Source organism: bacterium (genome assembly GCA_026129405.1).
Lineage (GTDB): Bacteria > Desulfobacterota > Binatia > DP-6 > DP-6 > JAHCID01.
In genome coordinates this window covers 1-55027 of sequence record JAHCID010000007.1, presented here as the reverse complement: position 1 = coordinate 55027, position 55027 = coordinate 1, and the positions used below count along the sequence as shown (strand labels likewise).

General features: G+C 73.3%; 60 protein-coding genes (1 of these 60 cut by a window edge). 38 read left to right on the top strand and 22 right to left on the bottom strand.

Features of this window, described 5'->3' with window-relative positions; all coding sequences use genetic code 11:
- Positions 1–210: the beginning of a PBP1A family penicillin-binding protein gene (locus KIT14_20635; protein MCW5892928.1), read on the bottom strand. It extends 2082 nt beyond the left edge of the window; 210 of the gene's 2292 nt are visible here — the first part of the coding sequence; the start codon lies at positions 208–210; the stop codon falls past the left edge of the window.
- A 161-nt stretch (positions 211–371) separates the two neighbouring features.
- On the opposite strand from KIT14_20635, the gene KIT14_20630 reads away from it, so the two are divergent.
- From KIT14_20630 to KIT14_20615, 4 genes are all read left to right on the top strand, one after another.
- Positions 372–1535, top strand: a complete 1164-nt coding sequence (locus KIT14_20630) for a DegT/DnrJ/EryC1/StrS family aminotransferase (protein MCW5892927.1) — start codon at positions 372–374, stop codon at positions 1533–1535.
- A 35-nt stretch (positions 1536–1570) separates the two neighbouring features.
- Positions 1571–4018: a phosphoenolpyruvate--protein phosphotransferase gene (ptsP, locus tag KIT14_20625; protein ID MCW5892926.1), complete on the top strand. Its 2448-nt coding sequence runs from the start codon at positions 1571–1573 to the stop codon at positions 4016–4018.
- 115 nt (positions 4019–4133) lie between these two features.
- The gene (locus KIT14_20620; GenBank protein ID MCW5892925.1) at positions 4134–5507 is read left to right on the top strand and encodes a hypothetical protein; all 1374 of its coding nucleotides are present in this window, start codon (positions 4134–4136) and stop codon (positions 5505–5507) included.
- A gap of 4 nt (positions 5508–5511) precedes the next feature.
- Positions 5512–6417: a GNAT family N-acetyltransferase gene (locus tag KIT14_20615; GenBank protein MCW5892924.1), complete on the top strand. Its 906-nt coding sequence runs from the start codon at positions 5512–5514 to the stop codon at positions 6415–6417.
- Here KIT14_20615 and KIT14_20610 read toward each other — a convergent pair.
- The 4 genes from KIT14_20610 to KIT14_20595 form a co-directional block, all read right to left on the bottom strand.
- Positions 6395–6637, bottom strand: coding sequence for a helix-turn-helix domain-containing protein (locus tag KIT14_20610; protein ID MCW5892923.1), 243 nt, complete (start codon positions 6635–6637; stop codon positions 6395–6397). The two genes, KIT14_20615 and KIT14_20610, sit on opposite strands and share 23 nt — an antisense overlap.
- The gene (locus KIT14_20605) at positions 6634–6861 is read right to left on the bottom strand and encodes a helix-turn-helix transcriptional regulator (GenBank protein MCW5892922.1); all 228 of its coding nucleotides are present in this window, start codon (positions 6859–6861) and stop codon (positions 6634–6636) included. Before KIT14_20605 ends, KIT14_20610 begins: the two co-directional genes overlap by 4 nt.
- Before the next feature lie 64 nt (positions 6862–6925).
- A complete protein-coding gene (locus KIT14_20600; GenBank protein MCW5892921.1) occupies positions 6926–9253 on the bottom strand; it encodes a choice-of-anchor D domain-containing protein in 2328 nt (775 codons plus the stop codon).
- A 120-nt stretch (positions 9254–9373) separates the two neighbouring features.
- Positions 9374–10612: a hypothetical protein gene (locus KIT14_20595; protein ID MCW5892920.1), complete on the bottom strand. Its 1239-nt coding sequence runs from the start codon at positions 10610–10612 to the stop codon at positions 9374–9376.
- A gap of 93 nt (positions 10613–10705) precedes the next feature.
- Here KIT14_20595 and KIT14_20590 point away from each other — a divergent pair, with 93 nt between their 5' ends.
- Both KIT14_20590 and KIT14_20585 read left to right on the top strand, forming a co-directional pair.
- Complete coding sequence (locus KIT14_20590; protein MCW5892919.1) at positions 10706–11497, top strand: enoyl-CoA hydratase/isomerase family protein; 792 nt, start codon at positions 10706–10708, stop codon at positions 11495–11497.
- 2 nt (positions 11498–11499) lie between these two features.
- A complete protein-coding gene (locus tag KIT14_20585) occupies positions 11500–12033 on the top strand; it encodes a hypothetical protein (protein MCW5892918.1) in 534 nt (177 codons plus the stop codon).
- Positions 12034–12099: 66 nt separating this feature from the next.
- On the opposite strand, the gene KIT14_20580 is transcribed toward KIT14_20585, so the two are convergent.
- Positions 12100–12348, bottom strand: coding sequence for a hypothetical protein (locus KIT14_20580; protein MCW5892917.1), 249 nt, complete (start codon positions 12346–12348; stop codon positions 12100–12102).
- A 105-nt stretch (positions 12349–12453) separates the two neighbouring features.
- Here KIT14_20580 and KIT14_20575 point away from each other — a divergent pair, with 105 nt between their 5' ends.
- The 3 genes from KIT14_20575 (at position 12454) to KIT14_20565 (ending at position 14588) form a co-directional block, all read left to right on the top strand.
- Positions 12454–12816 carry a hypothetical protein gene (locus KIT14_20575; protein MCW5892916.1) on the top strand — a complete coding sequence of 121 codons (363 nt, stop codon included), beginning with the start codon at positions 12454–12456 and terminating at the stop codon, positions 12814–12816.
- A gap of 75 nt (positions 12817–12891) precedes the next feature.
- A complete protein-coding gene (locus KIT14_20570; GenBank protein MCW5892915.1) occupies positions 12892–13326 on the top strand; it encodes a hypothetical protein in 435 nt (144 codons plus the stop codon).
- Positions 13327–13379: 53 nt separating this feature from the next.
- On the top strand, positions 13380–14588 hold the full coding sequence (locus KIT14_20565; GenBank protein ID MCW5892914.1) for a D-alanyl-D-alanine carboxypeptidase: 1209 nt from the start codon (positions 13380–13382) through the stop codon (positions 14586–14588).
- Between the two features lie 45 nt (positions 14589–14633).
- Here KIT14_20565 and KIT14_20560 read toward each other — a convergent pair whose 3' ends face one another.
- Entirely contained in the window at positions 14634–14906 is a 273-nt protein-coding gene (locus KIT14_20560) for a hypothetical protein (protein ID MCW5892913.1), read from the bottom strand.
- Between the two features lie 178 nt (positions 14907–15084).
- Between KIT14_20560 and KIT14_20555 the strand changes: the two genes are divergently transcribed.
- From KIT14_20555 to KIT14_20540, 4 genes are all read left to right on the top strand, one after another.
- Positions 15085–15381 (top strand): hypothetical protein, encoded by a 297-nt coding sequence (locus tag KIT14_20555; protein ID MCW5892912.1) that lies wholly within the window; start codon positions 15085–15087, stop codon positions 15379–15381.
- On the top strand, positions 15378–16226 hold the full coding sequence (locus tag KIT14_20550) for an HDOD domain-containing protein (protein MCW5892911.1): 849 nt from the start codon (positions 15378–15380) through the stop codon (positions 16224–16226). Before KIT14_20555 ends, KIT14_20550 begins: the two co-directional genes overlap by 4 nt.
- Positions 16227–16229: 3 nt before the next feature.
- On the top strand, positions 16230–17759 hold the full coding sequence (locus KIT14_20545; GenBank protein MCW5892910.1) for a sigma-54-dependent Fis family transcriptional regulator: 1530 nt from the start codon (positions 16230–16232) through the stop codon (positions 17757–17759).
- Positions 17760–17961: 202 nt separating this feature from the next.
- Entirely contained in the window at positions 17962–18156 is a 195-nt protein-coding gene (locus KIT14_20540) for a hypothetical protein (protein MCW5892909.1), read from the top strand.
- Here the strand turns inward: KIT14_20540 and KIT14_20535 are convergent.
- Together KIT14_20535 and KIT14_20530 are read right to left on the bottom strand one after the other, a co-directional pair.
- Positions 18147–18851, bottom strand: a complete 705-nt coding sequence (locus KIT14_20535) for an HAD-IA family hydrolase (GenBank protein MCW5892908.1) — start codon at positions 18849–18851, stop codon at positions 18147–18149. The two genes, KIT14_20540 and KIT14_20535, sit on opposite strands and share 10 nt — an antisense overlap.
- 1 nt (position 18852) lies before the next feature.
- Positions 18853–19527: a metallophosphoesterase family protein gene (locus KIT14_20530; GenBank protein ID MCW5892907.1), complete on the bottom strand. Its 675-nt coding sequence runs from the start codon at positions 19525–19527 to the stop codon at positions 18853–18855.
- 69 nt (positions 19528–19596) lie between these two features.
- On the opposite strand from KIT14_20530, the gene KIT14_20525 reads away from it, so the two are divergent.
- Entirely contained in the window at positions 19597–20211 is a 615-nt protein-coding gene (locus tag KIT14_20525; protein ID MCW5892906.1) for a hypothetical protein, read from the top strand.
- Positions 20212–20223: 12 nt separating this feature from the next.
- On the opposite strand, the gene KIT14_20520 is transcribed toward KIT14_20525, so the two are convergent.
- Positions 20224–21123 (bottom strand): ribose-phosphate pyrophosphokinase, encoded by a 900-nt coding sequence (locus KIT14_20520; protein MCW5892905.1) that lies wholly within the window; start codon positions 21121–21123, stop codon positions 20224–20226.
- Between the two features lie 4 nt (positions 21124–21127).
- Positions 21128–21901: a methyltransferase domain-containing protein gene (locus KIT14_20515; protein ID MCW5892904.1), complete on the bottom strand. Its 774-nt coding sequence runs from the start codon at positions 21899–21901 to the stop codon at positions 21128–21130.
- 52 nt (positions 21902–21953) lie between these two features.
- Between KIT14_20515 and KIT14_20510 the strand changes: the two genes are divergently transcribed.
- The 4 genes from KIT14_20510 to KIT14_20495 are packed head-to-tail and all read left to right on the top strand — an operon-like array spanning position 21954 to position 24379.
- Positions 21954–22169 (top strand): hypothetical protein, encoded by a 216-nt coding sequence (locus KIT14_20510; GenBank protein MCW5892903.1) that lies wholly within the window; start codon positions 21954–21956, stop codon positions 22167–22169.
- A 14-nt stretch (positions 22170–22183) separates the two neighbouring features.
- Positions 22184–23305: a DGQHR domain-containing protein gene (locus KIT14_20505; protein ID MCW5892902.1), complete on the top strand. Its 1122-nt coding sequence runs from the start codon at positions 22184–22186 to the stop codon at positions 23303–23305.
- A 22-nt stretch (positions 23306–23327) separates the two neighbouring features.
- Positions 23328–24044, top strand: a complete 717-nt coding sequence (locus KIT14_20500; GenBank protein MCW5892901.1) for a glutathione S-transferase family protein — start codon at positions 23328–23330, stop codon at positions 24042–24044.
- Between the two features lie 32 nt (positions 24045–24076).
- The gene (locus KIT14_20495; GenBank protein ID MCW5892900.1) at positions 24077–24379 is read left to right on the top strand and encodes a Rieske 2Fe-2S domain-containing protein; all 303 of its coding nucleotides are present in this window, start codon (positions 24077–24079) and stop codon (positions 24377–24379) included.
- A gap of 2 nt (positions 24380–24381) precedes the next feature.
- Here KIT14_20495 and KIT14_20490 read toward each other — a convergent pair whose 3' ends face one another.
- Complete coding sequence (locus tag KIT14_20490) at positions 24382–25170, bottom strand: enoyl-CoA hydratase/isomerase family protein (protein MCW5892899.1); 789 nt, start codon at positions 25168–25170, stop codon at positions 24382–24384.
- Positions 25171–25237: 67 nt separating this feature from the next.
- Here KIT14_20490 and KIT14_20485 point away from each other — a divergent pair, with 67 nt between their 5' ends.
- Positions 25238–26281 carry a folate-binding protein YgfZ gene (locus KIT14_20485; protein MCW5892898.1) on the top strand — a complete coding sequence of 348 codons (1044 nt, stop codon included), beginning with the start codon at positions 25238–25240 and terminating at the stop codon, positions 26279–26281.
- Here KIT14_20485 and KIT14_20480 read toward each other — a convergent pair.
- Positions 26259–26981, bottom strand: a complete 723-nt coding sequence (locus KIT14_20480) for a hypothetical protein (protein ID MCW5892897.1) — start codon at positions 26979–26981, stop codon at positions 26259–26261. The two genes, KIT14_20485 and KIT14_20480, sit on opposite strands and share 23 nt — an antisense overlap.
- A 470-nt stretch (positions 26982–27451) precedes the next feature.
- Here KIT14_20480 and KIT14_20475 point away from each other — a divergent pair, with 470 nt between their 5' ends.
- The 4 genes from KIT14_20475 to KIT14_20460 are packed head-to-tail and all read left to right on the top strand — an operon-like array spanning position 27452 to position 30715.
- Positions 27452–27724 carry an amidohydrolase family protein gene (locus KIT14_20475; GenBank protein ID MCW5892896.1) on the top strand — a complete coding sequence of 91 codons (273 nt, stop codon included), beginning with the start codon at positions 27452–27454 and terminating at the stop codon, positions 27722–27724.
- Complete coding sequence (locus KIT14_20470; GenBank protein MCW5892895.1) at positions 27712–28443, top strand: enoyl-CoA hydratase/isomerase family protein; 732 nt, start codon at positions 27712–27714, stop codon at positions 28441–28443. Before KIT14_20475 ends, KIT14_20470 begins: the two co-directional genes overlap by 13 nt.
- On the top strand, positions 28440–29984 hold the full coding sequence (locus KIT14_20465) for an AMP-binding protein (GenBank protein ID MCW5892894.1): 1545 nt from the start codon (positions 28440–28442) through the stop codon (positions 29982–29984). Before KIT14_20470 ends, KIT14_20465 begins: the two co-directional genes overlap by 4 nt.
- On the top strand, positions 29984–30715 hold the full coding sequence (locus tag KIT14_20460; protein MCW5892893.1) for an enoyl-CoA hydratase/isomerase family protein: 732 nt from the start codon (positions 29984–29986) through the stop codon (positions 30713–30715). Before KIT14_20465 ends, KIT14_20460 begins: the two co-directional genes overlap by 1 nt.
- 138 nt (positions 30716–30853) lie before the next feature.
- Here KIT14_20460 and KIT14_20455 read toward each other — a convergent pair whose 3' ends face one another.
- Positions 30854–33994: a hypothetical protein gene (locus KIT14_20455; GenBank protein ID MCW5892892.1), complete on the bottom strand. Its 3141-nt coding sequence runs from the start codon at positions 33992–33994 to the stop codon at positions 30854–30856.
- A 389-nt stretch (positions 33995–34383) separates the two neighbouring features.
- On the opposite strand from KIT14_20455, the gene rsmD reads away from it, so the two are divergent.
- A complete protein-coding gene (gene rsmD / locus KIT14_20450) occupies positions 34384–34956 on the top strand; it encodes a 16S rRNA (guanine(966)-N(2))-methyltransferase RsmD (protein ID MCW5892891.1) in 573 nt (190 codons plus the stop codon).
- The gene (gene coaD, locus KIT14_20445; protein ID MCW5892890.1) at positions 34953–35450 is read left to right on the top strand and encodes a pantetheine-phosphate adenylyltransferase; all 498 of its coding nucleotides are present in this window, start codon (positions 34953–34955) and stop codon (positions 35448–35450) included. Before rsmD ends, coaD begins: the two co-directional genes overlap by 4 nt.
- Positions 35451–35693: 243 nt before the next feature.
- Here coaD and KIT14_20440 read toward each other — a convergent pair whose 3' ends face one another.
- The 3 genes from KIT14_20440 to KIT14_20430 form a co-directional block, all read right to left on the bottom strand.
- The gene (locus KIT14_20440) at positions 35694–35930 is read right to left on the bottom strand and encodes a hypothetical protein (GenBank protein ID MCW5892889.1); all 237 of its coding nucleotides are present in this window, start codon (positions 35928–35930) and stop codon (positions 35694–35696) included.
- A gap of 39 nt (positions 35931–35969) precedes the next feature.
- On the bottom strand, positions 35970–36167 hold the full coding sequence (locus KIT14_20435) for a hypothetical protein (GenBank protein MCW5892888.1): 198 nt from the start codon (positions 36165–36167) through the stop codon (positions 35970–35972).
- A gap of 181 nt (positions 36168–36348) precedes the next feature.
- Entirely contained in the window at positions 36349–36582 is a 234-nt protein-coding gene (locus KIT14_20430; GenBank protein MCW5892887.1) for a hypothetical protein, read from the bottom strand.
- Here KIT14_20430 and KIT14_20425 point away from each other — a divergent pair.
- Complete coding sequence (locus KIT14_20425) at positions 36566–37057, top strand: CarD family transcriptional regulator (protein MCW5892886.1); 492 nt, start codon at positions 36566–36568, stop codon at positions 37055–37057. The two genes, KIT14_20430 and KIT14_20425, sit on opposite strands and share 17 nt — an antisense overlap.
- Positions 37058–37091: 34 nt before the next feature.
- Here KIT14_20425 and larE read toward each other — a convergent pair whose 3' ends face one another.
- On the bottom strand, positions 37092–37952 hold the full coding sequence (larE, locus tag KIT14_20420) for an ATP-dependent sacrificial sulfur transferase LarE (protein ID MCW5892885.1): 861 nt from the start codon (positions 37950–37952) through the stop codon (positions 37092–37094).
- Positions 37949–38893, bottom strand: coding sequence for a cysteine synthase A (cysK, locus tag KIT14_20415; protein ID MCW5892884.1), 945 nt, complete (start codon positions 38891–38893; stop codon positions 37949–37951). Before cysK ends, larE begins: the two co-directional genes overlap by 4 nt.
- A 40-nt stretch (positions 38894–38933) precedes the next feature.
- On the opposite strand from cysK, the gene KIT14_20410 reads away from it, so the two are divergent.
- The 6 genes from KIT14_20410 (at position 38934) to mutM (ending at position 44838) form a co-directional block, all read left to right on the top strand.
- Positions 38934–39845 (top strand): hypothetical protein, encoded by a 912-nt coding sequence (locus KIT14_20410; protein ID MCW5892883.1) that lies wholly within the window; start codon positions 38934–38936, stop codon positions 39843–39845.
- Between the two features lie 342 nt (positions 39846–40187).
- Positions 40188–40628 (top strand): DUF1844 domain-containing protein, encoded by a 441-nt coding sequence (locus KIT14_20405; protein ID MCW5892882.1) that lies wholly within the window; start codon positions 40188–40190, stop codon positions 40626–40628.
- Complete coding sequence (locus KIT14_20400; GenBank protein MCW5892881.1) at positions 40625–42163, top strand: DegQ family serine endoprotease; 1539 nt, start codon at positions 40625–40627, stop codon at positions 42161–42163. Before KIT14_20405 ends, KIT14_20400 begins: the two co-directional genes overlap by 4 nt.
- A complete protein-coding gene (tsaD, locus tag KIT14_20395) occupies positions 42160–43179 on the top strand; it encodes a tRNA (adenosine(37)-N6)-threonylcarbamoyltransferase complex transferase subunit TsaD (protein ID MCW5892880.1) in 1020 nt (339 codons plus the stop codon). Before KIT14_20400 ends, tsaD begins: the two co-directional genes overlap by 4 nt.
- Positions 43179–44021, top strand: a complete 843-nt coding sequence (gene rsmA, locus KIT14_20390) for a 16S rRNA (adenine(1518)-N(6)/adenine(1519)-N(6))-dimethyltransferase RsmA (protein ID MCW5892879.1) — start codon at positions 43179–43181, stop codon at positions 44019–44021. The genes tsaD and rsmA overlap by 1 nt, the downstream gene beginning before the upstream one ends.
- Before the next feature lie 4 nt (positions 44022–44025).
- Positions 44026–44838: a bifunctional DNA-formamidopyrimidine glycosylase/DNA-(apurinic or apyrimidinic site) lyase gene (gene mutM / locus KIT14_20385; GenBank protein MCW5892878.1), complete on the top strand. Its 813-nt coding sequence runs from the start codon at positions 44026–44028 to the stop codon at positions 44836–44838.
- A gap of 7 nt (positions 44839–44845) precedes the next feature.
- Here mutM and KIT14_20380 read toward each other — a convergent pair whose 3' ends face one another.
- From KIT14_20380 to KIT14_20370, 3 genes are read right to left on the bottom strand one after another with little or no spacing between them, the layout of a single operon-like run.
- Positions 44846–45670: an ABC transporter permease gene (locus KIT14_20380; GenBank protein MCW5892877.1), complete on the bottom strand. Its 825-nt coding sequence runs from the start codon at positions 45668–45670 to the stop codon at positions 44846–44848.
- The gene (locus tag KIT14_20375; GenBank protein MCW5892876.1) at positions 45660–46571 is read right to left on the bottom strand and encodes an ABC transporter permease; all 912 of its coding nucleotides are present in this window, start codon (positions 46569–46571) and stop codon (positions 45660–45662) included. The genes KIT14_20380 and KIT14_20375 overlap by 11 nt, the downstream gene beginning before the upstream one ends.
- Positions 46571–47998 carry an ABC transporter substrate-binding protein gene (locus KIT14_20370; protein MCW5892875.1) on the bottom strand — a complete coding sequence of 476 codons (1428 nt, stop codon included), beginning with the start codon at positions 47996–47998 and terminating at the stop codon, positions 46571–46573. The genes KIT14_20375 and KIT14_20370 overlap by 1 nt, the downstream gene beginning before the upstream one ends.
- Before the next feature lie 159 nt (positions 47999–48157).
- Here KIT14_20370 and KIT14_20365 point away from each other — a divergent pair, with 159 nt between their 5' ends.
- The 6 genes from KIT14_20365 to cobA all read left to right on the top strand — a co-directional run bounded on the left by KIT14_20365 (position 48158) and on the right by cobA (position 54841).
- The gene (locus tag KIT14_20365) at positions 48158–49552 is read left to right on the top strand and encodes a transglycosylase SLT domain-containing protein (GenBank protein ID MCW5892874.1); all 1395 of its coding nucleotides are present in this window, start codon (positions 48158–48160) and stop codon (positions 49550–49552) included.
- A 65-nt stretch (positions 49553–49617) separates the two neighbouring features.
- Positions 49618–50262 carry a bifunctional precorrin-2 dehydrogenase/sirohydrochlorin ferrochelatase gene (locus KIT14_20360; protein ID MCW5892873.1) on the top strand — a complete coding sequence of 215 codons (645 nt, stop codon included), beginning with the start codon at positions 49618–49620 and terminating at the stop codon, positions 50260–50262.
- Positions 50259–51080 carry a cytochrome c biogenesis protein CcsA gene (gene ccsA / locus KIT14_20355; GenBank protein ID MCW5892872.1) on the top strand — a complete coding sequence of 274 codons (822 nt, stop codon included), beginning with the start codon at positions 50259–50261 and terminating at the stop codon, positions 51078–51080. Before KIT14_20360 ends, ccsA begins: the two co-directional genes overlap by 4 nt.
- Before the next feature lies 1 nt (position 51081).
- Positions 51082–52419: a glutamyl-tRNA reductase gene (gene hemA, locus KIT14_20350; protein MCW5892871.1), complete on the top strand. Its 1338-nt coding sequence runs from the start codon at positions 51082–51084 to the stop codon at positions 52417–52419.
- Positions 52420–52421: 2 nt separating this feature from the next.
- Complete coding sequence (gene hemC, locus KIT14_20345) at positions 52422–53336, top strand: hydroxymethylbilane synthase (protein MCW5892870.1); 915 nt, start codon at positions 52422–52424, stop codon at positions 53334–53336.
- Positions 53333–54841 (top strand): uroporphyrinogen-III C-methyltransferase, encoded by a 1509-nt coding sequence (cobA, locus tag KIT14_20340; GenBank protein MCW5892869.1) that lies wholly within the window; start codon positions 53333–53335, stop codon positions 54839–54841. The genes hemC and cobA overlap by 4 nt, the downstream gene beginning before the upstream one ends.
- The last annotated feature ends 186 nt before the right edge of the window (positions 54842–55027 follow it).

Sequence of the window (55027 nt, the reverse complement as noted above, 5' to 3'; positions counted from 1 at the left end):
GGCGACGAAGGCGTTGCGGACGTGGGGAGGGAGGCGCGCGAGCGGGACCACGTAGCGCCGCTCGACGAAGAACTCGCCGATCAGCGTGCCGTCCTCCGCGAAGATGCGGGTTGCTTCGGGCGGCTGGTAGGACAGGAGCTGGTCGACGGGGGGGAGGTCGGTCGTGACCTCCCGCCAGACGACGAAGCCGACGATACCGACGGCCAGCACCCCAGCGAAGACGGTCCACCCAAAGATCCGCCGCAACGCGCTTCCGCGCCGGGGTCGTTGCGCCATGACGTGTGGGCCGGAGGGTAGCGATCCGGGGGAGGGCGCACAAGGACGTCCCGCCTCGACACGCCCGGACGGAGTCCGTAAACCTCCGCCCCGCGATGTCCGTCCCGTTCCTCGATCTCGGCGCCCAGGACCGCGAGGTGGGCGCCGCCGTCCGCGCGGCCGTCGCCGAGGTGCTCGACTCGCGCCAGTACGTTCTCGGGCCCCACGGCGAGCGCTTCGAGGCGGCCATGGCCGAGTACTGCGGCGTGCGCTTCGCGCTCGGAGTGGCCTCCGGCACCGACGCGCTGGCCCTGGGCCTTCGGGCGCTCGGTGTCGGCCCGGGTACGCGGGTGCTCACCACGCCGTTCACCTTCTGGGCGACCGCGAGCACGATCCTGCGCCTCGGCGCCCGCCCGGTCTTCGCCGACGTCGACCCCGAGACGCTGAACCTCGACCCCGCGGCGGTGGAGGCGGTCCTCGCGCGCGACGGGGCCGATATCGCCGGCATCGTGCCGGTGCATCTCTTCGGCCGGGTGGCCGACATGGACGCGCTGGGCGCCGTCGCCGCCCGACACGGGCTGTGGCTGCTGGAGGATGCGGCGCAGGCCGTGGGCGCGGGCACGGCCGCCGGCCCGGCCGGCTCGTTGGGACGTGCAGGAGCCATCTCTTTCTACCCCACGAAGAACCTCGGCGGGATCGGCGACGGCGGCATGCTGCTGACGAGCGATCCGGCCGTCGCCGACCACGTCCGGCGCGAGCGCAACCAGGGGCTCGTCGCCCCGTACGTCCACGAGGGCGTCGGGTTGTGCTCGCGGCTCGATGCCGTCCAGGCGGCCGCGCTCGGCGCCAAGCTGCCCCATCTCGACGCGTGGAACGTCCGCCGGCGTGCGATCGCGGCGTGGTACGCGGAGGGGTTCGCGGCGGCGGGACTCGCGGGGGTGGGCGGCCCGCTGCGGCTGCCGGCCCCGGGCGGGGAGGCCCACGTCTTCCACGTCTACACGGTGCGGGCGCGCGACCGCGACGCCCTCCAGGCCCACCTCGGCCGGGAGGGCATCGGCACCCAGGTCTACTACCGCACGCCCCTCCACCGGCAGCCGGCGATGCGCGACCGGGCCGACGTGCCGTGCGGCGTTCCGGTGTCGGAGCGCGCGGCGGACGAGGTCCTCGCGCTGCCCATGTGGCCGCAGCTCGCACGGGCCCAGGTGGAGCGTGTCGTCGCGGCCGTCGGGGCCTTCTACGGCGCGGAGCCGGCGCGCGGCCGTGCGGCCGGCTCGGATTGAGGGTGGCGTAGCTCTGGGCTACGATCCCGCGGGCGATGAAGGCGGAGACGCGCAAGCCCGGTAGCGCCAGCAGCCGCGGCGGCGCCGACGCCCCACACGGTGCGAAGAAGAAGAGCACCGGGTTCCGCGTCCTCGAAGACGTCAGCGCGATCACCGAGCACGCCACCGAGGAGCTCGAGGATACGCTCCAGCGCATCGTCGAGGTCATCGCGCGGCGCACCAGCACCGACGTCTGCTCGGCCTACCTTCTCGACCCGCGCCAGCAGCGGCTGACGCTCACCGCCACGACGGGCCTCGAGCAATCGGCGATCGGCAAGGTGTCGATGGACGTCGGCGAGGGTCTCACCGGCATGGCCATCGAGAAGCTTGAGCCGGTGATGGTCGTCGATGCCATCGCGCATCCCCGCTACAAGTACTTCCCGGAGACGGGCGAGGAGCGCTACCACTCGTTCGCCGGCGTGCCCATCGTCGACCGCGGGACGCCCCTCGGCGTGCTCGTCGTGCAGACGCTCCGCCGGCGCAAGTTCTCCGGCAACGAGATGCGCCTCCTGCGTGCGATCGCGAGCCAGGTGGCCGGCATCATCGTCCAGGCGCGCCTCCTCGAGGACCTGCGCAGCAAGGAGGAGGAGCGGCGCGAGTACCGCCGGCGCATGATGGCCGCGGTGAAGCGGCTCCAGGCCTACGAGAAGACGATCGGCGAGGAGACGCAGCCCGCGCCGCGCCGCGCGCGCCACGGCCGGCTCGTGGGACTGCCGGCCGCGCCGGGCTTCGGGGCCGGCCGCGCATACATCCTCCAGCCGCCGGTGTCGCTGGCGATGGTCGAGGATCGTGCCGCCGCCGATCCCGCCGCCGAGAAGGTCCGCTTCCACCGCGCCGTCTCCGAGTCGATCCGCGAGCTCGAGGCGCTGAAGGTGCGTCTGGCGCGGCGGCTGCCGGAGTTCGACGTCAACATCATCGAGGCGCATCGGATGATGCTCGAGGACCGCGGTTTCCTCGGCAAGATCGACGCCGAGATCAAGGGCGGCGCGGGCGCCGAGGCCGCGCTCCGCCGGGTCGTCGAGGAGTATCTCGCGAGCTTCGCGAACATGAGCGACCCGTACCTGGCCGAGCGCGCCGCCGACGTGAAGGACGTCGGCCTGCGGCTGCTGCGCAACCTGCTCGGGGTCGAGGAGCCGGAGCGGGCGCTCGAGCCGGACACGGTGCTCGTGGCCGACGAGGTGACCATCTCCGACCTGTCGGTCATCGACCACGAGCACCTGCGCGGCATCGTGCTCGCGACCGGCGGGACGACGTCGCACGTCACCATCCTCGCCAAGTCGTTCGAGATCCCGACCGTCGTCGGGGCGCGGCCCACGCAGGGCGAGGACGTCCACGAGGGCGACCAGCTCATCGTCGACGGCAACTCGGGCGTCGTCTACGTGAACCCGCCCGTCGACGTCACGCGCGAGTACGAGCGTCTCGACCGCGAGTACCGCGCCTTCAACCGCGAGCTCGACGCGTTGAAGGCGATGCCGGCGGAGACCACCGACGGGCGCCGCGTCAACCTGCACGCCAACATCGGCCTCGTCGCCGACCTGCACTTCGTGCACCGGCACGGTGCCGACGGCATCGGGCTCTATCGCACCGAGTTCCCCTTCCTCACCTTCCGCGACCTCCCCGACGAGGAGGAGCAGTACCAGCTCTATGCGCGCGTCGTGCGCAGCATGGAGGGGCGGCAGGTGACGATCCGCACGCTCGACGTCGGGGCGGACAAGGCGCCGACGTATCTCCACCTCGCGCCCGAGCGGAACCCGTTCCTCGGCTGGCGCTCGATCCGCATCTCGCTCGAGATGCCCGAGCTATTCAAGACGCAGATCCGCGCCCTGCTCCGCGTCGCGACGCTGGGCCGCATCCGCATCCTCCTGCCGATGATCTCAGGGGTGGAGGAAGTGCGGCGTGCGAAGGAGCTGATCGAGGAGGCCAAGGACGAGCTGCGCGCGCGCGGCCGCGAGTTCGACGCCACGGTGCCGGTCGGCATCATGGTCGAGGTGCCGTCGGCGGTGGCGCTCGCGTCGCACCTGATCCGCGAGGTCGATTTCTTTTCGATCGGCACCAACGACCTGATCCAGTACCTCCTCGCCGTCGATCGCGGGAACGCGAAGGTCGCGAGCCTCTTCGAGCCGCTCCATCCTGCGGTCCTCGCGGCGATCCACGACACCGTGCAGGCGGCCAAGGGCGCGGGGAAATCGGTCGGGATCTGCGGCGAGATGGCGGCCGATCCGCTCTGCACGCTCGTGCTGCTCGGGCTCGGGCTCGACGATCTCTCCATGGGGCCGTTCTTCATCCCGGTGGTGAAGCGCATCATCCGCTCGGTCCCCGATGCGACGGTGCGCGCGCTCACGCGCGACATCCTCGGGCTGCCCACCGTGAAGGAAGTGAAGGGCTATCTGTTCGACGGGATGAAGAGCCTCGGCATCATCGAGCTGATGGAGTTCTATCACTGAGCCCGGTGCGGCGGGCGGCCGGGCGGACCGGTCGGGGGTCCCGGCGGCCCGCCGCCCGGAACCCCGACGGTCCGTTCGTGGACAGCGGACGACGCCGGTTGTAGAGAGGCGCGCCATGCCGAGTGGGCTGTGGGGTCGGGTGGGCGGGCTCTTGATGCTCGCGGTGACGGTGGCGGGTTGTGCCGGCACCGGCGGGGGCGGCGGCTTCGAGCCTGCGGGGGAGAAGTACCTCGCCGTGTGGGCCGGGGACGCGGACCGCAAGCATTCCGATTTCCTCGCGATCATCGACGCCGACTGGAGCTCGCGGAGCTACGGCAAGGTGATCCGCACCATCCCGGTGAAATCGCGCGGCAACGAGCCGCACGGCGTGAACGGCGAGCTACGCTACGATCGCCGGCTCTTCGCCACCGGCCTGCTCACGAACCGGGTCTTCGTCTTCGACCTGCGCGATCCCGCGAAAGGCACGCTCTCGTACGTCTACGAGGCCAAAGGCGACCGCACCCTGGGCGCGCCGCGCAACGTGGCCACGCTGCCGGGCGGACGTGTCGCCGTCACCTGTGCCGATCAGATCGGCTACACGGGCGAGCCGCGCGAGGTGCTCGGTGCGCCGGGCGGCCTGCTCATCCTCGGCAACGACGGCAAGTTCGTGAAGGAGATCCCGGCCGTCGGCCCCGGGTCGCGGGCCTACGTCACCGCCCCCGGAGGCGTTGCGATCCGCTCGCAGGCGGGGATCTTGCTCACCACGAACGAAGCCCACGGCTTCGCCGGCACCACGCGCGGCGAGCTCATGCCGGGCATCACGGTGCAGACGTGGAAGCTCCCCAACCTGACGCTCGGCCGCCCCGCGGTGCTCGAGGCCGGTCCGCGCGGAGAGGAGAACCTCGGCCCGCATACGCCGCGCATCTTCCGCGGCCGGCCGTTCGCGCTGGTGAACACGCACGAGGGCGGGGCGCTCTACGTCTCGGACTCGCTCCAGACCGAGAGCCCGCTCTTCAAGCTCGCGTTCGACTTCGGCGCCGGCTCGAAGCCGGGCGAGGCGGCCCTCACGCCCGACGACCGGTGGTACGTGACCGCCCTCACCGGGAAGAACCAGGTCGTGTCGCTCGACGTGCAGGACCCGTGGAAGCCGCGACGCGTGGGCGCGGTCGGCTTCGGCCGCGACCCGGGCGCGGCTCCGGACGCCGCCGACGCCGCGCGCGAGGGCGGCCCGCATGCCCTCGCCATGGCGCTCGACGGCGTGCGCATCGCCGTCGCCGACTACGGCGTCGACGTGCCGACCTACGCCCTCGACGGCGATCGGCGTGTCTACATGCTGCGCCTCGACCGCACGACCGGCGCGCTGCGGTTCGACGGCGCCTTCCGTGACGAGGTCACCGACGAGGTCGGCGTCGACTTCGATCGCACGAGCTGGCCGCACGGCGACACGGGACCGGCGCGTCCCCGCGGCCTGCTGTTCGTCGCGCCCGGCCCGCCGGAAGAGGCGGACTGATCCGATGGGGGCGGTCAGCGTCCGCCCGATCGAGGAGCGCGACGTCGAGCGCGCCGGCGACGTCAACTTCACCGCCTTCCTCGACGTCGCCCTGCGCCACGGCCAGCCGCCGACGGTGACGTCGCCGGCGGACAGCCGCAGCTACGTGCGTCACCTGCTCGGGTTCGACGCGCTCGGGGGGCTCGTGGCCGAGGTCGACGACGAGATCGTCGGCATGGCGTGGGTGCATCCGCGCGGCCCCGTGGCGACGCTGGGCCCGGTCGCCGTGGAGCCGCGTTCCCAGCGCCGCGGCATCGGCCGCGCGCTCGTCGAGCGCTGCCTCGAGATCGCCGGGCCGCGCGTGCCGCAGGTCCGTCTGGTGCACGAGAGCTTCAACGCGGCGTCCCTCGGCCTCTACCTGCGCTGCGGCTTTCGGGTCGTGGCGCCCCTGCTCGAGCTCGAGCTGCGGGCGGGAGCGAGCTGCGTGGCGCCGGCGGTCGCCGGGACCGTCGTGCGGCCGGCCGACACGCCCGACCGCAGCCGGCTCGTCGAGCGCGACGGCCGCGCGTTCGGCGCCCCGCGTCCGCAGAGCGTCGATCTCTATCTGCGGCGGGGGCGTGCGCTCGTCGCGGAGCGCGCCGGCGCGTTCGCCGGCTACGTGTTCGGCATCGGCTTCCGCGACCTCGGCTATCTCGGCTCCGCCGCCGCCGACGACGTCGACGTCCTGCTGCTCCTCGTCGCCGGGCTGGCGCAGCCGATGTCGGCCGAGGGACATCGCCTGCGCATCCTCGTCGCCGCCGGCGATCGCCGCCTGGTCGACGGCCTTCTCGCGCTCGGCTTCCGGGTGTTCCGCGCCTGTCAGTATCTCGTGCGCGGCGGCGGGACGGCACCGCCGCCGAACTACGTCCTCATGAACGGCGACATGATGTGACGCCGCGTGTCCGCCGCGCCGTGCTCGAGCCGGGCGGAAACGCGGCGGCCACGGACACCCCGAGCGCGCGGGCGATGGCCAGCGCGGTGGCGACGGTCGGCAGCGCGCGCCCGTTCTTGAGCAGGTTCAGGTGCGCGCGGTCGAGCCCCGCGCGTTCCGCGAGCTCGGCATCGGTCCAGGCGCGCTCGGCGAGCAGCCGCACGAGGGCGTTGCGGCTCATGGGCGGCACCGCCAGACGTCTTCGATGCGGACGTCGAGCGCGGCCGCCACGCGCTCGGCCACCCGAAGCCGGGGATTCGCGTCGGCGGCGCGCAGGCGGGAGAGCATGCGCGCCGGCAGCAGCGTGCGGCGTCGCAGCTCGCCCCAGGTCATGCCGCGTGCGGCCAGCAGCGCCGGCAGGCGGTTGACGATTCGGGTCGCCGGGGGCCGAACGGGTCGCGCCATGCGCGCGACCATGCGATCGGGCCTGCCGCCGCGCAAGGCCGGGCCCACGCCTTGGAGCGGACGATCAGAACGTCAGCTGGTCGAACGTCTCGAGGTTGATCGGGCCGAGCGCCGTGCACGTCGTACTGTCGGTGGGCACCAAGAACGCGAGCGTCGTGCGCATCTTCAGGTTCGGGCTGATGACCTCGTCAATACCGCGCGCCCCGGCGGCCACCGAGACCAGGACGACTGCGTCGCGCGAGCCCGGCGCGACCGGCGCCGCAGCGAAGCTGATCACGCCGCTGCGTCCCTGGTTCTCCGCGTCGCCGTGGTTCGGGACCGTGAACGTGGCGCACGGCGCGAGGGGGCCGAGGGGCAGGGGGCCGCCCTGCACCTGGTCCGGGCTGATGCGATAGAGGTTGATGATGCCGAGCGTCTTCAGGTCGGGTGGGTCCGTGCTGGTGGCGATGAGGACGCTGCCGTCCGGGTGCAGGCGGAAGAGCTCATCGGCGTCCTGCGTGAAGAGCAGCGGCGTGGGACGGATGCGCCAGAGGCCGCTCAGCTCGGAGCTGGCGTAGACCTGCTGGCCGTCGGCCGACGACTCGAGGTGGGCGACGAAGTCCTCGCCGTCGTTGCCGCACTCGGAGTAGCCGAACGCGGAGTCGATGCGCGACATGAGCGTCTGGTTGTTGCCGTTGCTCTTGCGCACGGCGACCAGCGCCTCCTTCTCGGTGCGGAAGCAGTTCGGCTGATCGGCGACCGTGCGGTACTCGGAGAGATAGACGCGGCCGCCCGCGGAAGCACCGAAGCCGTCGCACGCGAGGTGGAGCGTCTCGGTGTTGGCGCGGTCGATGATCGCCCGGTCGGTGACGTTCGCCTGCTCGTCGATCGAGAGGCGCAGAACGCTCACGGCCAGCTCGTTCGCGCCGGGCGAGGGGTCGGTGTAGGTGCCCTCGTCGCTGAGGACGAAGATGCCGCCGGCCCCGTCGCCGCACAGCTCGAGCGGATCGAAGAGCGCGTAGGCCGGGCAGAAGCCGTCCGGGCAGTCGCCGGGACCGGCGCACGGCCGGCCCGCGTTCGGTCCGCTGAGACACGTCGAGCTCTGGAGGCAGGTGCCGCCGTTGCCGGCGCAGTCGGCGTTGACGACACAGAAGTCGCCCGTGCCCGGCCCGTTGAGCGGCGCCTCGCAGGTGTGGACGCCGTTGTCGATGGCCTTGCGCGTACCGTCGGGCAGGATCGCGAAGATGCCGAAGCCGAACAGCGACGGCACGAGGTCGGTATAGAAGAGCGGCTGGGCCGCGAGGGTCGGTCCGGTGCCGGCGCCGCTGCCGCCGTACCCGTGTGCGAGGAAGCTGACGTAGTTGCGGTTCGACGCGTTGGCGATGACGCCGAACTGCGCCGAGCGGTGCCCCTCCTCGGTCGGCGCGAAGGTCACCGTGACGTCGGCGCTCTCGCCGGACGGGAGCGAGACCTCTTCCGGCGTGATGGTGAAGCCCGCGCCGGTGTGACCGATCCGGGCCGCGACCCAGCTCATCGGGTCTTCGTCGAGGTTCGTCACCGTGAAGACGCGGGTGGCGGACGTGCCCGGCGCGACCGGGCCGAACTCGAGCCCGCTGTCGGAGCGGATCTGCACGACGCCCGGCGTGGTGCCGTCGGGGATGGGTGGTACCGAGAGCACGCGCATCGTGCTCTCGCCGGCGGCCTGTCCGTCGTGGATGGTGAGCCGCACGGTGACGTCGCCGGTGTCGCTCGAGTACGTGTGTTCGGGGCGCGCCTCGGTCGACGTCGTGCCGTCGCCGAAGTCCCACAGATACGTCAGCGCGTCGTTCTCGGGATCGTAGCTGTCGGTGGCGTCGAACTGGTAGGGCAGGTCGGGGACGGCGACGGCGGACTCGGGCAGGATGGCGACGGGTGCGAGGTTGTCGGTTTCGATCGCGCGGAAGCGGATGCGATCGATGTCGCGCATCTTCTTCTTGCCCTTGCTGCCCGCCGGCCGCTGCGCCTCGACCACGAAGCGGATGCGGTTCGTCCGCCGCCGGCCGATCTTGATGTCGCCCCGCTCGAGGCGGCCGCGCATGCCGGTCACGCGGCCCGAAGCATCGGTGATCGGCGTGAAGTCGCTGGTGAGGTCGCGGCGGCCGGTGCGCGCGCGGAACGTCGAGACGTCGGCCGGAACGCCTTCGGCGACGCCGAACGACACCAGGATGTTGACGTGCGGGTGGGCGGGTACGCGTTTGCCGACGGGCGAGACGATGCGCAGGAGCGCATCCACCGGCGGCGGCTTGCGCGCCGCCGGGGCGGGCGCAGCCGCGAGCGTGAGCAGGACGAGACCGAGCAGCGGCGCGACGCGGAGGCGACGGAGCATGGCGCGAGGTCGGACGATACGCAGGCCCGCCGTAGTGCGCAACGACATTTCTGCGTCGCTCTGCGTCGACGCGTGGGTCCCGCGCACGGCGTCCGCCGCGTGCTGCCCAAAGGTACTAGAGCGCCCCGAGCACGAGCTCCGGACTCGGGCGATCCGCGCCGTGGGGAGCTAGTTGCAGGCGTCCGGGATCGTCGCGATCACGACGTCGTTCGGGAACGAGCCGCGCAGGAAGTCGGTCTGGCTGAACGGGTACCGATCGCGCGTCTGTCCCTCTTGAAAGAGGCGGTACGCCTGGATGCGGTTGGCCTCGCCGGACGCGACGTAGAGCACGTCGTTGAACACGGTCATGCGCACGGGGCTGGTGCGGACGTCCGCCGCCGTGCTCTCGCTCGGCTCCTTCGGCAGACGGTCGTCGCTGCGCAGCCGATACGAGTCGATACGGCCCTTCACGAAGTGGCTCATGAGGAGCGTGCGGTTCGCCATGACGAGCCCTACGTAGCGCAGGCCCTTGTTCGTCTTGGTGGCCCGCTTCTGGCGCTGGTTGCCGTCGGGCAGCTGGTTGCCGAAGGTGCCGTCGTCCTGGAGGTCGAAGGCGGAGAGCTGCCGCGCGTAGCGGGCCTCGACGTAGAGCCGGTTCCCGTCGAGGATCATCGCCTGCGCCCCGGAGAGCCGCTTGCGCCGCGACGACGGCGGCGTGACGGTGGAGTCGTCGTCGCAGCCGTTCTGTCCCCAGACGCCGCACTCGAGCGGCTTGCCGGTGACCGGATCGCGCAGCACCTCGCCGGTCTCCGGGTCGACGCAGAGGCGGACGAAGGCGCCCGTGCCGGTCAGCGGAAAGGTCGACACCGCGCCGCGGCTGTCGGAGTTGGAGATGTAGAACAGCGGCTGGGGGAGGTTCTCGCGGACGATGATGTTCTCCCACCCGGTTCCGACGCGTCCGCGGATGCAGCTGAACGGCTCGGTCGGAACGCTCGGCGCCGCGCCCGCCTGGGTCGGGTAGAGGCTGCTCAGGTCGTACGCGTCGATGTTGCCGAAGACGCGGTCTGGGACGTAGAGGACCCGCCCGCCGACCCCGAGGCCGAGATCGTGGGGGTTCATCCGCCGCGCGACGTCGGGAACCTTGCCGACGCGGGTGAGGTCGCCCCGGGCGCCGATCGCGAAGATCTCGACGCGATCGATCTGCGCCACGAAGAGGAACTTGTTGTCGGGCGACACCACCACACGCCGCGGGCGCCGGCCTCGCAGCTCGAACTGGCCGTGCGGCGCACTGGTGAGCCCGCCGTTGGGACCGACGCAGAACGAATCGACGCGATGCTGCGAAGCGGCCGTCGCGTAGAGGATGGTACCGGCCGCGGCAGGTGCAGCGAGGGTCGCCGCGACGCCGAGGGCGAGAAGCAGGCGAGACATGCGGAGGCCCGCTCATAGCAACGCGACGCGCGGGCGGCAAACCGGACCGCGTGCGTTGCGGAGCCGGGCGGGGCCGCGATAAGCCCGGCTGCCATGACCGACGCGCTCGTCACCTGCCGCCGCGAGGACGCGATCGCGATCCTCACTTTGAACCGACCGGAGAAGCGCAACGCGCTCAACCGCGAGGTCCTTCGCGTCCTGGCGGGGCTGCTGGCCGAGATCGAGCGCGACCGTGAGGTGCGCGCGGTGGTCCTGCACGGCGCCGGAAAGGTGTTCAGTGCCGGTGTCGACTTCGCCACCCTGCGCGAGGACGCCGGCGACGCGCCGCCTGCCCCGTTCCGGGTGCTCGTCGGCGAGATGCAGGCGCTGGTGTCGCGCTTCGAAGCGGTCGAGAAGCCGATCGTCGTCGCGATGCACGGGGTCGCGCCCGGGCTCGCGCTGGAGCTGGCGCTTGCCTGCGACGTCCGCATCGTCACCCGCGACTGCCGGATCGGCCTGCCGGAGGTGAAGATCGGCCTCGTGCCCGACGTCGGGGGCACGGCCCGCCTGGTGCGGACCGTCGGTCACGCCCGGGCCAAGGAGCTGATTCTCACCGGCCGGCTCGTCGCCGCCGACGAGGCCCTGCGTCTCGGGCTGGTGCACGAGGTCGTTCCCGCCGACGCCCACCTCGACGCGGCCCTGCGGGTCGCGCGCGAGATCGCCGGCAACGCGCCCCTCGCCGTCGGCCTGGCGAAGCGCATCGTCGACCTGGGCGCGCACCTCGACACGTCGACGTTCCTCCAGGTGGAGCAGCTCGCGCAGAGCGTGCTGCTCGCGACCGCCGACGCGCGTGAGGGCACCGCCGCGCTCGCCGAGCGGCGGGCTCCCCGCTTCACCGGCCGCTGAGCATGGACTGGAACGTCCTCGCGACGTCCTTCGAGGGCCTGCGTCCCGCGCTCCAGGGCGGCCTCAAGCGGTTCGGGAAGTTCGGCGGCGGCGGCTATCGCAACGTGCTGATCGGGCGCGTCGAGGACCGCCAGGCCTTCCTGGACGCGCTGCGCGAGGCCTACGCGGCCGACGAGCGTCTGAAGGCCACGCTCGCGAAGGTCGTGCCGATCGACGTCGTCGTCCATTTCGAGCTCGCCGACCCGCTCGCGAAGCTCGGCCCCGCGCTCGACGCGCTCGTCCCGCGCATGCCCGACGGTGCCTTCTTCGTCCGCATCAACCGCCGCGGCCTCAAGGGGCACCTCGACACGCTCGCCGCCGAGCGACGGCTCGGCGACCACGTCTGGAAGACGCTCGCGGCTTCGGGACGCACGCCGAAGGTGTCGTTCAAGGACGCGGACGTCATCGTGCTCGTCGAGATGCTGGGCACCGAGGCGGGGATCGCGCTCCTGCCGCGGGAGCTGCGGCGGGACTATCCGTTCGTGCGCGCGCGCTGACGTCGATCCGCACAGCCCGGCGACCGACGCGGCGCCGTGGCGGCGGCCGGGCCGCGCGCGCCGCGCTCAGCGTCCGGCTTCGGAGCGCTCGAAGCGCTCGAGTAGGCGCTCGATGCGCGTCAGCGCGTCCTCGACCCGCTTCGCCGCGGCCTCGGAGCGCTCGGCGGCGCGCTCGGCGCGCTCGGCCGCCCGCTCCGCGCGCGCGGCCGCATCGTTCGCCCGACTGGCGTCGTCCGCTGTGGCCGGGCGCATTCCCGTCGGGCCGCCGAGGAGGAGCGTCGACAACGCCACCGCCACCATCACCGTGTTGCGCACGATCCGGCCGCTATCCGCGGCTCCCCGGGCTGTCAATGCGTGTCGAGCGCGGCGGCGGCGCGGAGGGGCTTGGCAGACGGCCGGGGCGTGCTTACCGAAGGAGGCATGACGGGACGTGACGCGCTCCTGGCGGCCTTCGACGAGCTCTACGACGCCGCCCTCACGAAGCTCGACGCGACGGCGACGCCCGAAGAGCGGGCGTCGGCGCGGGCGCAGTTCGAGCGGCGCTTCTCCCAGGCCCTCGAGGTGACCGCGGCGGTGGACGTGCCCGGCATGCCCGAAGAGGCGATCGACGAGATGAAGGACGCCATCGCTTCGCTGTCGAAGGCCGAGCTCGCCGGCCTCGTCGCGACGGTGCCGCTGGCGCAGCGCGCGCAGCAGATGGTGCGCGCGGTCGCGATGCAGACGGCGCAGCAGCGCATGCTGGAGCACCTCGCCGCGCAGGCCGACACGCGTTGGGGCAACTGACGGCTGCGCGCGGCCTTTGCTGCGCGCGGCCTTTGCGTTGACGGTATGCAGAGCCGCTGGTAGCCTCGACCCCACGTGACCGCGTTGCGCGCCAAGGTCATCGAGGTCGACTTCCGCGCGCGCCGGCGTGTTCGCCGTGGGGTCGGCGTCGCGATCGACGCCATCGCCCGTCGCGCCTTCGGTGGCACCAACGACTATCTGGTCTTCTGGCGTCCGCCGGCCCGGCGCACGGCGGCCGAGTACCTCGGCGGGCGTTGGGACTGGGGCTGGACGTTGTTCGTGTGGACGAGCGACGAGGCGGTCGGTCCGGTGTGGAGCCAGCTGGTCTCGAGCCGCGGCTACGTCCCGCAACGTCTCGCGCGGGAGGCGTTCGTGAGCTTCCTGCGGCGGGCGTCCGACATCGGCGGGCTGCTGCTCGACGGCGAGCTCGAGAGCGGCGGCGAGGTCATCCGGGCGGAGCCCGAGCAGCTGATCTCCCGGGACGTGGCGCTGCACGCGCTGGGCGGGTAGTGGGGAGGGGTCGGGCAGGGGCCCGGCCGAGAGGGAAGACGGAGGGCGTGGGGATGAAGGCACGACGGGGTGTGGGAGCGCTGGTACTGATCCTCGCCGGGGCGTCGTTGGCGGCAGGCGCCCCGAAGACGAGCGCGCCGAAGGCCGCGGCCGCGTCGGCGGCACGCAACGAGCCGGTCGCCTACCTCGTCGTCGATGCCGACACCGGCGCCGTCCTGGCCGAGAAGGACGCCGACAAGTCGTGGCCGCCCGCGTCGATGACCAAGATGATGCCGGTCCTTCTGGCACTCGAGCGCGTGCGCGCCGGCCAGGCGTCGCTCGGCGACCCGGTCTCCGTGTCGGCGCGTTCGGAGGCGACCGGCGGCTCGCAGGTGTATCTGGCGCGGGGCGAGCAGTTCACGCTCGGCCAGATGCTCGAGGCGGTCATGGTGGCGTCGGCGAACGATGCGACCGTGGCGGTGGCCGAGCACCTCGCCGGCTCCAACGAGGCGATGGTCGAGCAGATGAACGCGCGCGCCCGCGCCCTCGGGCTCACCGGCACGCGCTTCGCGAGCGTCCACGGCCTGCCGCCCGAGCGCGGCCAGGAGCCCGACATGATGACGGCCCGCGACTTGGCGACGCTCGGCCGCGAGCTCATGAAGTTCCCCGAGGCGATGCGCTGGGCGGCCACGGACCAGACGACGTTCCGGAACGGCACCTTCGAGATGCGCAACACGAACCACCTCGTGCGCACCTACGACGGTATCACCGGGCTGAAGACCGGCTACATCGCGGCGTCGGGCTTCTCGGTGACGGCGAGCGCGAAGCGCGGTGATCTCGGCATCGTCGCCGTGGTGCTCGGTGCGCCCACGAAGAAGGCGTGCTTCGCGGAGGCGTCGCGGATCATGAGCGAGACGTTCGCGACCTGGCGGTCCGTCGTCGCCGCGCGGCGCGGCGTCGCGATCGGCACCGTGCCGGTGTCGAGCGGCAGCGCGACCACCGTCGACGCGCTGCCGGTGTCGGACCTGCGCGTGCTCGTGAAGCGGGCCGAGGACAAGGGCCTCGCGGTCGAGGCACGCATCCCACGGCTGGTGCAGGCGCCGGTGCAGCGCGAGCAGGCGATGGGCGAGGTCGTGGTCCGGCGCGGCGACCAGGTGCTGGGCCGCGTGCCCGTCGTCGCCGGCAGCACGGTCGCGTCGGCGGGCTGGCTCGCCTGGTTCTGGAACTGGGGCCTACCCAGCGCCGATGCGGCGCCCGCGGCCGCGACGACCGCGCAGCGGTAGAGCGCGGTCGGGGACGCGTGGCGTCCCCGACCGACGCGAAGCGGTTCAGTTCAGGAATGCGCCCGAGGGCGATGCCGGCAGGCAGCTCGAGCGCGGCGCCGGCTGCGCCTTGCAGATGTTGACGAGCTCCTTCTTGCAAGCCCGCTTGCACTTGCCCTTCTCCTTCTTCGTGCCCGTGCACTCCGCCTTGCAGGCCGAGATTTCGCTGCGGCAGAGCTTGGGGCACTTCGGGCCGCCCTTTGCCGGCGCGGGCGACACCATGAGCCCCAGGCTCAGCATGACGGCCGCCGCCGTCGCGAGAATCGTACGTCCGCTCACTGCTTTTTTCCTCCCTCCGGGCCGGCGACTCCCGCCGGCGCGCGGCACGCTCAATCCTCCCGGAATGGGCAAGTGTCAAGGAACACCGGCGGTTTGAGAGTCCCGAAAGCGGCCGCTAGCGTCGTCGCAGGGGTCGCTCGGGATGACGCGAATCCATCTCCGCTTCGCTCGCGCGGGAATGCACCTCGCGCGGGCGCTGACCGCAGCCGACGGCGCCGTCATGGCGGGCGTGGGCACGCGGCTCACGCCGTCGTTGCTGCGCGCCCTACGCGATCAGGACGTCGAGCGCGTGTGGGTGAGCGAGGACGCGGTCGCGCCCTGGGAGGTCGACGTCGATCTGGAGCAGGCGCTCGCCGACCTCGACGCGCGCTTCGCCCGCGAGGCCGGCGATCCGGTCCTCGCAGCCGTGCATACATGCTTGCGGAACCGCATGATCGCTCGCGAGCAGCGCCTGCGGGTGGAGGGCGACGCGTGATCGAGCCCGGCGCCCGCCTCGACGCCAAGGCGGTCCGCCGCCAGGTGGAGCGGTTGCGCGAGCTGCCGACGCTGCCGGCCGTGGTCGGGCGCATCGTCGAGCTGCTCGAGCGTCCCGACGCCGATCTCTCCGACGTGGCGGCGCTGATCGAGACCGACCAGGTCCTGACCGCGCACCTCCTGCGGCTCGCGAACACGGCCTTCTACGGCCTCTCGGGCACCGTCGGCACCGTGACCCAGGCGCTGACGGTGCTCGGCACGACGGTGACGCGGTCGCTCCTCTACGGCACGGCGGTGCTCGACCTGCGCATCGACCTCGCCGGCTTCTGGGAGCACTCGATCGGCACCGCCGTGGCCGCCGGCGCGCTCGCGAAGCATCTCGCGCTGAAGAAGCCCGAGGAGGTCTCGGGCGCCGGCCTGCTGCACGACATCGGCAAGGTCGTCCTCTACAAGCAGGCCCCCGAGGCGTTCGCCGCGGTACTGGCGCGCACGCGCGACGAGGGCCTCGCGTTCCGCGACGCCGAGCGGGCACTGCTCGGCGTCGACCACGCCGAGGTCGCCTCGTGGCTGCTGACGCGCTGGCGCTTCCCGCCGCGGCTCCTCGAGCCCATCGTCTGCCACCACCGCCCGACGCACGCGCGCGCGTTCCCGGTCGAGGCGGCCGTCGTCCACGTCGCCAACACCCTCGTGCGCGCGGTCGGCTACGGCTTCGGCGGCGACGGGCGCATTCCGCAGATCGCGCCCGAGGCGTGGCGACGGCTCGGGCTCTCGCCCGACGACCTCGACCAGGTGCTCGACGTCTTCGAGCGCGACCTCGGCGACGCTCAGGTCGCGCTGCACGGCTAGACCATGGCCGACGAGCCGCTCAAGCAGGCGTTGCGCGCGGCGAACGCCGAGCTGCTGCGCCGGCTCGAGGAGCTGTCGTTCGTGCGGCTCGTCGGCGACGCGCTCGCCGGCGAGGCGACGACCGCCGGCGTGGCGCGGGCGCTCGTCGAGCTGCTGCGTGCCGAGCTCGGCGTCGAGCTGGTCGCGCTGTGGGGGGTCGACGCGCTCGAGGGCGGCGTGCGACTCGCGGCGCGCTACGGCCCCGACGACGCCGCCCCGGCCGTGCCCGGCAACGGCCCGCTCGTCGCGTTCGCCGCGGCGGGCGCGCTCGGTCGTGCCGCGGCGGGCGAGCCGGTGGCGCCGCTCACGGGCGCCGAGCTGCCGGCGGGAGCGGAGGGCACCGGCGCGCTCGCGCTGCACCCGCTGCGTGCGCGCGGCCGCGTGCTCGCGGTGCTCGGCGTCGGCGCCCCGGACGGCGGCGACGATCCGGAGCGCGCCCGCCTCGTCGGCCTCGTCGCCCCGGTGGTCGGCCTGGCGCTCGAGAGCGCGGCGCTCACCGAGCGTCTCGCCAGCGAGAACCGCACGCTGCGCGCCGAGCTCGGCGACCGCTTCGGGCGCGCCGCCCTGATCGGGGTGAGCCCCGCGTTCCGGCGCCTGCTGTCCGCGGTCGAGCGGCTCGCCGAGGCCGACGTCACCGTCCTCGTCCTCGGCGAGAGCGGCACCGGCAAGGAGCTCGTCGCGCGCGCCCTCCATTGGGGCGGGCGGCGCGCCGAGGGGCCGTTCGTGGCGCTCAACTGCGCAGCCCTGCCCGAGTCGCTGCTCGAGAGCGAGCTCTTCGGCATCGAGCGGGGCGTGGCCACCGGCGTCGAGCGGCGGGTGGGCCTCGTCGAGCGTGCCAGCGGCGGGACGCTGTTCCTCGACGAGATCGGCGACATGACGCTCGCCGTGCAGGCGAAGCTCCTGCGGGTCCTGCAGGAGCGCGAGGTGACGCGGGTCGGCGGGGGGCGCCCGATCCCGGTCGACGTGCGCGTCGTCGCGGCGACGCATCGCGATCTCGAGGCGGAGGTGCGCGCGGGCCGCTTTCGCGAGGACCTCTACTTCCGCCTGAAGGTCGCGAGCCTGCGCGTCCCCGCGCTGCGCGAGCGCGCCGAGGACGTGCCGCTGCTCGCACAGCACTTCCTGGCGCGCTTCGCCGCCCGGCACGATCGTCCCGGCCTGCGCCTCGGACCCGACGCGCTCGCTGCGCTGGGACAGCGGGCGTGGGCGGGCAACGTGCGCGAGCTCGAGAACGCGATCGAGCAGGCCGTGGTCATGGCCGCAGGCCCGCTCCTCGACGCGGCGGATCTCGGATGCGAGACGCCTGCCGCGTCGCCGGGAGCGGAGCCCGAGTACCGGGCGGCGGTGCGCGCCGCCGTCGACGATACCGAGCGTGGGCTCATCGAGCGGGCGCTCGCCGAGTGCGGGCAGAATCGCACCCGTGCCGCGCGTCTCCTCGGCATCGGCCGTCGCACTCTCCTCTACAAGCTGAAGCGATACCGGCTCGGACCCGCCTGACGGCGGCGACGGGTGCGCGCCCGCCTGCGCACCGCTGCGGATCTGCGCACGGGCGTGCGCAGCGCGGCGACCGTCGCGAATCCGCCGTGTTGCGCCCGGCGCCCCGCCGGCGCTGCGCGTCGCCTTGCGCATCCGGCTCGGCAGCCGACGCGTGCCGGGCGGCAGAATCCGCCCGGCACGCGTCGTGCGAAGGAGATCCCGCATGGAGGTGCCGCGCCTGCTGCTGCCGTCGACGCGAGGCCGCTCGCTCGTCCCCGAGGTGGTGACGGCGCCGCGCCGCTTGCCGGCGCGCCGGGAGCTGGAGCCGGACCGGCGTCCGAATCACCACCTGCCGGCAACGCTCTACGGCACGACGCTGCCGCCGGTCGCGGGCGCGCTCGTCGACGTCTACGCCTGAGCGTCGACCAGGCCGGGGAGGGCGTCGAGACGCGCGATGCGGGCGACGCCGCCGCCGGCCGGCGGACCGGGCCCGACCAGCACCGCGCGCAGGCCCGCGGCCCGCGCCCCGGCGGCGTCCTCGCACGGGGCGTCGCCGACGTGCAGGACGTCGCCGGCCTCGACGCCGAGCGCCGCGCACGCGGCCGTGAAGATGCCCGCCGACGGCTTGGCCGAGCCTACCTCGGTGGAAGCCAGCACGCGCTCCACCGCCGCCGCCAGCCCGAGATCCGCGAGCACGCGGTGGAGGCGGGCGTCGAAGTTCGACACGACGGCCAGTCGCAGCCCGCGGGCGCGCAACGCCGCCAGCGTCGCCACGGCGCCGGGCAGGACGCGCCACGCGTCCCCGTGTGCGTAGTGCGCGAACAGCGCGGCGAAGGCCGGCTCGAAGCCGGGCTCCGCCGCGGCCGCCCCGAACGCGTGCGCGACGACGGCGCGCCACCAGGCGCGCTCGGCGGCGCGGCATGCCGTACCCGCGAGGCCGGGGAACGCCAGCGGAGGCGCGCCGGCGAAGGCGTCGCGGAAGCCGCGTTCGAGCAGGGTCGCCTCGGCGACGATGCCGTGCGCGGCCGCGACGCGCGCGTAGGTGACGCCGACCGGCTCGGCCGGTGCGATCAGCGTCCCGCCGGCGTCGAGCGTGACCGCGCGCAGCGGCACGTCACTGCGGCCGCGGGCGCGGCATCACGTGCAGCGCGGCGGTGAGGCGCGCGCCGTCGTCGTCGACGACGACGTAGCCGCCGTCGCGCAGTGCCCCGGCGTTGAGGACGAGGGTGTCGCCGACGCGGTCGACGCCGCGCCCCTCATGGATGTGCCCCACGACGGCGACGTCGGGCCGATGCGCCTCGATGAACGCGCGCACGGCCGGGCTGCCGACCGGGGTGCCGTTCACGAGCCGGTCGAGGGCGGTGTCGTACGGCGGCGTGTGGCAGATCATGAGCTGGCGTGGGGCATCGGCGACGGCCGCGCGGCCGCGGGCGAGGACGTCGTACAGCTCGTGCTCCTCGAGCTCGGTCGGGGTGTCCATGGGGGTGATGTTCGAGCCGCCGCAGCCGTAGACGCCGAGGTCGCCGAGCCGCCGCCCCTCGCCGTGGAGCGAGATGCCCCGGGCGCGGAACGCGTCGATCACCCAGGCCATGTCGAGGTTGCCGGTGACGGCCCAGACCGTGGGGCAGTGGGCGCGCATCGCGTCGACCACGCGCAGCGCCTCGTCGGGCTCGCCGAAGTGCGTCAGGTCGCCGGTGATGACGGCGACGTCGGCCTCGCGCAGCACGGGCCCGAGGCGCAGGATGGCCCGGAAGGCGAGGTGGATGTCGCCGCAGCAGACGATGCGCACGCCGTCGTGCCTAGCGAACGCACTTTTCCCTCGCAATCGGCGCCGGCCCTTTGGTACGACCCCGGCCGCATGCTCCGGGCCGTCTTCTTGCTTGCGGGGTGCGCGCTGCTCGGCGGCGGCGCCCGCGCGCAGACCATCCTCGATCTGCCGACGACGTCGCTCGTGCTCCAGGACGATCCCGGCGGCGTGCCGAAGGCGCGCTACGTGAAGGTGCGCTCGTCCACCAAGGTGTCGCAGGTGGCGCCCGGCGACGACCGCATCGTGCCGCCGGCCCCGGGCAGCGCCGGCGACCCGACGATCCACGGCGCGACGTTCACCATCTACAACGTCGCGGGCAACCCGCAGGTGCACACCGCGACCCTGCCGGCGGCGTACTGGCGCATCAACGGCAGCCCGTCGAACCACAAGGGCTGGCTGTTCAAGGACCCGACCACCGGCGACGGGCCGATCTTCCGCATCTACCTGAAGCCCGACAAGCTGTTCGTGATCGGCGGGCGCGCGCTCTGGGGCTACCGCCTCGATGCGACGCCGCAGGAGCGTGTCGCCTGGCGGCTCCAGCTCGGTGCCGCCGTCGTGCTGTGCGGCGAGGCGCCGGCGAAGACGCCTGCGGCGAAGTACGACAACCCGCGGAAGTTCTTCACGCCGCGCGCGCCCGCCCCGTTGCCTTGCACGCCGCTCCCCTGACCCGTCCCCGGCTCAGCCGAGGTGTCCGCGCAGGACGGGGGCGAGGAGCGCAGACACGTCGATCGCGTTGGTCGGGTGCGCGATGGTGTCGCAGGTGACGACGCGGCCGGCCCCCGCGTCGCGCAGGACGCGCTCGGCGTCGGCGGCGAACACGGCGTGCACGCCGATGCAGATGGGCGGCGGCAGCCCGGCGCCGCGCAGCTGGCGGACGGTCTCCGCCATCGTGGTCGCCGTCGAGATGATGTCGTCGACCAGCACCGGCGTGCGGTCGCGCCAACCGTCGATGCGCGGCACCGAGACGTCGACCGCGCGGTCGCCGTGGCGCACCTTGTCGAGCACCACGAACGGCGCATCCGCCGCGCTCGCGACGGCGCGCACCCACTGCGCGCTCTCGCCGTCCGGCCCGACGAGGAACGGTGCGCGCACCTCGCGCCGCAGCCAGGCCGCGATCGCAGGCGCCGCGGTGACGGCGGTCGCGGGCACGGCGTACACCTCGTCGAGCGAGCGATGCCGATGGAGGTGCGGGTCGACGGTGACGAGCCAGTCGATCGCGCTCGACAGCAGGCGGCCGACGTAGCGCGAGCTGACGCCCTCGCCGGAACGGAACCGCGCGTCCTGGCGCATGTAGGCGAGATAGGGCGCGACGAGGCCCACGCGCCGGGCCCCGAGGTCGCGCGCCGTCGCGGCGACGAGCAGCAGCGGCACGAGCCGGCGGTCCGGCTCGTGCAGCGAGCAGAGGAGGATCACCGACCGCCCGTCGGGCGCGGTGTCGAGCCGCACGTAGGTCTCGCCGTCGGGAAAGGCGCGCAGCGCGAGGCGGCCGATCTCGGCGCCGAGCGTCGCGGCGAGGTCGTTGCCGAGGTGCTCGCTGCCCGGGAGCACGAGGAGGAGGGGACGGGCGTCGTCGCTCACGGCGTCAGAACCGTGCCCACAGGAGGAGACGCTTGAAGGGAAAGAAGAAGGGACGCTCGTCAGGGAGGAGCGCCGTGAGGCGGGCGCGGTAGGCGGCGACGAAGTCGGTGAACAGGCCCGGGGGCAGGCGGCGCTCGTAGTCGGTGAGCAGCGTCCCGCGCGTCCACGTCACCACCTCGTCGCGCGACGCGAGGTGGTGGCCGTAGACCTGGAGGCGGACGTGCTGCCGCGCGGCGCCGAGGCGGTCGAGCAGGAGGGCGTAGTCCTCGGGGGGGAGCACGGCACGGATGCGCGGCGGTCCGACGAGCGCGTCGCGGAACGGCGGCGTGGCCGCGACGGCGGCGGCGGCGGTGTGCGACGGGTGGTCGAAGTTCGCCGGCATCTGCACGGCGAGCTGGCCCCCCGGCGCGAGCGCGGCACGCAGGCGTGCGAAGAGGGCCGGGTGGTCGGGGATCCACTGGAGCGCGGCGTTCGAGAAGACGACGTCCCAGCGGCCGGTGTCGGCGAACGCGCCGACGTCGCCCGCGCGGAAGCGCAGACCGTCGCCGGGATCGGCGGGCGCCTGCGCCAGCATGCGCGCGGAGGCGTCGATGCCGAGCGTCTCCGCGGCGTCCAGACGGCGATGCAGGTCGGCCGTCAGGTCGCCGGTGCCGCATCCGAGGTCGACCACGCGCAGCCCGGGGCGGACCGCGATCAGCGCCACGAGGTCGTCGTACGGCTCGCGCCGCTCGGCGCGGAACCGCTCGTAGCACTGCGGGTCCCAGGCATCCGTGCCCATCGCCGCTGGCCTAGCACTTCCGGCGGGGGCCGTGGTAGCTTCGGCCCCCGCCGTGGGGCAGGTCATCGCGTACGCGGACGTCGAGCGGCATCGCCGCCGCCGGCACAGCCGCCGATTGCATCTCCGCTGTCTCGCGATCCTCACCGCCTCGGTCACCGCCGCACGGCTCGCGCTGGCCGACTGCGCGCCGCGCGAGCAGGCGATCCGCAGCGCGCGGCTGCGCAAGCTCGAGGAGCTCGAGGAGTGGGCCAATGGAGGCCCGTCCTGATCACGGTTCCGGCGATGCGGCTGCGCCAGTTCGGTGTGCCGCTCTACCAGGCGATGCTCGGAGCGGCCGACGTCGACCGGCTCGTACGCTTCGAGGTGCTCGCCTACGACGCCGGCGGCCGGCCCGCGGCGAAGGCCGGCCCGCGCAGGGGCAGGGCGGCGGCGTCGCGGGTCAACTGGGAGCTGCTCGAGCGGCGCATCACCGAGAGCGGCGAGGCCTATCAGCGCCCGGTGATCCGCAAGAAGATCTCCGAGCTCGTCGACTACTACACGCTCTGCGCCGACACCGGGAACCTGCCCGCGATCGCCGGCGCCGTGCTGCTCGTCGCCGATCGGCGGCTCGAGTTTACGCCGAGCGGCAGCCAGCGTGTGCTCGGCCTCCTGCATATCCCGGCCGAGGAGGGCGCGCTGCGCGCGCTCGACGGCCAGCACCGGCTGCTGGCGTTGTCGCAGATGCTCGGCGACCCGCGCGCGAGCGACGTGCAGGTGCCGGCCATCGTGTTCGACAGCCTCGCCCCCGATCAGGTCGTCGAGCTCTTCGTCACGATCAACGCGAAGCACACGAAGCTGAACCCGTCGCACCTGATCAGCCTGTCCGGCCGGCGGCTCTATCCGGACAAGGCGTTGGCGGCGAGCCACGACATCATTCGTGCGCTGAACGAGCACGCCGACTCGCCGCTGCGCGGGGAGATCAAGCTCTTCGGCGTCGGCCGCGGCCGCGTCGCGCAGGCGCCGCTCGCGGAGGAGCTGAAGACCATCTTCGCCAACCTCGACGCCCTCGGCGGCGCGCAGTCGGCTCGCTTCCGCGACGCCGCGCCGCGCTTCTTCCTCAGCTACTTCAAGCAGATCGCGCAGGCGCTCCCGCGCGCGTGGGCGGGCCGCAAGTACAGCATCAAGACCGCCACCGCGCTGCGCGCGTTCCTCGCCGTCGTGCCGCAGGTGCTCGCCGCCATCCGCGCCGCGGGCGACGACGTGCTCGACGCGCGCGCCATCGGTCGCGCCATCGCGCCATGGGGCGACCTCGTCGGCGACGCGCGCTTCGAGACCGAAGGGGAGTGGCGCGCCAAGCTGGCCGGTGGTACCCGCGGCTCGGTCGACGTCCTCGTCCGCGAGCTGAAGAGCGCCCTGCGCTCCTGATCGCGCTCTCCCGCTCCGCCCGATGCCCGACGAAGCGCTCCTCTGGGACCTCACCGACTCGCCCTACTGTGCGAAGGCACGCATGTGCCTGCAGCTGAAGGGCGTGCCGTTCCGGCGCATGACGCTCACCCTGCGCGGCCTGCGCACGCTCCGCGGCCTGAACCCGGCGGCGAAGGTGCCGGTCCTGGTGCACGGCACGCAGACCGTGGCGGACTCGACGGCGATCGCGCACTATCTCGAGACGCTCGTCCCCGAGCCGGCGCTGCGGCTCCACGATCCTGCCGCGCGCGCCTACGGCGACCTGCTGGAGGATTGGGCCGACGAGTCGCTGGGCTTCGTCGTCGGCGGGCTCAAGTGGCTCAACCCGGAGAACCGCGAGCGCGCCATCGCGCGCACGATGAGCGAGCTCGCGCCCGGGCCGCTCCAGGGGGTGATGGGCCGTCTGGTCGCGTCGCGTATCGCGCGTCGTTACCACGGTCAGGGATTCCGCGGCGCGGACGGCGTGACGTCTCTCCAGGATCGCCTGCGTGCGGGGCTCGCGTCGCTCGACGGGCTGCTCGAAGGTCGCGCGTTCCTCGTCGGGCGCGCGCCGACGCTGGCCGACGTCGCGGTGTTCGCCCAGGTTTCGTGGCTGCGGAACTACGCCGAGGCTCGTCTGCTGGGCGACGCGCCGGCGGTGCAGCGCTGGTGCGAGCGGCTCGACGGCGTCCCGGCGATCGCCGCGGCGCTCTCGGCTTGACCCGTTCCCGGTCGGGTGCGAGAAGCCGCCGCATGCCCAGCTTCGTGAAGGCCTGTGCCGCCGCCGACATCGCCCCCGGCACGGGCAAGACGGTGACGCTCGACGGCAAGGAGATCGCGATCTTCAACTGCGACGGCACCTTCCGCGCCGTCGACAACGAGTGCCCGCATCGCGGCGGGCCGCTCGCCGAAGGCGAGCTCGAAGGCTGCCTCGTCACCTGCCCGTGGCACGCGTGGCAGTTCGACCTCACCACCGGCGAGAGCGTCACCGACGACACGAAGGTCTCCTGCTACCCCTGCCGCGTCGACGGCGCCGACGTCCTCGTCGAGGTCTGACCCTAGCCGCGCGGCGTGCGGAAGCTCGGCTTGCGCCGCTCGAGGAACGCACGGCGACCCTCGTCGGCCTCGGGGGTCCGATAGTAGAGCTCGAGCGCCGCGAAGCCGAGCTCGGTGATGCCGGCGATGTGCTCGGTGTCGGCGTTGAACGACTGCTTCGCGAGCTTCAGCGCCGTCGGGCTCTTCTCGAGCAGCTCGCGCGCCCAGCGCTCGGTCTCGGCGCGCAGCTCCGCGGCCGGCACGACGGCGTTGACGAGGCCCATCGCGAGCGCCTCCGCCGCCGTGTACTGGCGGCACAGGTACCACATCTCGCGCGCCTTCTTCTCGCCCACGACGCGCGCGAGATAGGCGGTGCCGAACCCCGGGTCGACCGAGCCGACGCGCGGGCCGACCTGGCCGAAGCGCGCGGTGTCGGCGGCGATGGAGAGGTCGCACAGCACGTGCAGGACGTGGCCGCCGCCGATGGCGTAGCCGTTCACCATCGCGATCACCGGCTTCGGGATGGCGCGGATCACGCCGTGCAGGCCGTGCACGTCGAGGCCGATGCCGGCGCCGGTGCCGTAGCCGTCGCTGCCGCGCTCGGATTGGTCGCCGCCGGACGAGAACGCGCGCTCGCCGGCGCCGGTCAGCACGACCACGCCGACGGCCGGATCGTGCCAGGCGGCGCGGAAGGCGTGGATCAGCTCGTCCACGGTGCGGGCGCGGAAGGCGTTCAGCACGTCGGGACGGTCGATCGTGATCCAGGCGATGCCGTCGGTCGTCTCGGAGCGGATGTCGGTGTACGGCGTCATGCCGCGCCTGTCCCGCGGCGCTCCGGCTCTTGTCAAGCCGGCGCGCACGGCGCACGCTCGGCCCGCGATGCACGAGACGCCGCTCCACGCCCACCTCGCCGCCCGCGGCGCCGTCCATCACGACGACCGCGGCGTGCTGCTGCCGCGCGACTTCGGCGACGCCGCGGCGGAGTACCGCGCGCTGCGCGCGGGTGCCGCCGTCGTCGACCTCGGCTTCCGCACCCTCGTCGACGCCACCGGGCCGGACGCGACGTCGTTCCTCCAGGGCATGCTGACGAACGACGTGGCGCGGCTCGTGCCGGGGGAGGGGGGCCCGGCGCTGCTGCTGACGATCCAGGGGCGCGTCACGGCCGACGTGCGCGTCGCGGCGCTCGCCGATCGCCTGCGGCTCGACGTCGACCGCCGCGTCGAGGCCGACTTCCGGGCCGCGCTCGAGGCGCTCATCATTGCCGACGACGTCGAGCTGGTCACGCCCGAGCCGGCGGTGGCGCTGCTCGGCCTCGAGGGCCCGGCGGCGGCGTCGCTCGTCGATGCCACGGCGCTCGCGCCGTTCGCGCACGCTGCGCGCGAGATCGGCGGCGTGTCGGTGCGCGTCGTGCGCGCCGGTGAGCTCGACGGCGCCAGCGTCACGCTGCACGTGCCGGCGGGTGCGGCGGCGCGGGTGTGGGACGTGCTCGTCGCCGCCGGCGCGCAGCCGTGCGGGATGGCGGCGCTGGAAGGCCGCCGCGTCGAGCTCGGCGTGCCGCGCGTCTGCCTCGACATGGGCGCGAAGACGCTGTCGCTCGAGGTGCCCGTCGGCGCCGCGGTGAGCATGACCAAGGGCTGCTATCTCGGCCAGGAGGTGGTGGCGCGCGGGACCGCACGCGGGCACGTCAACCGGCGCCTCTGCGCGCTGCGGCTCGCGGGGCCGGTGCCGCCCGCCGGCACGGCGCTCCTGCGCGACGGCAAGGAGGTCGGCCAGCTGACGACGGTGGCGCACGCGTTCGGCCTGGATGCGCCGGCGGCGCTCGGCTTCGTCCGCCGCGAATGCTGGGATCCGGGCACGGAGCTGGCCGTCCCGCACGGGCACGCCATGGCGATGGCGACCGTCACCGAGGTCCCGCTCGCCTGAGCCGGTGGCGCTGATCCTCGAGAACGCGCGCGTGCGCACGCTCGATCCGCGCCAGCCGCCGGCGAGCGCGGTCGGCGTGGCGTCGGGCCGCGTGCGCGCGATCGGGAATCGCGCCGAGGTCGTGCGGGCGCTCGGTGCGCGTGCCGAGCACATCGACTGCGGCGGCGGGGTGCTCCTTCCCGGCCTCGTCGATCCGCACCTGCACCTGCTCGCGCTGGCGGTGCGCGACGCGCACCTCGATCTCGGCGCGTGCGACTCGCCCGCGGCGGTGCTGCGTGCGGTGCGCGCGCACGCCCGGGCGCTGCCGCGCGGGGCCTGGGTGCGGGCGGAGGGCCTCGACGAAGCGCGCACGGGGAGGCTGCCGCGTGCGGACGAGCTCGCCGCCGTCGCGGGCGGCCGGCCGGTGCGGCTGCGGCATCGCAGCCGGCACGCGTCGGTGCTGTGCGCGCGTGCCCTGGGGCGGCTGCCGGCCGGCGTCCCGCCGGCGGCCGACGGGCTCGTCGTCGGCCACGAGCCGGCGCTCTCGCATCTGGTGGGCCCGCTGCCCGACGCCGTGCTCGCCGCCGGTCTCGACGCGGCGGTGCGGCGTCTCCTCGCGCTGGGCGTCACCACCGTCGCCGACGCGACGCCGCGCACGCGTGCCGGACTCGCCCCGCTGACGGCGGCGGCGCGCGCCGGCCGGCTCGCGGTGCGCGTCCACGCGATGCGTGCGGGGCCGGCGTCGTGGACGCCGACGGCCACGCTCGTGCCCGGGCCGGTGAAGCTGCTCGTCGAGGAGGATGCGGCGGGCCTGCGGCCCGACCCGGCGACGCTCGCACGGCGCATCGCCCGGGCGGTCGCGGGCGGGGCGCAGGTGGCGGTGCACTGCACCACGGCATCGATGCTGGTCGCCGCGCTGGCGGGCTTCGCCGCGCTGCCGGTACGGCTGCGTCGCGGCCACCGCCATCGTATCGAGCACTGCGGCGAGTGCCCGCCGCCGCTCGTCGCCGCGCTCGCGGGGCTCGGACTCGTCGTCGTGACCAATCCCGCGTTCGTCGCGCTGCGCGGCGACGCATATCGCGCCGAGCATCCGCGCGCGGCCTGGCCGTGGCTGTACCGCGCACGCTCGCTGCTCGCGGCCGGGGTGCCGCTCGCCGGCGCCTCGGACGCACCCGTCGCGCCGCCCGATCCGTGGCGCGCGATGGCACGGCACGCACGCGGCGCACGCCGTCCGGCGTCGTGCTCGGCCCGGGCGAGCGCCTGTCCGCGGCGGCGGCGCTCGGACTCTTCACGGGCGGTGCGGCCTTCGCGCTGCGCGACGACGCGCGCGGGCGCCTCGCCGTCGGCGGGCCGGCCGACCTCGTCGTCGTCGCGCCCGATCCGCTGCGGGCGCCGCCCGACGAGGTGGCGGAGACGCGCGTGCGGCTCACGGTCGTCGGCGGGAAGGTCGCATGGGCGACGTGAGGCCGTTCGCCACCCTGGTCTACGAGAAGCGCGGCGCCGTCGCCGTCGTGACGCTCGATCGTCCCGAGTGCCTCAACGCCTACGGCGTGGCGATGCGCGACGACCTCTTCGCGGTGCTGGGCGCGATCGACGACGATCCCGAGGTGCGGGCGATGGTGCTGCGCGGCAACGGGCCGGCGTTCTCCACCGGCGGCGACCTGCGCGAGTTCGGCGCGGCGCCGTCGCCCGTGATCGCCCGCCGCGTGCGCTTCCAGCGCGACGTCTGGGGACGCCTCCTCGGGCTGCGTGCGGCGACGGTCGCGGCGGTGCACGGCTGGACCGTCGGCGGCGGGCTCGAGATGGCGCTCCTGTGCGACCTCTGTGTCGCGGCGTCGGACACCCGGCTCGGCCTGCCCGAGACCGGGGTGGGGATGATCCCGGGCGTGGCCGGGACGCAGACGCTGCCCAGGCGCGTCGGCGTCGGCCGCGCCCTCGCCATGACGCTGTGCCCCGGTTGGACGCCGGCACGCGACGCGTTGCGGCTCGGTCTCGTGAATCGCGTCGTGCCGCGGGCACGCCTCGACACGGCGGCGCTGGCCCTGGCACGCCGGCTGGCGGCGCTCGACCCCGCGTTGGTGGCGGCCGTGCGACGCTGCGTGCGCGCCGCCCACGACCTGCCGCTCGCCGACGGCGTCGCGCTTGAGCGCCGGATCGCGGCCGGGCTAAGAACGCCGCGATGAACACCGTGAGCTTCCTCGCGATTCCGGCGGGGATCGTGCCGGAGCAGGAAGCGGTCGTCTTCGAGGAGCAGCGCCTCAGCTACGACGCCGCCATGGCGCGTGTCCGCCGCCTCGCGGGTGCGCTCGAGCGGCTGGGCGTCGGCCGCGGCACCCGTGTCGCGGCGTTGCACACGAACTCGCACCGCTACGTCGAGGCCTACTACGCCACCGCCATGCTGGGCGGCGTCTTCATCCCGGTGAACTACCGCGCGAAGGAGCACGAGCTCGAGCACATGCTGCGCGCGGGCGAGGCGAGCGTGCTCTTCGTCGGCGACCGCTATCGCGAGGCGGTCGATCGCCTGCGGCCGGGGCTGCCGGCCCTGACCACGCTGATCGGCTTCGAGAGCCCGCAGGACGGCGTCGGCGCGTACGAGGAGCTGCTCGCCGGGGCGGCCGAGCGCGAGGTCGAGGAGGACGTCGACGACGAGGACGTCACGATCCTCATGTTCACGAGCGGCACGACGTCGTTGCCGAAGGGCGTCATGCTGCGCTTCGGCGACTTCTCGGCCTACGTCACCGCCAACGTCGAGCTCGCCGACGGCACGCCGCGTGGGGCGGCGCTCTTGTGCGCGCCGCTCTACCACATCGCCGGCGCGACCAACATGATGACCACGTTGTGGACGGGCCGCCGCCTGGTCGTCATGCCGCAGTTCGAGGCGGGGCGATGGCTCGAGCTGGTCGAGCGCGAGCGCATCACGCACGCGTTCGTCGTGCCGACGATGATGAAGCACCTCCTCGACCACCCCGATTTCGCACGGCGCGACCTCTCGAGCCTCGAGGTGCTGTCGTACGGCGGCGCCCCGATGCCGTTCCCGGTGATCCGCCGCGCCGTCGAGCAGTTTCCGACCGGGGTCGGCTTCGTGAACGCGTTCGGCCAGACCGAAACCACGTCGACGCTCACGATCCTCGGCCCCGACGACCACCGGCTCGACGGCAGCGCGGAGGAGCAGGAGCGCAACCTGCGCCGCCTGCGCTCCATCGGCAAACCGTTGCCCGACGTCGAGGTGCGGATCGTCGGCGATGCCGGCGAGGAGCTGCCGCAGGGCGAGGTCGGCGAGATCCACGTCCGCACCGGCCGCGCGATGAAGGGCTACGCCGGCGGCGAGTCGCCGTTCACCGACGACGGCTGGCTGCCGACGCGCGACATGGGCTGGATGGACGCGGACGGCTACCTGTACGTCGCCGGCCGCAAGGACGACATGATCATCCGCGGCGGCGAGAACATCGCGCCGGCCGAGGTGGAGGCGGTCGTCGGCTCGCATCCCGCGGTCGAGGAGGTCGCGGTGCTGGGGGCGCCGGACGTCGAGTGGGGGCAGCGGGTCGCGGCGTTCGTGGTGCTGCGGCCCGGTGCGGCCTGCAGCGCCGACGAGCTGGGTGAGTGGTGCCGGCAGCGGCTCTCGACTTTCAAGAAGCCCGAGGTCGTGCGCTTCGTGCCCGAGCTGCCGAAGAACCCGATGGGCAAGATCCTGCGCCGCGATCTGCGCCAGCAGCTCGAGGGCTGATGCCGCGGGCGCGCGGGCCGGCCGTGCGCGTCGGCGTCGCGGGCGGCGTGGCGCGCATCACCCTGCCGGCCGACGGTGGGATCTTCGCCGCGCCGGACGCGTTGGTCGATGCCTGGGAGGCGCTCGGTGACGACGCGCGCATCCGGGTGCTGGTCCTGGACGGGGCGGTCGGGGCATTCGCGGCGCCGCGCTCGGACGCGCCGACGTCGCCCGCGGTGCAGGCGGTGGCGACGACGGGCCTGCCGGTGCTCGCATGCCTCGACGGCGACGTCTCGGGACTCGGCCTCGCGCTGGCGCTGGCGTGCGATCTGCGGCTCGCCACGCCGCCGACGCGGCTCGGGCTCGCCGAGATCGCCGGCGGGCGTTTGCCGGGCGGTGGCGTCACGCAGCGGCTACCGCGTCTGGTGGGGCCTGCGCGTGCGCTCGAGATGATCCTGCTCGGACGGTCGCTCCCGGCGCGGACGGCGCTCGCCTGGGGCCTCGTGCACCGCGTGGTGCCCCGGGTGCGGCTGCGCGCCGCCGCCACCGCGCTGGCGCGCGAGCTCGCGGCACGTGGGCCGCTCGCGATGCGCTACGGCAAGGAGGCCGTGCTGCGGGCGCTCGACCTGCCGCTCGCGGACGGCATCGCCCTCGAGCACGATCTCTACGTCCTGCTGCAGACGACCGCCGACCGCCGCGAGGGCGTGCGCGCGTTCCTGGCCAGACGGCCACCGCGCTTTCGCGGCCGGTGACCCCGCGCTGCCGGCCGGCGCGCGCCCCCGCTCGCCGTCGTCGGCCTCGTGCACGGCGCGGCGAGGCGCAACCGCAACCGCAACGGGGCCGCGGGCGTCCTGCCCGCGGCCCCTGGTGTGTCGGTGGGCGTCGTCTCGTCAGTCGCTCGCGAGGAGGTCGCCCGGATGGCAGTGGTGCGGCGAAAAGAAGAAGCTGCCGGGCACGCAGCGCCACATGCTGGGGTTCGTGTAGCTCGGCGCGATGCGCACGTTCGACGCCTGCTCGTAGGCGTAGCCGGCCGCGAGCAGGCCGGCTTCGCCGAAGGCGCCGGCGACGAAGGTGACGCCGATCGGGTTGCGGCCCGCGCCGGCCGTGCCATAGCCGGCGGGGACCGTGAGCAGCGGGTAGCCGGCGCGGTCCGCGATGCCGACCAGCGCGTGGTTGTTGGGGACCACGATGACGTCGGCGCCGGCGAGGATGCCGTCGATCACCGCCTTCGCCGAGGCCAGCCCTGCGATCCTGTCGGCCTGGTAGGCCGTGAACGTCGCCCCATCGGCGAGGTCGATCGCGGCGGCCTCGAGCAGCTCGCGCTGCTGGTACTTGAGCCCCTCGCCCGGGTTCGCCACGTTGTACGCGATGACCTCCGTGAGCGACTTGGCGCCGCCCTTGGGAATCTTCACGCTCGCGAGGTAGGTATCGAGGTCACGCTTGAACTCGCGCGTCACGATCGAGGGCGGGTTCGGGCTCGGCGTGGGGACGGTCACCGTGACGATGGTCGCGCCGAGTCCCTGCAGAGTGCTCACCACGGTCGGATACGGCGCGGTCGTCGACGAGATCACCGCGACGCGCTTGCCGGCGAGCGCCGTCGTCGAGAGGGCCGCGAGGTAGTCGGACGGCACGGGGGCGTTCCACGTCGCCGAATCGGCAGCGTCGTAGCCCGCGATCACCGAGAGGGCGAGGGCCGCGTCGTACACCGTCCGTGTGAGCGGCCCGGGGGAGTCCTGCGTCTTCGCCGCCGGCAGCACGCCCGTGCGGCTGACGAGGCCGACGGTCGGCTTCAGCCCGACCACGCCGGCGACGCCGGCGGGCGCGATGATCTGGGCCGAGTCGGTGGAGGTCTCGAGGCCGATCGTCAGGGCTGCGAGCCCGGCAGCCGTCGCCGCCGCCGAGCCCGCGGACGAGCCGGCGGGCGTCTTGTCCGTGTCCGACGGCAGCATCACCTGCCCGCCGAGCGACGAGTACCCTTCCGGCATGTTCACGTCGAAGATTCCGTGCAGCTCGGTGACGTTCGTCTTGCCGAGCACGATCGCGCCCGCCGCCTCGAGCTTCGCGACCAGGGTGGCGCTCTTCTTCGGGGTCACGCCCTGCAGCGCGATCGAGCCGCCCGTCGTCGGCATGCCGTCGGCATCGATCACGTCCGCGAGCAGGACCGGGATGCCGTGCAGCGGCCCCTTCAACAGGCCCCGCTTGCGCTGGGTGTCGAGCTTGGACGCCTCCGACAGCGCCGCCGACGGCTTCACCATGCGCACCGCCTGGATCGCGGGGCCCTCGGCGTTCGTCATCGCGATGCGCGCGAGATACGCCTTGGTGAGGTCGTAGGACGTGAGCAGGCCTGCCGCCATCCGCGCCTGGAGCTGGGCCACGGTCGCGTTCTCGAGCACGATGCCGAGGTCCTTCGCGTTCTTCGCCGGCTTGTCGAGGTCGTTGTAGCTCGGGTTGCAGTCGCCACGCTTGTAGTAGGGCGGCCGCGGATCCGTGTTCGCGCAGCGGTACATGCTCGGGTTCAACTCCGACGCCGGCTGGCGCAGCTTCGTGTACTGCTCGATCACGTAGGCGACGCCGATCAGGTTGTACTCGCTCAGCTGGTTGCCGTGGATCGAGACGCCCTGGGCGCGGCGGTGCGTCGCCGTGTAGCCCATCGGGATCGTGATCTGCGGCGTGCCCGCGGTGGCGCCGCTCGGCACCGAGCCGAGGATGGCGAGGAAGTCGTCGCTCGGGTCGTCGCTGTCGTTCGCCATCATGCGATCGATGGCACGCCACTGGGCCGCACGGCGGATGGGCATCGCCGCGCGGTAGGCGAGGTCGTTGGCGCCGCTCGGCGTGACGTCGGCCGCGAGCGCGTTCAGGTGCGAGTTGTTGCCGAACTTGAGGGCCTCGTGCTCGTTGGCGAGGTTGTCGGCGACCTCCTCCGCGAGGCTCTTGATCGGCGCCAGCGGCCCGAGGTTCTCGTAGTAGAGGTTGATCGCCTGGTGCTGCTGGAAGCCGCCCGGCAGGGCAGGCACGTCGCCGACCGCGATCTGCGGGCGCTCGACCATGATCGCACCCGCGGCGACGAGGGCGTCGAACGCGAGCTTCGCCGGCGAGCCTTCGTCGAAGCTGCCATTGTAGCCGATGCGCTTGCCGCGCACGAAGTTGATGTCGAGCGCCTGCATGTAGTTCGGGACGACGTCGGGGGCCTGGGTTATCGATTCGCGCCAGTTCGGTCCGTAGACGCGCTCATAGCCGGCCTCGTTCTTGGGGTCGCGTCCGGACATCGAGTAGAGGTGCATCGCGGCGTTGGCGACGGTGCGGTCCATCGGACCGGCGGTGTCCTGCGAGGTCGAGATCGGGCCGATGCCGTAGCCGGGCACGAGGCCCACCGTCGGTCGGATGCCGACGAGGCTCTGCGCGGTCGACGGGCTGATGATCGAGCCCGACGTCTCGGTGCCGACGGTCAGCATCGAGAGCGCGGCGGCGCCGGCGGCGCCCGAGCCCGACGACGAGCCGCTCGGATTCTGGTCGGCGTCGAGCGCGTGGACGACCTGGCCGGTCAGGTTCGAGAAGCCGGACGGCTGGTTGCCGAAGCTGTTCGCGTACTCGGAGAGGCCGAGCTTGCCGAGGATGACGACGCCGCTGGCGCGCAGCTTCTTCACCACGCCGGCGTCGTCCTCGGGGAACGAGTTGCGCAGCGAGTAGTTGCCGTTCGACGTGTACATCCCCTTCACGTCGATCAGATCCTTCAGGAGGCACGGCAGCCCGTGGGCCGGGCCCCGGACGATGCCACGCTTGCGCTCGGCGTCCATCTGCGCCGCTTCCTTCAGCGCGTCGTTGTTGAGCTGCGTCACGGCGTTGAGGCCCGGGCCGCGCTTGTTGAGCGCTTCGATGCGGGCGATGTACGCCTTCGTCAGCTTGACGGAGGTGAGCTTGCCCTCCTCCATCATCTTGATCGCCGTCGGTCCGTCGAGCCGCTCGAGGTCGAGCGCGGCGGCGAACGCCTGGTGCGCTCCGAGCAGCCCGGCCGCCAGCGCCAACCCGCGCACGACGGCTCCGCGTTTCGTTCTCGTGGACGCTGCGCGATCCGCGATCGCGCGCGCAGCCTCACTCCCGTGACCCATCGCCGCCATGTGCAGCCTCCTGTGCAATGATGCGTTGAGGTCGACGGCGACTGTGGAACGTTCGGCGGGCAGGGCCCTCCCTCGTTCGCGCAGCGTCGACGCGCCGACGGAGCAAGTCACATGCCGCTGCGGATCGCGTCAGGCGCAGCGGAATTCGCCGTCGTCGAACGCGCTGCTCGCAGCGCGTTCACGACGTTGCCTGCAAAGGCAGCGCTGGGGGATTCGTCGGGCGGGGCCGCTCGTGGCGGGGGACCGGCTCGCGCGCAGTTGCTCCCGTCTCGGGGATCCGGCTATATCGCCCGCGGCCGAGGGCCATGGCAGTCAAGGTCATTGCGGGACGTGCGCACGGCCGGCGACTCCGGGTTCCCGGTGGCGGCGGAACGAGACCGACGTCGGGCCTGGTTCGCGGCGCGCTCTTCAACATGCTCGCACACCGTGGATGGCTCGACGACGCCCGCATCCTCGACTGCTTCGCCGGCAGCGGGGCGCTCGGTATCGAGGCGTTGTCGCGCGGGGCGCGGAGCGCGATCTTCGTCGAAAGCGTGCCCGCCGCGGCTCGCGTGCTGCGCAGCAACGTCGTCGCCAGCGGTCTCGCGGAGCGCTCGCGGGTGATGACCATGCCCATGACACGTGCCGTTCGGGCGCTCGGGCGCGAGGGCGTCGTCGTCGACGGGGTGCTCGCCGACCCGCCCTACGGGGAGCACCTCGTCCAGCAGCTTCTCGACGAGATCGAGCGAGCCGGGGTGCTCGCGGAGGACGGATGGATCGCGGTGGAGCACGCGGCGGACGAACCGCCGGTTCCCGGGCCCGGGCTCGCACTCGTGGCGTCGCGACGTCACGGCCGGACGACGCTCAGTCTGCTGGCGCGCGCGACCGAGGACGCATGACGCGCGTCGCCGTCTATCCCGGGTCGTTCGATCCGATCACCAACGGCCACGTCGACATCGTGCGCCGCAGCCTGGCGGTGTTCGATCAGGTGATCGTCGCCGTCGCCTACAATCCCCACAAGGATCTGGCCTGGTTCACGCCCGAGGAACGGATCGCCATGATCCGCGACACCCTCGTCGCGGAAGGCGATCGCGTCCAGGCCGACGCGTTCACCGGGCTGCTCGTCGACTACGCCGTCGCGCGCGGCGCGGCCGCCATCGTGCGTGGGCTGCGTGCCGTCGCCGACTTCGAGTACGAATTCCAGATGACGATGATGAACCGCCACCTGCAGCCGAAGGTCGAGACGATCTTCATGATGGCCGGCGAGTCGCACTTCTACACCAGCTCGCGGCTGGTGAAGGAGGTCGCCAGTCTCGGCGGCGACGTGAAGGGCCTGCTGCCCGATGCCGTCCTGCCGCGGTTGAACGCTCGGGCGCGCGACCGCCGTCCGTAGCCGTCGCCCTCACCGCACGGGTTCGCACATCCGCGCCATCGCCCGCGCCCCGGCATGGCCGCGCCGGCGCCGAAGGCCGCGCGGCGGGCGCATCGGCGAGGCGCTCGCGTGCCTCACCTCAGCGACGCCCGCACCCCGCGATCGCCCCCAGGCGATCGCGGGGCAGGGCGCGAAAACAAAAAAGGCGACGGCTCTTCGCCCTCGCCTCTCTTGTGAGACCGGATCGATGGAAGTCGATCCGCGTTACTTGTGGAAACGCGTCCCGGACGTCGCCTTGTCGGCGGCCGCCTCGGCGCGCGCTGCCGCAGCCTCGACCCGCCCAGCGGCGGCCTCGACCCGACGCGCAGCGTCCTCGGCTCGTGTGGCCGCAGCCTCCGCGCGCTGCGCTGCCTTCTCCGCGTTCTTCTTGTAGCTACAGCCCGTGGAGAGCGAACCGGCCAGGATGACGGCGGTGATGCCAGCCAGTGCCCGTACCTTCATGTTCGGTGACCTCTTCCTGACGTTGCTGGCCGAAGCGGCCTACTTGTACATCCGCTTCGACATCAAGCGCTCGACCTTCTCGGCAGCCGCCTCGGCGCGGGCCGCTGCGGACTCGACCCGACCCGCGGCCGCCTCGGCCCGACGGGCAGCGTCCTCGGCACGCGTCGCCGCGGCCTCCGCACGCTCCATCTCCTTCTTCGCCGAGCAACCAACCGACATGGTGCTGAGCGCGACCATGGCTGCCAGTGCCAAAGCCCGAGTCTTCATACCCGCTCACCTCCTCTGGATGGCGATCAGACCCCACGCTCCCGCGGGGTCTTTCACTGCAAGTTTCCCGCGTTGTGTCATAAACCCGTGCCTCTCGCAACCAATGTCGGAAAGCTAGATGCGATCCGTGTCACCGCGAACACGCCTGCGTTCATGCCGTGTGCACGACCGTGTGCACGACCTCGATGCGCACCATGGAAGCGGCTCTTTTCGCGCGGTGTCGTGCGCTCTTGTGCCTGGAAATATGAAGCGCTTTCGCGCTTTCCGGCGTCCCGCCCGGCGTCGACGGCGGGAAAGCGATCGCGTTGACGGGGCTGCGAAAATTGGCGTAGTATGGCAGGCCGTCAGATGGTTTCGGAGGCGACTTCATGATCGTGATGTTCAAGGTAGGGGAGAAGGTCGTCTACCCGGCGCATGGCGTCGGGGTGATCGAAGGTATCCAAACTCGCGTGGTGTCCGGGTCGGAGCGCAAGTTCTACATGCTCCGCATCCTCGACAGCGACATGACGATCATGATCCCGACCGAGAACGTGAATGCGGTAGGGCTTCGTCGCATCATCGGGAAGGACATGGTCGCCAAGGTCTATCGAATCCTGCGCGACAAGAAGGTCGAGATCGATCAGCAGACCTGGAATCGCCGGTATCGGGAGTACACCGAGAAGATCAAGACCGGCAGCGTCCTCGAGATCGCCAAGGTCCTGCGTGATCTGTTCGTGTTGAAGGGTGACAAGGAGCTGTCGTTCGGCGAGCGGAAGATGCTCGATACCGCACGCAACCTGTTGGTGAAGGAGCTCGCGATCGCCAAGTCCTTCAGCGAGGACAAGATCATGGAGGAGCTGAAGACGATCTTCGCAAACTGATCGTGTATCCGAATTCGTTTCACCTCCCGCGTGCCTAGCGGAGGCGAGGGGCCGGGGCGGTTTCCGCTCCCGGCCCTTTGTGCGTCTGGCGCGGGAGGCCCTCGTTGAGGCTGCCGCTGCGGAAGCCCTGGAGGTCGAGCCCGACCGCCGTGAACCCGAGGCCGCGCAGCGCGTCGACGATGGCGGCGCGATGCGCGAGCACGACGGACATGTCGTCCGGCAGCACCTCGATGCGGGCGGCCCCGTCGTGCCAGCGGACGCGCAACTCGCGCAGGCCAAGATCGCGCAGGACGCGCTCGGCGCGGCCGATCTGCCCGAGCCGCTCGAGCGTTATACGGGTGCCGTAGGGGAACCGGGACGAGAGGCACGGGCTGGCCGGTCGGTCCCACGTCGGCAGACCCAGCGCGCGGCTCGCGGTGCGGACGTCGGCCTTGTCGAGTCCCGCTTCGATCAGCGGATGCCGGATGCCATGGGCGCTCGCGGCGTCGAGACCGGGGCGGTGATCGCCGAGGTCGTCCCGATTGGCGCCGTCGACGACGACCGCGATGCCGCGCCGATCGGCTTCGCCCCGGCAGAGAACGAACAGGTTGTCCTTACAGAAGTAGCAGCGGTCGACCGGGTTCTCGGCGTACCCGGGAACGGCCAGCTCGTCGGTCGGCACGACGAGGTGCTCGACGCCCAGCGCGGCTGCCAGCTGGCGGGCGGCGACGAGGTCGTGCTCGGGGGTCGCGGCGGAGACGGTCGTCAGGGCGAGGCAGCGCGGGCCGAGGACCTCGTGTGCGACCCGCAGGAGGAAGCTCGAGTCGACCCCGCCCGAGAACGCGACCAACGCCGAATCGACGCGCCCGAGGAGCGCGCGCAGTGTCGCGAGCCGCGTCTCGAGGTCGGCCGTCAGATGCCCTCCGCGCGAAACAGCCCCGTGGTGAGGTAGCGCTCGCCGGTGTCGCAGAAGACGGTCAGCACCTTGGCGGTCCCGCCGAGCTTGCGGGCGACGCGGACCGCCGCCGCGCAGTTGGCACCCGACGAGATGCCGACCAGGATGCCCTCGTAGCGTGCCAGCGCACGGGTGTAGTCGCTGGCCTCCGCATCGGAGACCGTGACGACTTCGTCGTAGATGGTCGGATCGAGGTTGTCGGGCACGAACCCGGCACCGATGCCCTGGATGTGGTGGTAGCCGGGCTCGCCGCCCGAGAGCACGGGCGACGCGGCGGGCTCGACGGCCGCGATCCAGACGTCTCGACGCCGCGCGCGGAGCACGGTCCCGACGCCCGTGATGGTGCCGCCGGTGCCGACGCCGGCGACGAAGGCGTCGAGGTCGGGCAGCTGTGCGACGATCTCGGGCCCGGTCGTGCGGCGATGCGCCTCGGGGTTCGCCGGGTTGCTGAACTGCTGCGGCATGTACCAGTCGTCGTGCTCGGCGAGCAGCTCTTCGGCGCGGCGGATGGCGCCGTGCATGCCGCGGGTGTCGGGCGTCAGCTCGAGGGTCGCGCCGTAGCCGAGCAGGAGCGAGCGGCGCTCTTCGCTCATGGTGTCCGGCATGGTGAGCACGAGCCGGTAGCCCTTCACCGCTGCGATGAGCGCCAGGCCGATGCCGGTGTTGCCGCTGGTGGGCTCGATGATGGTGCCGCCGGGGCGCAGCTGCCCGGTACGCTCCGCCGCCTCGACCATCGCGTGGCAGATGCGATCCTTGACGCTGCCGCCCGGATTCGCGCTCTCGAGCTTGGCCCAGAACTCGGCGCGCAGACCTTCGAGCTGCGGGAGGCGGTTCAGCTTCACGATGGGCGTCTGCCCGATGAAGTCGAGCGCGGTGTGCGCCACCTGCGACGGAAGGGGCATGGCGTTGCGGGAAGCCTCGCGTATCGAAGATACACAGCGCGTGCGCGCAGGGTCAATTCACGCCGTCGTGGTTCTCTTCCCGGGTGCGCTCGGTGATCTGTTGCTCGCGTTGCCGGCGCTGCGCGCCCTGCGGCGGCGGCACGCCGGTGCGCTGCTCACGCTGATCGTGTCCGAGCCGTTGCGCGCGTTGGCACATGTCACCGGCATTGCCGACCGCGTCGCCAGCCTCGACGGTGCCGACGCGGCGGGGCTGTTCGGGGGAGCGCGCGCGCCCTCCTGGTTGGCGGGCGCGCCCGTCGTCCACAGCTGGCTCGGCGCGCGCGATCCCGCCATGCGCGCGCGCGTCGCGGCCGCGGCGACGCAGGTGGCGTGGCACGCGGTGGAGCGCGGCGAGGCCGCCGAGCACGCCGCCGTCGCCTATGCGCGCGCCGTCGGGGCTCCGGTGGCGCGCACGGCATTGCGGGCACGGGCGCGGCTCGTACCGCCGCGCTCGGAGCGGGCGGACGCGGCGTGGGCGGCGACGACGTCGCCCGTGCTCGCCGTGCATCGCGGCGCGGGCGCGGCGGCGAAGCGCTGGCGGGACGACGGCTTCGCCGCGGTCGCGCAGGCGTGGCAGGCCGCGGGCGGTAGCGTTCTCGACGTGCGCGGGCCGGCGGAGATGCAGCTTGCGCCGCTCGCCGGCGCGACGCCGATCGTCGACTGGACGCTGCCGGATCTGGCCGCGTTGCTCGCGAGTGGTGTCGTCTGGCTCGGGCACGATACGGGCCCCAGCCACCTCGCGTCGGCGGCGGGCGCGTGCGGTCTCGTGCTCTTCGGCCCGACGATGCCGCGCCGCTGGCGTCCCCTCGGCGCGCTCGACGTGGTGGCGCCGGTCGCGCCGGGCACGCTCGCCGACGTTCCCGCGTCGCGCGTGATGCGCCGACTGCGCGCGCTTGCGCGCCGCCATCCTTGACAGCGCGGGACCCCGAGGTTAGCGTCCGCCAGAACGCAGTTTCGCGTCATCGTCCGCGAGAAGCCGCGACCTGTTCGAGAATCCAAGCGTGTACCGGACGTCCAACGTCGAGAACCGTGAAGCCGACTGCATCGGAGACGCCCGGTGTCGATGATCATCGTGACCTTCGTCCTGGCGGCGCTCGTCGCCGCGCATGCGAGGCGTCCGATCGTCGATCGCGTGTCTGCGCGCGCGCCGCGTCCTGCGCGGCGTGCCCCCGTTCGCTGACGGTGGCCCGGGCGCGACGCGCGGGCGGGCTGGGTGGTCGCCCCTCGCGGAGCGTTGCGCGTTAGGGGGATCGTCATGGCCGACGAACGAGACGAGTCGCGTGGCTTCAAGGTGACCGACCGGCGCCGCTTCTCCGAGAGCGGCGAGGAGCGCACGGAAGCCCCGCCCGAGCCGCCCCCGTCGCCGGCCGCAGCTGAGGCCCCCGACGCGCCGCCGCCGGACCTCGGCGGGCCGGGCGACCCGGAGGCCGACGAGCCGCTCACCTTCTCGACCTTCGTCCTCTCGCTGAGCACGCAGGCGCTCTGTCATCTGGGCGAGATGGCGAGTCCGTTCACGGGCAGGATCGAGCGGGACCTCGTGGCCGGCAAGCAGGTGATCGACATCCTCGGCATCCTCGCCGAGAAGACCCGCAACAATCTGGACGCCACCGAGCAGAGCCTGCTCGATGCGGTCCTGTACGATTTGAGGATGCGTTACGTCGCGTTGGTGCGCGGCGCCGCCAAGGAGGGGGCATGAGCAGTGGGACCAGCCGACGGGCGCTCGTCGCGACCGCGTTGATCGGTTTCGTGGTCGGAATTGGCGTGAGCCTGCGGCTCGATCTGTTCCCGCGCAGCGAGGCGATCAGCCTCTTCGGCGGCGGCGAGGCGAGCGAGCCGGCTCCGCCGCCGCCGCCGGTGACGCTACCCGACTTCGCGGACCTGGCGGCGGCGATCTCGCCGTCGGTGGTGAACGTCTCCACGACCCAGGAGGTGCGGGGGCGTCCGCAGCCCTTCGGCGGGCCCGGAGGTCCGGGTGGCCCGGGCGCGCCGGGAGGTCCCGGCGGCGAGGACGATCCGTTCCAGGAGTTCTTCGGCCCATTCGAGCGCTTCTTCGGCCAGCCGCGACGGCCGTTCAAGGCGCGCAGCCTGGGCTCCGGCTTCGTCATCGACGGCTCCGGCTACATCATCACGAACAACCACGTGGTCGAGAACGCCGACGAGATCATGGTGCGGACGTCGACCGGCAAGGAGCTGAAGGCGAAGGTCGTCGGCCGCGACCCCAAGACGGACATCGCGCTGCTCCGGGTCGAGTCGAACGGCACGCAGCTCGTGCCCGTGCGCATCGGCGACTCGAAGAAGCTGCGGGTCGGCGAGTGGGTGCTCGCCATCGGCAACCCGTTCGGTCTCGAGAACACGGTGACGTCGGGCATCGTCAGCGCGCTCGGCCGGCACATCAACCAGGGTCCCTACGACGATTTCATCCAGACCGACGCCGCCATCAACCCGGGCAACTCCGGCGGGCCGCTCGTCAACACGAAGGGGGAGGTCGTCGGCATCAACACGGCGATCTTCAGCCGCGGCGGCGGCAACATCGGCATCGGCTTCGCCATCCCGATCGATCTCGCGAGCGAGATCATCCCGCAGCTGAAGGAGAAGGGCCGCGTCACGCGCGGCTGGCTCGGTGTCATGATTCAGAAGGTGACGCCGGACATCGCCGAGTCGCTCGGCCTCGAGGAGCCGCGCGGCGCCCTCGTCGCCGACGTCGTGAAGGACGGACCGGCCGAGGCGGCCGGCATCAAGGTCGGGGACGTCATCGTCGACTTCGACGGCAAGAAGGTGAGCGACTCGGCCGAGCTGCCGCTCCTCGTCGCCCGCACCGGCATCGGCAAGGCGGTCACCGTGAAGGTGATCCGCGACAAGAAGGTCGAAAGCGTGTCGGTCACGATCGCCGAGCTGAAGGAGGAGGACGAGGCCGCCGCCGGTGGACCTGGCTCCGCCGACGACCTCGGGCTCGCGCTCCAGACGCTCACGCCCGATCTCGCCGAGAACCTCGGCCTCGACCGCAACATGAAGGGGGTGGTCGTGACGCAGGTCGAGCCTTCCGGTCCCGCCGCCGAGGCGGGCCTGCGGCGCGGTGACGTCATCCTCGAGGTGAACCGCACGGTCGTGAAGGACGTCAGCACGTTCCAGAAGCTCGTCGGCGACGCGGGCAAGGGAAAGAGCCTCCTCTTCCTCGTCCGCCGCGGCGACAACACGATCTTCCTCGCGGTGAAGCCCGGCGGCACCGGGTGATCGTCCTCGGCATCGAGAGCTCGTGCGACGACACGGCGGCGGCCGTCCTGCGGGACGGCCGCCTCGCCGCCTCGGTGGTCTCGTCGCAGGACGCCGTGCACGGGCCGTACGGAGGCGTCGTCCCCGAGCTGGCGTCCCGGCATCACGTCCGCAACGTTCTCGCCGTGATCCACACGGCGCTCGAGCGCGCCGAGGCGACGCTCGCCGACGTCGACGGCATCGCCGTCACGCGCGGGCCGGGCCTGATCGGCTCGCTGCTCGTCGGCCTGTCGGTGGCGAAGGGCCTCGCCATGGGCCGCCGCCTGCCGATGGTGGGCGTGCATCACCTCGAGGGGCATCTCCTCGCCCCCAACCTCGATCGACCGCTCGACGAGCCGGTCGCGTTCCCGTTCCTCGCGCTCATCGTCTCCGGCGGACACTCGGGGCTCTATCTGGCGCGCGCCCGCGGCGACTACGCCTGTCTCGGGCGCACGCGCGACGACGCCGTCGGCGAGGCCTTCGACAAGGTCGCGAAGACGCTCGGCCTCGGCTATCCGGGCGGACCCGCGATCCAGAAGATCGCCGCCGGCGGCAATCCCCGGGCGCTGCGCTTTCCCCGCGCGCGCGTGAAGCGCAGCCGCTTCGACCTGAGCTTCAGCGGCTTCAAGACCGCCGTCTGGCAGCACGTGCGCGCGAACCCGCCCGCCGCCGGCGACATCCCCGACCTCGCCGCCAGCGTGCAGGAGGCGCTCGTCGACATGCTCGTCGAGACCACGGCAGAGGCGTTGGACGCGACCGGCGTCGAGCGGCTCGTCGTCTCGGGCGGCGTCTCCGCCAACGCCCGGCTGCGCGAGCGCATGCACGCGATGGGAGCCGAGCGCGGCGTCGAGGTGATCGTCGCGCGGCCAGCGCTGTGCACCGACAACGCGGCGATGATCGCGCTGGCGGGCTGGCCGCGGCTCGCCGCGGGCGAGAGCGACGGCATGGACGTCGAGGCCGACGCAGCGCTGCCGTTCGGCGCGCCCTGGACGGGGTGATGGGGCTGCGGCGCGAGGCCCGCGAGACGCTCGCGCAGCACGGTCTCCGCCCGCAGCGCCGCTTCGGGCAGAACTTCCTCTGCGACGCGGGAGTGGTGCGGCGGATCGTCGCGTGCGCGGGCGTCGGCCGGGAGTCGGTCGTGCTCGAGATCGGCCCCGGCCTCGGGGCTCTCACCGACACGCTCGCCGCCGAGGTGGGCCGGCTCTACCTCGTCGAGGTGGACCGTGGTCTCGCCGAGCGGCTCGCCGAGCGGCATCGGGACAACCCGCGCGTGCGCCTCGTCGAAGGCGACGTCCTGGCGCTGCCGCTCGAGACGCTGGTGGCGGAGCCCGAGGTCACGGTCGTCGCCAACCTGCCGTACAACATCGCGACGCCGATCCTCTTCCGCCTGCTGGCGCTGCGGCACCGCTTCCCGCGTGCAGTGCTGATGCTCCAGCGCGAGGTGGCCCAGCGCCTCGCGAGCCGGCCGGGCTCGAAGGACTGGGGTGTCCTCAGCGTCCTCGTGCAGACCTGGGCCGAGGTCGCGATCGCGTTCGGCGTCTCGCGGCGCAGCTTCGTGCCGCAGCCGAAGGTCGAGTCGGCGGTCGTCGACGTGCGCTGGCGTGCGGCGCCGCGCGCAGACGTCGGCGATCCCGAGCGCTACCGCGCCCTCGTGCGCGCGGCGTTCGGCCAGCGTCGCAAGACGTTGCGCAACGCACTCGGCGCGCTCGCCGTGGCGCGCGGCTTCGACGCCGCGGCGCTGACCGCGGCGTTCGCGTCGGCGGGCGTCGACCCGGGCCGCCGGGCCGAGTCGCTCGACCTCGCCGACTTCGCGCGTCTGGCGCGCGCGCTCGGAGGCTGACGCCGTGCCCGAGCTTCCCGAGGTCGAGACGGTCGTGCGCGGCCTGGCCCCCGCCGTCATGGGTCGGCGCATCACCGCCGTGACGGTGCGTGACGGTCGCCTGCGGGTGCCGGTGGCGACCGATCTCCCGGCGCGCCTCGCGGGGCGCCGCATCACCGACCTCGGCCGGCACGGCAAGTTCATCCTGGCGCCGCTCGACGACGCCGCCGTGTGGCTGGTCCACCTCGGCATGACCGGACGGCTGACCATCGGCCCCGCACGCGACGCCTATGCCGCGCACGATCACGTCGTCGTCGACCTCGAGGGCGGGGGCCGGCTGATCTACAACGACGCGCGTCGCTTCGGCCGCATCGACGTCGTCGCCGCGGCGGACGTCGCGCGCGAGACGGTTCCGGGCGTCGACGCGCTGGCACCCGGCTACACGCCGGAGCTGATCTTCGCGCTCTCGCGGCGGCGGCGGACGTCGGTGAAGGCGCTGCTGATGGACCAGCGGCAGATCGCGGGGCTGGGCAACATCTACGTCAGCGAGATCCTCTTCCGCGCCGGCATCCGGCCGGGTCGCGCCGCCGGACGGCTCTCGCGCGCGGACTGCGCGCGCATCGTCGCCGAGACCGGCGTCGTGCTCGGCGCCGCGATCGCGCGCGGCGGGTCGTCGATCTCCGACTTCCGCAACCAGGCCGGCGATCCCGGCTCGTACCAGGACGCGCATGCGGTCTACGACCGCGCCGGCGCGCCGTGCCTCGTGTGCGGCGCGCCGGTGCGGATGCGCGTCATCGCCGGGCGGTCGACGTTCTGGTGCGCCTGCTGCCAGCGCTGACGGGCGCTCAGGCCGGCTCGTCGCGGACGTCGAGCAGGTCGCGGAGGGCGTCGCCGAGCAGCTGGAAGAGGAGCACCGTCCCGGCGAGGGCGAGGCCCGGAAAGACGACGAGGTGCGGCGCCACGAGCAGGAACTGGCGTCCCTCGTCGAGCATGCCGCCCCAGGTCGGGTCGGGCGGCGGCGCGCCGAGCCCGAGAAACGACAGGCTGCCCTCCGCGATCACTGCGGCCGACAGCCCGAAGGCCGCCTGCACGAGCAGCGCCGGTGCGGCGAGGGGCAGCAGATGGTGCCCGACGATGCGCGTGGGCGTCGCGCCGAGGGCCCGGGCGGCACGGGTGAAGTCGCGCCGCGCGAGCCGCGCGACCTCGCCGCGGGCGAGCCGGGCGTAACCCGTCCAGCCGAGGACGCTGAGCGCGACCACGACGTTGCCGATGCCCGGGCCGAGGACGGCCGCGAGCGCGATCGCCAGCAGCAGCCCGGGGAACGCGAGGAAGACGTCGACGAGTCGCGAGACGACGACGTCGACCCAGCCGCCGGCGAAGCCGGCCAGCGCGCCGAGGAGCACGCCGAGCGCCAGCGAGATCGCCACCGAGACGACCGCCACCCCGAGCGCGACGCGGGCGCCGCCGAGGACGCGCGCCAGCACGTCGCGCCCGAGCGCGTCCTGGCCGAACGGGTGCGCGGCGCTCGGCGGCCGCAGCCGTGCGTCGAGGTCGGTGGTGCGCGGGTTCGGCGTGAGGAGCGGCGCCGCGACGGCGGCGAGCGCCAGCAGGAAGAGGCCGGTCAGGGCGGCGGCGACGCCGCGCCGACCCCGCCGCCGGCTACGCGGCATCGCGGAGCCTCGGGTCGAGGCGCGCGGCGAGGACGTCGGCGAGCGCGTTCACGAGGACGTAGCCCGCGGCGAGGACCAGCACGCAGCCCTGCACGAGCGGGTAGTCGCGCGTCGAGATCGCCTGCACCATGAGGCGCCCGAGTCCGGGCCACGCGAACACGGTCTCGGTGACGATGGCTCCGGCGAGGAGTGCGCCGCCCTGGAGGCTCGCGACCGTGACGACCGGCACGAGCGCGGTGCGCAGCGCGTGCACGACGAGGACCCGTCCCGGGCTGCACCCCTTCGCGCGTGCCGTGCGGACGTGGTCCTCGCGCAACGCGACGAGGAGGCTCGCGCGCGTGAGGCGCACGAGGACGCCCGCCATGCCGAGCGCGAGCGTCACCGCCGGCAGGACGAGGTGGGCGGGACCGCCCCGCCCCGACACCGGCAGCCAGCCGAGCCAGAACGAGAACACGAGGACGAGGAGGGGCCCGACCCAGAAGCTCGGCAGGCACGTCCCTGCCAGGCTCACGAGACGAGCGAGGCGATCGCCGGGCCCGTGCGGGCGCAGCCCGGCGAGCACGCCGAGAGGCAGGGCCAGCAGCAGCGCGGTGACGAACGCGGCGGCGGCCAGCTCGAGCGTGGCGGGCCAGCGCTCGGCGATGACCTGCGCCACCGGCGCGCGGTAGGTGATCGAGGTGCCGAGATCGCCGCGTGCGAGGTCGCCGAGGAAGGCCGCGAGCCGCTCGACGAGCGGGCGGTCGAGGCCCAGCTGTGCCCGCACCGCCGCCGAGTCGGCGGGCGCCGCCGATTCGCCGAGCATCATCTCGACCGGGTCGCCGGGCACGAGCGCGAGGAAGGCGAAGACGAGCAGCGAGATGCCGAGCAGCGTCGGCACGCACAGAAGGAGCCGGCGCAACATCAGTCGAGTCGGGCCCGCGCGAGCGCGTCGAGCGCGCCGCTCGCCGTCGGCGCGAAGCCGGTGAGGCGCGTCGAGCGCACGACGACGCGGTCCTCCCACCAGAGCGGCACGATCGGGAGGTCGTGCGCGGCGCGCCGCTGGACGCGCGCGTAGAGCCGCCGCCGTTCGGCGGGATCGGAGGCGTATCGGGCGCGCGCCAGCAGACGGTCCATCACCGGGCTCGCGAAGTGGCCGCGGTTGTAGCCGGCCGGCGGCACCATCGTCGAATGCAGCGTCAGGAAGTAGAGGTCCGGATCGCCGACGCCGACCCAGGCGAGCGCCGTGGTCTCGAAGCGGCCGGCGCGCACGTCGGCGAACAGCGTCGCCCACTCGTAGGTACGCACGTCGAGGGCGACGCCGACCGCGGCGAGCTGGGCCTGGATCGCTTCCGCAAGACGTCGTCGCAGCGGCACGCCGGACGTCTTGTAGACGAGACGCAGGCGCGGCGCCGGCCCGCCGCCGTCGGGATCGCGCAGCCCGGCGCGGTCGAGGAGGCGGCGCGCGCGGGCCGGGTCGTAGCGCGGCGCGGGCACCGGTGCATGGGCCCAGTGCTCGGGTGCCAGCATGCCGGTCGCGAGCCGACCGTGGCCGCCGAGCACGACCCGCAGCAGCGTCTCGCGGTCGAGGGCGTGGGCGAGCGCGCGCCGCACGCGACGATCGGCGAGGCGCGGATCGCCCTGGTTCAGCGCGAGGTAGCCGAAGCTGGTGCCGGTACGTTGCTCCACGGCGAGCCCGGGGCGGGCGGCGAGCCAGTCGAGGAGCTCGGGCTCGGGTACGTCCTGCGACAGGTCGAGCCCGCCGCGCGCCAGCTCGAGCACCCGGGTGATGGCGTCGGGAACGACCCGCAGGACGAGCGGGTCGAGGGCAGGGCGGGGGCCCGGCCAGCCGGGATTCGCGACCAGCACGATCTGCTCGCCCGTCCGTCGTTCCCGCACCCGATACGGTCCGGCCCCGACGGCGACCTCGCCCGCCTCGCGGGCTCGGGCCGCGGGCAGGATGCCGAGCCCGGTGGCGTCGAGGAAGGGCGGGAACGGCTCGCGCAGCCGCATCACCACCGTCTGCGGGTGGGGAGCCTCGACGGTCGCGAGGGCGGCCAGCGCCGCCCGTTTCGGCGAGCCGACGGCCGGGTCGAGGACCGCCTCGTAGGTCGCGCGTACGTCGTCGGCGGTGAGCGGCGTTCCGTCGGGAAAGCGGACGTCGTCCCGCAGCGTGAAGATCACGGTCGTCGGGTCGGGTTGCGTCCAGCGCGTCGCCAGGGCCGGCAGGCGATGCGCGCCGTCGTCGCCGCGAGTGAGACCGAGGTGGATCAGGTCGGCCACGCGGGCCGCGGTCGCATCGCTGCCGAAGCGCGGATCGAGGCTCTGCGGGTCGGCGTCGAGTGCCACCACGACGGGTCCGGACGGCGCGGCACCGGGCGCCGGCGCGCACGCCACGGCCGCGAGGAGCAGGGCGCAGAGCACCTGCGCGGAGATTTGTTTGACTCCTCTCGGAGCCCTTTGGTACCTTCGCATGTGGTGCGGTCGAGGTGCAGAGGAGGCTGGGAGACCATGATGCGGACACTCGTCGTCGCAGCCCTCCTCTGGCTCGTTCCGGTCGTCGCGCAGGCGGCGAACGCGAGCTTCCCGCGTCCCGCCAGCATGGAGCACCAGATCCGCTTCTGGCGCACCATCTTCGCGGACTACGGCAAGCGGCAGATCGTCGTCCACGACACCATCGATCTCGACCGCATCTACAGCGTCCTCGACTTCCGCGCCCTCGCGGCCGATCCGAGCATCGGTCCGATCCGCCTCGAGCGCATCGAGAAGGACGCCATCGAGCAGGAGCTGGCGCGGCTGCGGGCCCTGTTCGCGCGCTTCGCCGCCGGCGTCGATCCGGCCACCTTGCCCGCCGACGAGAAGCGCATCTACGACCTCTTCGCGCGCGATACCGATCCGCGCAAGTTCGAGGTGGCGGCGGGCGAGAAGCGGCTGCGAACCCAGCGCGGCATCCGCGAGAAGTTCGAGCACGGCTATCGCACCGCGCGGCGCTACTTCCCGGAGATGGAGCGTATCTTCCGCGACGAGGGGCTGCCGACCGACCTGACGCGGCTGCCGCTGATCGAGTCGTGCTTCAACCTCGAGGCGTACTCGAAGGTCGGCGCCGCCGGCATCTGGCAGTTCATGCCGAGCACCGGGAAGATCTTCGCCTTGCAGGTCGACAACGTCGTCGACGAGCGCCGAGATCCCATCCTCGCGACGCGCGCCGCGGCGCGCTTCCTGCGCGACTCGCATCAGCGCCTCGGCTCGTGGCCGCTCGCCATCACCGCCTACAACCACGGCCCCGGCGGTCTCGCCCGTGCCGTGCGCGAGACCGGCAGCCGCGACATCGGACACATCGTCCGCCACTACGACGGTCCGGCGTTCGGCTTCGCGTCGCGCAACTTCTACGCCGAGTTCCTCGCCGCGCTCGACGTCGACAAGCACCACGAGGCCTGGTTCGGCCAGGTCCCGCAGTGGCCGCTCGATCCCACCCGCGTGCGCGCGCTCGAGGCGCCGATCGGCTTCGAGGCCGCCGCGCGCGTCGCCCGCACCGATCGGAACACGCTGGCGGCGCTCAACCCGGCCCTGATGGACCCGATCCTCAGCGGCGCGCGCGCGATCCCCTCCGGGTATGCCCTGCGCATCCCGGCGGCGGGTGCGAGCGGCTTCGACGAGCGTTTCGCCGAGATCCAGGCCGAAACGCGCGTCACGCGCGTCGCCAGGCCGGCGGCACCGCCGCGCGGCGAGGGCAAGACGAAGAACGCGCGCGCCTTCGCCACCCACAAGGTGACGAAGGGCCAGACGCTGTCGGGCATCGCCCAGCGCTACGGCGTGAGCGTCACGGCGCTGAAGAGCGCCAATCGCATGGGTCGCTCGGCCTCGATCCGTCCCGGCCAGGTCCTGCGCATCCCCAGCAAGAGCTGACGGCGCGGCGGGTAGGCCGTCCCGGTTTTGTGGATCGGGGGCCGCTGGTAGCATCGGTTGCGGCCATGCGAACCCACCCCGTCTTCCTGCGCCTCGAGGGGCGCGCCTGCGTGGTGGTCGGGGGCGACGAGGCCGCGCTCGCCAAGGCCCTGGCCTGTCGCGAGGCCGGGGCCGCGGTCACGATCATCGCGCCGGAGCTGCCGCCGGGGGCCGAGGCGGGGATGCGCTGGCTACGGCGCGGGTACGAAGCGGGCGACCTTCGCGGCGCCGCGCTCTGCTACGCCGTCACCGCCGACGCGGCGTTGATCGCCCGCCTCGAGGACGAGGCGCGGCGCGAGCGGGTGCTCCTGAACGTCCTCGACGTCCCCGCCGCCTGCGATTTCTTTGCGGCCGCCGTGGTCACGCGCGGCGACCTCCAGATCGCCGTCGGTACCGGCGGCGAGAGCCCCGCGCTGGCCGCACGCCTGCGCCGCCGGCTCGCCGATCTCGTCGGGCCCGAGTACGACACCTACCTGACGATTCTCGGTGCCGTCCGCCGGCGCCTCGACGCCGGGCCGGGGCGCGGTGCGGTTCTCGCCGCGCTGCTCGACTCCGACCTCCTCGAGCTCGTCCGTCGCGACGATCGCCCCGGCATCGACCGCTTGCTGGCCGAGGTCGCGGGCCGCGCCTGCACGCTCGGCGCGCTTGGTCTCGAGGCGCCCTCACGATGATGGAGATACTGCTGCTGCGCTGCGCGGCCGGGCTCTATCTGGCCGCGACCGCGGCGGTGCTCACCGCCATCACCTCGCAGCGCGAGTTTCCGACGCGACTCCTCGGCTGGCTGCTCGGCGGCGGGCTCTTCCTGCACGTGGTGTCGATCGTCCTGCGCGGTGCGCAGGTGGCGCACCTGCCGGTCGCGACCCAGGGCGAGGCGCTGTCGATGCTGGCGGCGGTGCTGGTCGCCCTGTTCCTGGTGCTCCAGCGGCGCACCGGACTCCTCGCCCTCGGGGCGGTCGTGATGCCGCTCGCGTTCGGCCTGACGCTCGCCGCGAGCGTGTTGAAGGGCGGGGCGGAGCCGTTGCCGCCGGTGCTGCGCAGCCTGTGGCTGCCGGTGCACGTCGCCTTCGCGTTCCTCGGCGACGCCGTGTTCGGCATCGCATGCAGCGCGAGCGTTCTCTATCTCGTCCAGGAGCGCCGCCTGAAGGCCCACCGCGGGCGCGGCGTCCTGCGCCGCCTGCCGTCGCTCGAGACGCTCGACCGGCTGAGCCACACCTGTCTCCAGTGGGGTCTCGTGCTGCTCACGGTCGCCATCGTGACCGGCATCGTGTGGGCGCACGAGGCGTGGGGGCAGGCGTGGACGGGCGATCCGAAGGTCGTCTTCACGCTCCTCGTGTGGGGCCTCTACGTCGTGCTGCTCCAGGGGCGCATGACGGCCGGGTGGCGCGGGCGCTGGGCGGCGCAGCTCACCATCGCGGGGTTCACGGTGCTGGTGGCGTCGCTGGTGAGCGTCAACCTGCTCGGACTCGGGATCCACGGCCGCGGGTACTGACGTGGAGGGACACGGCATCGTCGTGATCGGACTCAGCCACCACACGGCACCGATCGCGTTGCGGGAGCAGGTGGCGTTCGCGAACGGCGTCATCGAGCCGGCGCTGCGCGAGCTCGTGACGCTGCCGGGGGTGCAGGAGGGCGTCATCGTCTCCACGTGCAACCGCGTCGAGGTGGTGGCCTACGGCGGCGACGCGGCCGCGGCGTCCGACGCCATTCCCGAGTTCCTGGGGCGGGTCCACGGCTGCGGCACGCGGGAGCTGCGCCAGGCGCTGTACGTGCACGAGGGACGCGAGGCCGTGCGCCATCTCTTCCGCGTCGCCGCCAGCCTCGACTCGATGGTGGTCGGCGAGCCGCAGATCCTGGGGCAGCTGAAGGACCAGTACGCCGTCGCGGCGTCGCTCGGTACGTCGGGGCGCGTGTTGCACCGCTGCTTCCACAAGTCGTTCTCGGTCGCCAAGCGGGTGCGCAGCGAGACCGGCATCGCGGAGAAGGCGGTGTCGGTCGGGTCGGCCGCCGTGGAGCTGGCGGGCGGCATCTTCGAGCGCTTCGCCGACAAGACGGCGCTGCTCGTGGGCGCGGGCACCATGGGCGAGGTCACGGCCCGCCAGCTGCTCGCGCGCGGCACCGGCTCGCTGCTGGTCGCGAACCGCACCTACGCGCGTGCGCTCGACGTCGCGCGTGAGCTCGGCGGTCTGCCGGTTCCGTTCGAGCGTCTGGCGCGGTATCTCCCGCTCGCCGACCTCGTGATCGGCGCCGCCGCCGCCGGTCCCGACTTCCTGCTGCGCCGCGGGCAGGTCGAGGACGCCATGCGCGAGCGGCGGCATCGTCCCATGTTCATCATCGACCTCGCGGTGCCGCGCGCGATCGAGCCGGCGGTACAGGAGCTGGACGGCGTGTACGTCTACGACATCGACGACCTCGACGGCGTGATCGCCGAGAATCAGGGCGCGCGCGCCACCGAGGCGCTGCGCGCCGAGGCGATCGTCGATGCGGAGGTCGACGCGTTCTGGCGCTGGCTCGAGGGGCTCGACGTCGTGCCGACGATCGTCGCCATCCGCGACAAGGTCGAGGCGATCCGGCAGCGCGAGCTGGCGCGTCACCTCGCGGCGCTCGGGCCCGTCGACGCGCGCCAGCGCGAGGCGATCGAGCGTCTGACGCGCGCCATCGTCAACAAGATACTCCACGCACCGCTGACCGCGCTGCGCGGGCACCAGGCGGCACCGGGCGAGTCGTTCTACGTCGAGGCGGCGCGCGCGCTGTTCCAGCTCGGCGAGGACGCGCCGGACGCGGCACTCGCCGCCGTTCCCGTCCCCGGCGACGACGACGAGGACGCGTGAGGATGCCCGGGCTCCCCCTGCGCATCGGCACCCGCGGCAGCGCCCTCGCCCTCGCCCAGGCGGGGCACGTGCGCGATGCGCTCGCCGCCGCACATCCCGACCGCGCGCCCGAGCTGGTCCCGATCCGCACCACGGGCGACCGGCTCCAGCAGGGACCGCTGGCGCCCGCCGGCGGCAAGGGCCTGTTCGTGAAGGAGATCGAGGAGGCGCTCCAGGACGGCCGCATCGACTGCGCGGTGCACTCGCTGAAGGATCTGCCGGCCACGCTCGCACCGGGGTGCATGCTCGGTGCCGTGCCGCCGCGCGCCGACGCACGCGACGTGCTGGTCGCGCACGCAGCCGGCCTCGCCGCGCTGCCGGCGGGCAGCCGCGTCGGCACGGCGAGCGTGCGCCGGCGCGCGCAGCTGCTCGCGCACCGACCCGACCTCGCGATCGTCTTCCTGCGCGGCAACGTCGACACGCGGTTGCGCAAGTGGCGCGCCGGCGAGGTCGACGCGCTCGTCCTCGCCGCCGCCGGACTCGCGCGGCTCGGGATCGCGGAGCCGGCCGCGCGGCCGCTGTCGACCGAGCTGCTGCTCCCGGCGATCGGGCAGGGGGCGCTGGCGCTCGAATGCCGCGCCGACGACGCGGCGACGCGCGCCTGTCTGCGCGTCGTCGCCGACGCCGACGCCGAGGTCGCCGTCGCCGCCGAGCGCGCCTTCCTCCACGCCATCGGCGGCGACTGCAACACGCCCATGGCTGCCCACGCCGAAGTCGCCGGCGCACGGGTCGCGCTGCGCGCCATGGTGATCGACCCGGACGGTCGCGAGCGCGTCGAGGCGCACGACGACGCGGCGCGCGGCGACGCCGAGCGGCTGGGAGCGGCGCTGGCCGCGCAGCTGCTCGCGCGCGGTGCAGGACGGCTCCTCGGGCGATGAGCGGCCGCGTCGTCCTCGTCGGGGCGGGGCCGGGCGATCCGGGACTGCTCACGCTGCGCGGCCGCGAGTGGCTCGCCGCCGCCGACGTCGTCGTCTGCGACTATCTCGTCCATGGCCGCCTGCTCGAGGCCGTGCGGCCCGAGGCCGAGGTGATCCGCGTCGGCTCCTCGCACGGCGATCCGCACCGCCTCTCGCAGCAGGCGATCGAGGCGTTGCTGATCGCGCGGGCACGCGAGGGCAAGCTCGTCGTGCGCCTCAAGAACGGCGACCCGTTCCTCTTCGGACGCGGCGGCGAGGAGGCCACGGCGCTGCGCGCGGCGGCCGTGCCGTTCGAGGTCGTGTCCGGGGTTACGTCGGCGCTCGCGGTGCCGGCCTGGGCGGGCATCCCCGTCACGCACCGCGCCCACGCGTCGCTGGTGACGATCGCGACCGGGCACCAGGCCGCGACGCCCGACGTCCCGAGCGCGCCCCCCCAGCTGCCGTGGGAGCTCCTCGCCCGGCTCGGCGGGACGCTCGTCTTCCTGATGGGCATCCGCCACCTCGAAGCCATCCTCGAGCGCCTGCTCGCAGGCGGACTCGATCCGGCGATGCCCGCTGCCGTCGTCGAGCGCGGCACGCTCGGCACCCAGCGCACCGTGGTCGCGACCGCGGCGACGCTCGCGGAGCAGGCCCGCACCGCCGCCGTGCGCGCCCCGGCGGTGCTGGTGATCGGCCGGGTGGTCGAGCTGCGCGAGCAGGTCGCCTGGGTGACGGATCGGCCGCTGCTCGGGCGTCGCATCGTGGTCACGCGCCCGCGCGACCAGGCGCCCGAGCTGGCGCGTCTCCTCGAGGCATGCGGCGCGGAGGTTCTCGTCGCGCCCACGATCGTGCTCGATCCGCCCGTCGATCCCGCCCCGCTCGAGCGCGCGGTCGCCGCGGCGGACGCGTACGATTGGATCGTCTTCACGAGCGCCAACGGCGTGCGCGCATTCTTCGCCCGCTACGACGCCCCCGCGCTGCCGGTCTTCACGGTCGGCCAGGCGACGGCGCAGGTGGCCCACGCCTCGGGCTTCCGCACCGTGGTCAGCGCCGACGGGACCGGCGAGGACCTGGCCGACCTGCTGGCGCGGCGGCTGCATCCCGACGACGGGGCGATCCTGCACCCCGCCGCCGAGACGGTGTCCTTCAGCCTGGCCGCGGCGCTGGAGCCGCTGGGGTTCGAGGTGCGCGAGATCGCCGTGTACCGCGCGCTGGTCGCGACCGAGCTGCCGCCCACCGCCGTACGCGCACTGTCCGAGCATTCGGCGGACGGCATCCTGTTTTTTTCCGTTCGCACCGCCGCGCAGTTTGTTACGCTGGCGCAGAAGGCGAAGCTGCAACCCGCCCTCGTCTCCGTGACCGCCTTCGCGCTCAGCGACCAGATCGCGCGCGCGCTCCGCATCGTACGCTGGCGTACGGTACGCATCGCGGAACGGCCGGACCTGGGCGGGCTGCTGGACGCCGTGGATCAGAGCCAGGGCCTCTAGCGTTCCGGCCGCGCCGGCCCCCGCGGCGGATCGCCGTCGACGCACCGGGCCGAAGCCAGAGGAACCGCGCAATGGCGCCGCCTCCATCATCGACCCAGGACCCCCCGGGCGAGCCCGATCGCTCCGCCGGCGACGCCGCGCCGGATGCGCCCGGCCCGGCCGAGCGAATCATCCAGGCCTTCGGCG

Coding starts and splice junctions, on each gene's coding strand:
- KIT14_20615 (MCW5892924.1), top strand. CDS start 5,512: ATGGGGGCGGTCAGCGTCCGCCCGATCGAGGAGCGCGACGTCGAGCGC.
- ccsA (MCW5892872.1), top strand. CDS start 50,259: ATGATGGAGATACTGCTGCTGCGCTGCGCGGCCGGGCTCTATCTGGCC.
- KIT14_20500 (MCW5892901.1), top strand. CDS start 23,328: ATGCCCGACGAAGCGCTCCTCTGGGACCTCACCGACTCGCCCTACTGT.
- KIT14_20605 (MCW5892922.1), bottom strand. CDS start 6,861: ATGGCGCGACCCGTTCGGCCCCCGGCGACCCGAATCGTCAACCGCCTG.
- KIT14_20525 (MCW5892906.1), top strand. CDS start 19,597: ATGCTCCGGGCCGTCTTCTTGCTTGCGGGGTGCGCGCTGCTCGGCGGC.
- KIT14_20600 (MCW5892921.1), bottom strand. CDS start 9,253: ATGTCGTTGCGCACTACGGCGGGCCTGCGTATCGTCCGACCTCGCGCC.
- KIT14_20555 (MCW5892912.1), top strand. CDS start 15,085: ATGCACCTCGCGCGGGCGCTGACCGCAGCCGACGGCGCCGTCATGGCG.
- KIT14_20365 (MCW5892874.1), top strand. CDS start 48,158: ATGATGCGGACACTCGTCGTCGCAGCCCTCCTCTGGCTCGTTCCGGTC.
- KIT14_20465 (MCW5892894.1), top strand. CDS start 28,440: ATGAACACCGTGAGCTTCCTCGCGATTCCGGCGGGGATCGTGCCGGAG.
- KIT14_20375 (MCW5892876.1), bottom strand. CDS start 46,571: ATGTTGCGCCGGCTCCTTCTGTGCGTGCCGACGCTGCTCGGCATCTCG.
- KIT14_20405 (MCW5892882.1), top strand. CDS start 40,188: ATGGCCGACGAACGAGACGAGTCGCGTGGCTTCAAGGTGACCGACCGG.
- KIT14_20485 (MCW5892898.1), top strand. CDS start 25,238: ATGCACGAGACGCCGCTCCACGCCCACCTCGCCGCCCGCGGCGCCGTC.
- KIT14_20505 (MCW5892902.1), top strand. CDS start 22,184: ATGCGGCTGCGCCAGTTCGGTGTGCCGCTCTACCAGGCGATGCTCGGA.
- KIT14_20630 (MCW5892927.1), top strand. CDS start 372: ATGTCCGTCCCGTTCCTCGATCTCGGCGCCCAGGACCGCGAGGTGGGC.
- ptsP (MCW5892926.1), top strand. CDS start 1,571: ATGAAGGCGGAGACGCGCAAGCCCGGTAGCGCCAGCAGCCGCGGCGGC.
- KIT14_20470 (MCW5892895.1), top strand. CDS start 27,712: ATGGGCGACGTGAGGCCGTTCGCCACCCTGGTCTACGAGAAGCGCGGC.
- KIT14_20440 (MCW5892889.1), bottom strand. CDS start 35,930: ATGAAGGTACGGGCACTGGCTGGCATCACCGCCGTCATCCTGGCCGGT.
- rsmA (MCW5892879.1), top strand. CDS start 43,179: ATGGGGCTGCGGCGCGAGGCCCGCGAGACGCTCGCGCAGCACGGTCTC.
- KIT14_20585 (MCW5892918.1), top strand. CDS start 11,500: ATGGACTGGAACGTCCTCGCGACGTCCTTCGAGGGCCTGCGTCCCGCG.
- KIT14_20425 (MCW5892886.1), top strand. CDS start 36,566: ATGATCGTGATGTTCAAGGTAGGGGAGAAGGTCGTCTACCCGGCGCAT.
- KIT14_20610 (MCW5892923.1), bottom strand. CDS start 6,637: ATGAGCCGCAACGCCCTCGTGCGGCTGCTCGCCGAGCGCGCCTGGACC.
- KIT14_20515 (MCW5892904.1), bottom strand. CDS start 21,901: ATGGGCACGGATGCCTGGGACCCGCAGTGCTACGAGCGGTTCCGCGCC.
- KIT14_20400 (MCW5892881.1), top strand. CDS start 40,625: ATGAGCAGTGGGACCAGCCGACGGGCGCTCGTCGCGACCGCGTTGATC.
- cobA (MCW5892869.1), top strand. CDS start 53,333: ATGAGCGGCCGCGTCGTCCTCGTCGGGGCGGGGCCGGGCGATCCGGGA.
- cysK (MCW5892884.1), bottom strand. CDS start 38,893: ATGCCCCTTCCGTCGCAGGTGGCGCACACCGCGCTCGACTTCATCGGG.
- KIT14_20590 (MCW5892919.1), top strand. CDS start 10,706: ATGACCGACGCGCTCGTCACCTGCCGCCGCGAGGACGCGATCGCGATC.
- KIT14_20360 (MCW5892873.1), top strand. CDS start 49,618: ATGCGAACCCACCCCGTCTTCCTGCGCCTCGAGGGGCGCGCCTGCGTG.
- KIT14_20495 (MCW5892900.1), top strand. CDS start 24,077: ATGCCCAGCTTCGTGAAGGCCTGTGCCGCCGCCGACATCGCCCCCGGC.
- coaD (MCW5892890.1), top strand. CDS start 34,953: ATGACGCGCGTCGCCGTCTATCCCGGGTCGTTCGATCCGATCACCAAC.
- KIT14_20620 (MCW5892925.1), top strand. CDS start 4,134: ATGCCGAGTGGGCTGTGGGGTCGGGTGGGCGGGCTCTTGATGCTCGCG.
- KIT14_20540 (MCW5892909.1), top strand. CDS start 17,962: ATGGAGGTGCCGCGCCTGCTGCTGCCGTCGACGCGAGGCCGCTCGCTC.
- KIT14_20565 (MCW5892914.1), top strand. CDS start 13,380: ATGAAGGCACGACGGGGTGTGGGAGCGCTGGTACTGATCCTCGCCGGG.
- KIT14_20435 (MCW5892888.1), bottom strand. CDS start 36,167: ATGGTCGCGCTCAGCACCATGTCGGTTGGTTGCTCGGCGAAGAAGGAG.
- KIT14_20490 (MCW5892899.1), bottom strand. CDS start 25,170: ATGACGCCGTACACCGACATCCGCTCCGAGACGACCGACGGCATCGCC.
- hemC (MCW5892870.1), top strand. CDS start 52,422: ATGCCCGGGCTCCCCCTGCGCATCGGCACCCGCGGCAGCGCCCTCGCC.
- KIT14_20595 (MCW5892920.1), bottom strand. CDS start 10,612: ATGTCTCGCCTGCTTCTCGCCCTCGGCGTCGCGGCGACCCTCGCTGCA.
- rsmD (MCW5892891.1), top strand. CDS start 34,384: ATGGCAGTCAAGGTCATTGCGGGACGTGCGCACGGCCGGCGACTCCGG.
- KIT14_20575 (MCW5892916.1), top strand. CDS start 12,454: ATGACGGGACGTGACGCGCTCCTGGCGGCCTTCGACGAGCTCTACGAC.
- KIT14_20380 (MCW5892877.1), bottom strand. CDS start 45,670: ATGCCGCGTAGCCGGCGGCGGGGTCGGCGCGGCGTCGCCGCCGCCCTG.
- KIT14_20460 (MCW5892893.1), top strand. CDS start 29,984: ATGCCGCGGGCGCGCGGGCCGGCCGTGCGCGTCGGCGTCGCGGGCGGC.
- KIT14_20545 (MCW5892910.1), top strand. CDS start 16,230: ATGGCCGACGAGCCGCTCAAGCAGGCGTTGCGCGCGGCGAACGCCGAG.